Source organism: Myxococcus sp. AM010, assembly GCF_013372585.1.
In the GTDB taxonomy this organism is placed as follows: domain Bacteria; phylum Myxococcota; class Myxococcia; order Myxococcales; family Myxococcaceae; genus Myxococcus; species Myxococcus vastator.
On record NZ_JABXEO010000031.1, the window covers coordinates 1 to 57,671 of the forward strand.

At 69.5% G+C, this 57,671-nt stretch carries 43 protein-coding genes and 1 pseudogene (1 of these 44 running past the window's edge); 17 read left to right on the forward strand and 27 right to left on the reverse strand.

Annotated features, from left to right (window positions below; genetic code table 11):
- The first annotated feature begins 343 nt into the window (after positions 1–343).
- From HV826_RS16290 to HV826_RS16300, 3 genes are all read left to right on the forward strand, one after another.
- Positions 344–2,470 (forward strand): ATP-binding protein, encoded by a 2,127-nt coding sequence (locus tag HV826_RS16290; RefSeq protein ID WP_217918651.1) that lies wholly within the window; start codon positions 344–346, stop codon positions 2,468–2,470.
- A gap of 128 nt (positions 2,471–2,598) precedes the next feature.
- Positions 2,599–3,831, forward strand: coding sequence for a DNA double-strand break repair nuclease NurA (locus HV826_RS16295; RefSeq protein ID WP_217918652.1), 1,233 nt, complete (start codon positions 2,599–2,601; stop codon positions 3,829–3,831).
- Between the two features lie 4 nt (positions 3,832–3,835).
- Positions 3,836–4,957: a DNA methyltransferase gene (locus HV826_RS16300; protein ID WP_176417948.1), complete on the forward strand. Its 1,122-nt coding sequence runs from the start codon at positions 3,836–3,838 to the stop codon at positions 4,955–4,957.
- A 55-nt stretch (positions 4,958–5,012) separates the two neighbouring features.
- Here HV826_RS16300 and HV826_RS16305 read toward each other — a convergent pair whose 3' ends face one another.
- From HV826_RS16305 to HV826_RS16325, 5 genes are all read right to left on the reverse strand, one after another.
- Positions 5,013–5,363, reverse strand: a complete 351-nt coding sequence (locus tag HV826_RS16305) for a DUF2019 domain-containing protein (RefSeq protein WP_176417949.1) — start codon at positions 5,361–5,363, stop codon at positions 5,013–5,015.
- Entirely contained in the window at positions 5,363–6,655 is a 1,293-nt protein-coding gene (locus HV826_RS16310; RefSeq protein ID WP_176417950.1) for a hypothetical protein, read from the reverse strand. The genes HV826_RS16305 and HV826_RS16310 overlap by 1 nt, the downstream gene beginning before the upstream one ends.
- Positions 6,656–6,718: 63 nt before the next feature.
- Complete coding sequence (locus HV826_RS16315; protein ID WP_255207672.1) at positions 6,719–7,009, reverse strand: hypothetical protein; 291 nt, start codon at positions 7,007–7,009, stop codon at positions 6,719–6,721.
- A 176-nt stretch (positions 7,010–7,185) separates the two neighbouring features.
- A complete protein-coding gene (locus tag HV826_RS16320; RefSeq protein WP_176417952.1) occupies positions 7,186–8,016 on the reverse strand; it encodes a CHAP domain-containing protein in 831 nt (276 codons plus the stop codon).
- A 41-nt stretch (positions 8,017–8,057) separates the two neighbouring features.
- Complete coding sequence (locus tag HV826_RS16325; RefSeq protein WP_176417953.1) at positions 8,058–13,517, reverse strand: hypothetical protein; 5,460 nt, start codon at positions 13,515–13,517, stop codon at positions 8,058–8,060.
- 165 nt (positions 13,518–13,682) lie between these two features.
- Between HV826_RS16325 and HV826_RS16330 the strand changes: the two genes are divergently transcribed.
- Positions 13,683–14,189: a GNAT family N-acetyltransferase gene (locus HV826_RS16330; RefSeq protein WP_176417954.1), complete on the forward strand. Its 507-nt coding sequence runs from the start codon at positions 13,683–13,685 to the stop codon at positions 14,187–14,189.
- A gap of 22 nt (positions 14,190–14,211) precedes the next feature.
- Here HV826_RS16330 and HV826_RS16335 read toward each other — a convergent pair whose 3' ends face one another.
- Positions 14,212–15,486, reverse strand: coding sequence for a phosphatidylserine/phosphatidylglycerophosphate/cardiolipin synthase family protein (locus HV826_RS16335; protein ID WP_176417955.1), 1,275 nt, complete (start codon positions 15,484–15,486; stop codon positions 14,212–14,214).
- A 141-nt stretch (positions 15,487–15,627) separates the two neighbouring features.
- Here HV826_RS16335 and HV826_RS16340 point away from each other — a divergent pair, with 141 nt between their 5' ends.
- The gene (locus tag HV826_RS16340) at positions 15,628–17,961 is read left to right on the forward strand and encodes an acyl-CoA dehydrogenase (RefSeq protein ID WP_176417956.1); all 2,334 of its coding nucleotides are present in this window, start codon (positions 15,628–15,630) and stop codon (positions 17,959–17,961) included.
- Between the two features lie 63 nt (positions 17,962–18,024).
- Positions 18,025–18,537: an ester cyclase gene (locus HV826_RS16345; RefSeq protein WP_176417957.1), complete on the forward strand. Its 513-nt coding sequence runs from the start codon at positions 18,025–18,027 to the stop codon at positions 18,535–18,537.
- A gap of 8 nt (positions 18,538–18,545) precedes the next feature.
- Here the strand turns inward: HV826_RS16345 and HV826_RS16350 are convergent, their stop codons facing one another.
- Positions 18,546–19,172 carry a hypothetical protein gene (locus HV826_RS16350; RefSeq protein WP_176417958.1) on the reverse strand — a complete coding sequence of 209 codons (627 nt, stop codon included), beginning with the start codon at positions 19,170–19,172 and terminating at the stop codon, positions 18,546–18,548.
- A 147-nt stretch (positions 19,173–19,319) separates the two neighbouring features.
- Between HV826_RS16350 and HV826_RS16355 the strand changes: the two genes are divergently transcribed.
- Complete coding sequence (locus HV826_RS16355; RefSeq protein WP_176417959.1) at positions 19,320–20,756, forward strand: M48 family metalloprotease; 1,437 nt, start codon at positions 19,320–19,322, stop codon at positions 20,754–20,756.
- A 44-nt stretch (positions 20,757–20,800) separates the two neighbouring features.
- On the opposite strand, the gene HV826_RS16360 is transcribed toward HV826_RS16355, so the two are convergent.
- Positions 20,801–21,628 carry a hypothetical protein gene (locus tag HV826_RS16360; RefSeq protein WP_255207674.1) on the reverse strand — a complete coding sequence of 276 codons (828 nt, stop codon included), beginning with the start codon at positions 21,626–21,628 and terminating at the stop codon, positions 20,801–20,803.
- Between the two features lie 131 nt (positions 21,629–21,759).
- Here HV826_RS16360 and HV826_RS16365 point away from each other — a divergent pair, with 131 nt between their 5' ends.
- Positions 21,760–22,215, forward strand: a complete 456-nt coding sequence (locus HV826_RS16365) for a DUF3293 domain-containing protein (protein WP_176417960.1) — start codon at positions 21,760–21,762, stop codon at positions 22,213–22,215.
- Positions 22,216–22,302: 87 nt separating this feature from the next.
- Here HV826_RS16365 and HV826_RS16370 read toward each other — a convergent pair whose 3' ends face one another.
- The 4 genes from HV826_RS16370 to HV826_RS16385 all read right to left on the reverse strand — a co-directional run bounded on the left by HV826_RS16370 (position 22,303) and on the right by HV826_RS16385 (position 25,436).
- On the reverse strand, positions 22,303–22,722 hold the full coding sequence (locus HV826_RS16370) for a hypothetical protein (RefSeq protein WP_176417961.1): 420 nt from the start codon (positions 22,720–22,722) through the stop codon (positions 22,303–22,305).
- A 145-nt stretch (positions 22,723–22,867) separates the two neighbouring features.
- A complete protein-coding gene (clpP, locus tag HV826_RS16375; protein ID WP_140795382.1) occupies positions 22,868–23,479 on the reverse strand; it encodes an ATP-dependent Clp endopeptidase proteolytic subunit ClpP in 612 nt (203 codons plus the stop codon).
- 104 nt (positions 23,480–23,583) lie between these two features.
- Entirely contained in the window at positions 23,584–24,984 is a 1,401-nt protein-coding gene (gene fumC / locus HV826_RS16380; RefSeq protein WP_176417962.1) for a class II fumarate hydratase, read from the reverse strand.
- Between the two features lie 98 nt (positions 24,985–25,082).
- Positions 25,083–25,436: a PspC domain-containing protein gene (locus HV826_RS16385; protein ID WP_240358020.1), complete on the reverse strand. Its 354-nt coding sequence runs from the start codon at positions 25,434–25,436 to the stop codon at positions 25,083–25,085.
- A 250-nt stretch (positions 25,437–25,686) separates the two neighbouring features.
- Here HV826_RS16385 and aceB point away from each other — a divergent pair, with 250 nt between their 5' ends.
- The 3 genes from aceB (at position 25,687) to HV826_RS16400 (ending at position 29,242) form a co-directional block, all read left to right on the forward strand.
- The gene (aceB, locus tag HV826_RS16390; RefSeq protein ID WP_176417963.1) at positions 25,687–27,312 is read left to right on the forward strand and encodes a malate synthase A; all 1,626 of its coding nucleotides are present in this window, start codon (positions 25,687–25,689) and stop codon (positions 27,310–27,312) included.
- A gap of 57 nt (positions 27,313–27,369) precedes the next feature.
- On the forward strand, positions 27,370–28,656 hold the full coding sequence (gene aceA / locus HV826_RS16395) for an isocitrate lyase (protein WP_176417964.1): 1,287 nt from the start codon (positions 27,370–27,372) through the stop codon (positions 28,654–28,656).
- 178 nt (positions 28,657–28,834) lie between these two features.
- Positions 28,835–29,242: a hypothetical protein gene (locus HV826_RS16400; protein WP_176417965.1), complete on the forward strand. Its 408-nt coding sequence runs from the start codon at positions 28,835–28,837 to the stop codon at positions 29,240–29,242.
- A gap of 3 nt (positions 29,243–29,245) precedes the next feature.
- Here HV826_RS16400 and HV826_RS16405 read toward each other — a convergent pair whose 3' ends face one another.
- From HV826_RS16405 to HV826_RS16430, 6 genes are all read right to left on the reverse strand, one after another.
- Positions 29,246–29,488 (reverse strand): hypothetical protein, encoded by a 243-nt coding sequence (locus tag HV826_RS16405; RefSeq protein ID WP_176417966.1) that lies wholly within the window; start codon positions 29,486–29,488, stop codon positions 29,246–29,248.
- 67 nt (positions 29,489–29,555) lie between these two features.
- Positions 29,556–29,894 carry a hypothetical protein gene (locus HV826_RS16410; protein WP_176417967.1) on the reverse strand — a complete coding sequence of 113 codons (339 nt, stop codon included), beginning with the start codon at positions 29,892–29,894 and terminating at the stop codon, positions 29,556–29,558.
- A 103-nt stretch (positions 29,895–29,997) separates the two neighbouring features.
- A complete protein-coding gene (locus tag HV826_RS16415) occupies positions 29,998–31,281 on the reverse strand; it encodes a TIGR04013 family B12-binding domain/radical SAM domain-containing protein (protein WP_176417968.1) in 1,284 nt (427 codons plus the stop codon).
- 67 nt (positions 31,282–31,348) lie between these two features.
- Positions 31,349–32,932, reverse strand: a complete 1,584-nt coding sequence (locus HV826_RS16420; RefSeq protein WP_176417969.1) for a serine hydrolase — start codon at positions 32,930–32,932, stop codon at positions 31,349–31,351.
- Between the two features lie 299 nt (positions 32,933–33,231).
- A complete protein-coding gene (locus HV826_RS16425; RefSeq protein ID WP_176417970.1) occupies positions 33,232–33,810 on the reverse strand; it encodes a hypothetical protein in 579 nt (192 codons plus the stop codon).
- A gap of 798 nt (positions 33,811–34,608) precedes the next feature.
- The gene (locus HV826_RS16430; protein ID WP_176417971.1) at positions 34,609–35,586 is read right to left on the reverse strand and encodes a polysaccharide lyase; all 978 of its coding nucleotides are present in this window, start codon (positions 35,584–35,586) and stop codon (positions 34,609–34,611) included.
- A 367-nt stretch (positions 35,587–35,953) separates the two neighbouring features.
- Between HV826_RS16430 and HV826_RS16435 the strand changes: the two genes are divergently transcribed.
- Positions 35,954–36,979, forward strand: a complete 1,026-nt coding sequence (locus tag HV826_RS16435) for an arginine N-succinyltransferase (protein ID WP_176417972.1) — start codon at positions 35,954–35,956, stop codon at positions 36,977–36,979.
- Positions 36,980–36,988: 9 nt separating this feature from the next.
- Here HV826_RS16435 and HV826_RS16440 read toward each other — a convergent pair whose 3' ends face one another.
- A complete protein-coding gene (locus HV826_RS16440; protein ID WP_176417973.1) occupies positions 36,989–38,014 on the reverse strand; it encodes a lasso peptide biosynthesis protein in 1,026 nt (341 codons plus the stop codon).
- Between the two features lie 62 nt (positions 38,015–38,076).
- Here HV826_RS16440 and HV826_RS16445 point away from each other — a divergent pair, with 62 nt between their 5' ends.
- A complete protein-coding gene (locus HV826_RS16445; protein ID WP_176417974.1) occupies positions 38,077–41,223 on the forward strand; it encodes an ABC transporter substrate-binding protein in 3,147 nt (1,048 codons plus the stop codon).
- Between the two features lie 966 nt (positions 41,224–42,189).
- Here the strand turns inward: HV826_RS16445 and HV826_RS37255 are convergent.
- The 3 genes and pseudogenes from HV826_RS37255 to HV826_RS16460 form a co-directional block, all read right to left on the reverse strand.
- Positions 42,190–42,366, reverse strand: a pseudogene (locus tag HV826_RS37255) (hypothetical protein); the annotation flags it as partial.
- 441 nt (positions 42,367–42,807) lie between these two features.
- Positions 42,808–44,961: a hypothetical protein gene (locus HV826_RS16455; RefSeq protein ID WP_368670938.1), complete on the reverse strand. Its 2,154-nt coding sequence runs from the start codon at positions 44,959–44,961 to the stop codon at positions 42,808–42,810.
- Between the two features lie 104 nt (positions 44,962–45,065).
- Positions 45,066–45,686, reverse strand: coding sequence for a DedA family protein (locus HV826_RS16460; protein ID WP_176417976.1), 621 nt, complete (start codon positions 45,684–45,686; stop codon positions 45,066–45,068).
- Between the two features lie 300 nt (positions 45,687–45,986).
- Between HV826_RS16460 and HV826_RS16465 the strand changes: the two genes are divergently transcribed.
- Entirely contained in the window at positions 45,987–46,373 is a 387-nt protein-coding gene (locus tag HV826_RS16465) for a hypothetical protein (RefSeq protein WP_176417977.1), read from the forward strand.
- Between the two features lie 21 nt (positions 46,374–46,394).
- On the opposite strand, the gene HV826_RS16470 is transcribed toward HV826_RS16465, so the two are convergent.
- From HV826_RS16470 to HV826_RS16485, 4 genes are all read right to left on the reverse strand, one after another.
- A complete protein-coding gene (locus tag HV826_RS16470) occupies positions 46,395–47,471 on the reverse strand; it encodes a radical SAM protein (protein WP_176417978.1) in 1,077 nt (358 codons plus the stop codon).
- Complete coding sequence (locus HV826_RS16475) at positions 47,468–47,707, reverse strand: anti-sigma factor (protein ID WP_090488769.1); 240 nt, start codon at positions 47,705–47,707, stop codon at positions 47,468–47,470. The genes HV826_RS16470 and HV826_RS16475 overlap by 4 nt, the downstream gene beginning before the upstream one ends.
- Before the next feature lie 65 nt (positions 47,708–47,772).
- Entirely contained in the window at positions 47,773–48,387 is a 615-nt protein-coding gene (locus HV826_RS16480; protein WP_176417979.1) for an RNA polymerase sigma factor, read from the reverse strand.
- Between the two features lie 35 nt (positions 48,388–48,422).
- A complete protein-coding gene (locus tag HV826_RS16485) occupies positions 48,423–49,007 on the reverse strand; it encodes a DNA-3-methyladenine glycosylase (RefSeq protein ID WP_176417980.1) in 585 nt (194 codons plus the stop codon).
- A gap of 107 nt (positions 49,008–49,114) precedes the next feature.
- On the opposite strand from HV826_RS16485, the gene HV826_RS16490 reads away from it, so the two are divergent.
- Positions 49,115–50,665, forward strand: a complete 1,551-nt coding sequence (locus tag HV826_RS16490) for a 4-alpha-glucanotransferase (RefSeq protein WP_176417981.1) — start codon at positions 49,115–49,117, stop codon at positions 50,663–50,665.
- Between the two features lie 45 nt (positions 50,666–50,710).
- On the opposite strand, the gene HV826_RS16495 is transcribed toward HV826_RS16490, so the two are convergent.
- Complete coding sequence (locus tag HV826_RS16495; protein ID WP_176417982.1) at positions 50,711–51,022, reverse strand: hypothetical protein; 312 nt, start codon at positions 51,020–51,022, stop codon at positions 50,711–50,713.
- Positions 51,023–51,178: 156 nt separating this feature from the next.
- Here HV826_RS16495 and HV826_RS16500 point away from each other — a divergent pair, with 156 nt between their 5' ends.
- Both HV826_RS16500 and HV826_RS16505 read left to right on the forward strand, forming a co-directional pair.
- Entirely contained in the window at positions 51,179–53,323 is a 2,145-nt protein-coding gene (locus tag HV826_RS16500; RefSeq protein WP_176417983.1) for an outer membrane protein assembly factor, read from the forward strand.
- Positions 53,320–57,671 carry the 5' portion of a translocation/assembly module TamB domain-containing protein gene (locus tag HV826_RS16505; RefSeq protein WP_176417984.1) on the forward strand. Its footprint extends 337 nt past the window's final position, so the window shows 4,352 of its 4,689 coding nt (coding positions 1–4,352); its start codon is at positions 53,320–53,322; its stop codon lies off the right edge, out of view. Before HV826_RS16500 ends, HV826_RS16505 begins: the two co-directional genes overlap by 4 nt.

The following is a 57,671-nucleotide window of genomic DNA, read 5'->3' on the forward strand; positions in this document are numbered from 1 at the left end:
AGCGACGGCGGCAGCAGGAAGGCCTGCTGCACATTCCAGGGGCGGAACTTCTTGCTCATGCCCGGCATTCACCACGCGGGCCTCCCTCCGGGCAAGCCCCACCGCGATTACCGCGACACGCTCCTAGCCAGCTGACTGCATACCAATCACGTATCGTTCAGGGGACCTATTCGTGCCTGGGAACGCGCCAGCGGACGGACGAAAGTGGAAGCCGGCGCATTCACAGTGGGAACGTTGGATGGAGATGACTACCCGCATTTTGGCAGTGCCATAGGAACGGTCTATGCTGCCCATTTGTGGTGCCAGGTACGGTGTGCACCCAATGCACACCACGGGAGGGTACATGTCGGGATTGATGGATCGTGTCGGTCGGCGTCTTGAGGAACCGCAACTTGACGAGGCTCTCACCGAGGCATCCAAGCTCCTTCAGGGGCTTGTCGAGGCCGATGCCTACGTTGGAGAGGTTTACTCGCTCGGCTACGAGAAGGCGCTCGTCCAAATTCACGATCACCACCGCAAGAAGGTTGGAGGGATTCCAGCCCTCTCGTTCCTCATCGCTACCCGAGTGGTGCCTTTGGCGAAGACCGACGTGCGAGAGGAGGACGCCTCGGTCATCCTCCTCCGCGTCTTGGATCATGCGGACTTGCCCAATGGTGCGGAAGCCCTGCGAGTGAGGGTCGAGAATGCCCAACGGGTTAGTGGCGAGTTGGAGAAGAACTGGGATGACCGGTCGGTGATGGACCCGACCACCCACAACCTGCTCAGCTACGCGGGCGTTCATTGCCGGGTTGTGGGAACACTCTACGTGACCAACCTCAGTGAGGATGGCGCGCCAAAGTATGCTCTCGCGTTCGGCTCCGACCTGAGCAACTACTACCCGAACCGGGGGCTCAAAGTTTACAAGCCCCGGGCAAGTGTGCTTTCGCAGATCGTGAACTTCCGCGACCCCTTGGCCCAACGGGAGGGGCAAGATTCGCTCGTCTACGTCGGAAAGGTACGTTACGCATCCACGAACCGGCCGTTCCAGCAGATCGGGGACGTGCGTTTCGCCATCACGCCTCTAGATATGTTGGGCCAGAAGACTGCGCTCTTCGGCATGACCCGCACGGGTAAGTCGAACACAACGAAGATCGTGCTCAAGTCCATTTTCGAACTGCGGTGGCTGCCCTCGAAGCAACGGATCGGCCAAATCGTGTTCGATCCGAATGGCGAGTATGCAAATGAGAATGCCCAAGACCAGGACAAGAACCGCAACCCCAACGCCCTCAAGAACGTCTGGGCATGTGGCCCCAAGTTGATTCAGCCCGAACTGAAGAAGGACGTGGTGACGTATGGCATCAACCGCCATCCGAACGATCCTGACCGGCGATTGATGCTGCTGAACTTCTACGTCGACGAAAACCTTCAAATCGGAAAACAAGTAATTGACGCAACGCTGGCAGAAGACAAGGGAACCAAGTTCATCTCCGCATTTCGGGATGTGTCCTTGGAGCCGCCGGATAGGACGGACCGTTCGGCGATGACCCGCTACAATCGAAGGGTTCTCTGCTATCGGGCACTCCTCTACAAGGCCGGGCTGCCTGTTCCCGCGAACGTCAAGCCGGTCACGAAGGGTCTTTTCAACCAGGAACTCATTGCAGCCCTCCAGTCCTCTACCGGAAAAAACCAAGCAGAGTATGCGAGCTGCGCAGCGATGCTGCAGAAATCGCAGCACACTTGGGGGGAGATAGCTGATGCATGCAGGATGCTCCGGAACTTCATTTCCGAAGGCTCCACGGGGTTCGCAGCCTTTGATCAGGAGTACATCAAGGCAAGCACTTCTGGTTCGTGGGCAGATGATGACCTGAAGAAGATTCTTGAGATGTTTAACTACCCGAACGGATCTCGTCAGGTGGGTAGCGTGCGTGAGCAGCATACGTCCAGCACCACCACGGACTACGCGGAGGATATCTACAAGGATCTCTCGGAGGGGCGCCTGGTCATCGTCGATCAGTCGAGTGGTAACCCCGAGCTGAACAAGTCGGCTGCAGACCGCGTAATGCGGAAGATCTTCGAAAACAACCAAGGCAAGTTCCGCCGGGCCGATCCCTCTCTGCCGGACATCCTCGTGTACGTGGAGGAGGCCCACAACATCCTCCCGTCTTCCAGTGATCTCGACACGTCTGACATCTGGGTTCGCACAGCGAAGGAGGGGGCAAAGTACCGGATAGGCCTTGTCTACGCGACGCAGGAGGTCAGCTCCATCCAAAGAAATATCCTGCGGAATACCGCCAACTGGTTCATTGGTCACCTCAACAACACCGATGAGACCAAGGAACTGAACAAGTTCTACGACTTCGCCGATTTCGAGGCGAGCGTGCTCCGGGCCCAAGACAAGGGCTTCCTTCGCGTGAAGACGCTGTCCAACCCGTTCGTGGTGCCGGTCCAGGTGGAGCGATTCTCCATCGACGCCACTAGTGAGGTGAAGTGATGCCTTACGAAGGTGAGTTTGCAGGGTATCGCTCTCTCCAGCGCGTTGCAGAGACGGAACGAGTCCAACTCCTTTTGCGCAAGGCCCGTGTCCTTCCTAAAAGTGATGCACATCGACCTCCGCCACCCATGGCCCCGGTCGCTCCGCCGAACCTACCGGACTTCGTAGTGACTATCGATGGGAGCCTTGCCGAAGTTTCGGTGGAAAATGGCTTTCCCGGCGCACGAGTAGGGTACTGCACGGTGGCCAGTGTGTTGCTCGACCTCGGTCTCATGGCAGAACTAGATGAGCAGCGGCCTGCTGATCCCCGGGAGTTCCGCAAAACTGAGCAGTCCGCGACGATCGACGCTGCGTTCCCTGGAAGCAACGTAGTCACGCGCACCAACACTTCTGCACGCGACTCGTTCCGGGAAACTCTGTATGAGGTCTTCCATGACGAGATCCCGGATGAGCAGGATCGCCAGCCTCTCCTCTCGACCTACGAAGCTCTTCTGGCACTCAAGCCGACGACCCGGGATGGGCAACAGTGTCCCTACCAGCCCGACGGATGCGACCGGCACTTGGCGCAGATTCGGCCAGGCATCACGTCGTGCGAGTGTCCCAAGCGCAGACCCATCTACTCCACCGACGCTCTTCGCGTATACGAACGCTTCCGGGACTTGGGCTCCAACATGGAGGCGATCGGCGAGGTAATGCAGGCTTGGGAGCGGGTACTCCTCGTTCACCTCCTGCGCTGCTTCGAACGCAAGGGATGGATTGACCGCGAAGACAAGGTGGGGCGGCTCGCATTCATCGTGGACGGCCCGCTGGCGGTCTTTGGGCACCCGGCATGGATCAGCACGGCAATCACCAAGGAGTTGAAGCGGCTCAATTCACTATACCGAGCTAAGACGGGGAAAGATCTGCTAATTTTGGGAGTCGAAAAGACGGGAGAGTTCGTCACTCACTTCGAGCACGTTGACCAGACGCAGTTGGCTGGTGAGGAGCATTTCCCCAAGCGCTCCTACCAGTTGCTCACCGACCGTTACATCAAGGAGCGGATCAAATTCACCGAGAGCGAGAAGCGATACGGTGCGGACACCTACTTCGGTCGCAAGCTCTTTTACAAGACGGCAAGTGGGGCCCGTATCGTGGCCACCATTCCGTTCTTGACCGATGAGCAGGACACACTCGACTCGGACGACATCGCCCTCTACCCGCAGTTCGCAGCAGCATGCGCACTTCTCGACAAACTCGTTTCCTCCCGCTATCCCAACTCTCTCTCGCCGCTCGTCTCGGCGAATGCCCAGGCGGCCATTCCGCTCAACCTGGGAGCTAGGGTCCTGGAGCAGCTTGCCCGAGCCCTGATGGGAAGGGGTTGAACCGATGGGTGGAGCAGGGCCGGGGCAATATGACACTGCAGCGAAGCGATGGGCTGGTGTCGGCCCCTACTACGCGATGTTTCCCACTGACTTTGCCGACCGAGTGGTACGGCACTACACGAAGGAGGGAGATACCGTCCTCGATCCGTTTGCGGGTCGGGGCACCTCCATCTTCAGCGCTGCGGTGCAAGGCCGCTCTGGCATCGGAATCGAGGTGAGCCCGGTGGGCTGGGTGTACACCCGGACGAAGTTGGCTCCGGCTGGGAAGCAGGCCGTGAGTAACCGGATTCGCGAACTGGACACCCAGGCCGGGCGCTTCCTGCGCGAAGCGGAGGCCATGCCGGAGTTCTTCCACCACTGCTACAGCCCTAGGGTGCAGCAGTTCCTCCTCGCCGCCCGAAAGCACCTGGACTGGCGTGGAGACCGTGTGGATCGGACGCTCATGGCGCTCCTGCTGGTGTACCTGCACGGGAAGCGTGGCGGGGCGTTGTCCAACCAGATGCGGCAGGCTAAGTCCATGGCCCCTGACTACGCGGTACGCTGGTGGAAGGATCGCCAGCTCGCACCTCCAGATGTGGACCCGGTGGACTTTCTTACTCGGCGGTTGGAGTGGCGCTATGCCAAGGGACGCCCCTCCACCGCGAAATGCTGGGTGTATCTGCGTGACAGCGTCGAGCGCCTGCCGGAGTTGAAGCGTGAGCTTCGTGAAGGCAAGTTCAAGCCAGTCCGGCTCCTGCTCACCTCTCCGCCCTATTACGGGGTCACTAACTACCACTACGACCAGTGGCTGCGACTATGGCTGCTCGGTGGTGCTCCCAACGCGCGTCGACCAGCGGGAGCGGGAGATCACAGGGACAAGTTCGAGAACTTGGAGAAGTACCGCCGCCTCCTTGTGCGGGTCTTCGAGGGGGCCTCCGCGCTGCTCGACAAGAAGAGCAGCGTCTATGTCCGCACCGATCGCCGAGAGCTGACGCGAGACGTGACCAACGAAATCCTAAGAACTACGTTCCCAGGCAGGCGCATCCGGGTGAAGGAGCAACCCTTCCAGCGGCCAACGCAAACGAGCCTTTTCGGCGACGCTTCAGTCAAGGCCGGCGAAGTGGACTTCATCATCTCCGGGAGCTAACCCCCGGCCATCGGCTGCCTCATGCAAGAGGAGCGGCGAAGTGCGGAAAGGAAGGTCATGCAGGGTCCAACGCCCAGGTGCCTTCCTCCCACCGCTTCAAGGCCTGCTGCGCTTCGAAGGGGACCAACCCCTTGCCTTTCGCGGCCTCTTCCAGCACCGCCTTGGCTTCCTCCGTACGGTGGCGGAGTAGGAACGCCGCCGCTGCAACGCGAACATCCATGCGGGGATGTTTGAAAAGAGCGGCAAGCGCATCGCGTCCTATATCTCCCAGGGCGCGAAGCTCGTCGAAGATAGCGAGGTATTGATCGACATGCTTGTTCGCGGCTTTAGCCCCTCCCTTCCAACCAGCCTCTGTCTCCGATTGCACATGCCGTGCGAATTGCTCAACCAGTTCTTCGAGCTTCATCACCAGACTCCATTCTTGATGTTCTGGATCGCCTGCGACCCGAATGCGCGCTGGGCCTCATAGGACTGCGTGCTCAACCACTGTCTCACGGTGAGATCTCGCGAGCCGGTGATCCTCAGGATTTTCCGTGAATAGAATGCGCTCACTTGGGTGTGTAACCCTTCCTCCAGAGGGATGACGTTCTCGGTATTGTGCAGGGCACGCGACCCAAATCGCTCCACGTTGCCTGGCGTCTGCTCGACGATGTGATGCCACTGCTTTCCCGGGCCAGCTGCCCCCAAGGCACGCTTGAGGCCACTGAACGAGCCCCAAGACCTGAAGCCGGCAGGACTGACTCCCGCTGCGCCTCTCACGCCCCGAGCTGTCATGGCGACCGCCGTAGCAGGCAGTGAGATGACGACGGTGCTTCCTTCAACGGCTACCGCACGCACCTGTCCCACGTTCGCAAGGCTGATGCCTATCCGTGAGGCCCCGACCGCCGCTGCCTCGGTGAAGCTCGGCAACATCGACAGCCGCGACGCCAGCCACGCGGCGCCCCCAGCCATGCCGTGGCTCACCACCACGGTGACCGCGAGCACGAAGACGCGCGCCACCTCCGGCCCCACCCGATGGGCGAAGCGCTGGCCGGCCTGCTCCAGCTCAATCCATGTCATGGCCCTGTCCGTGGCCCACTTCAGCTCCCGGCTCGCGTCCACCACCTCCAGGAACGTCTCCACGCCCAGGTAGATGAGCAGGACTGCGGAGACGATGGCCGCCGCCTTGGTGAACACCGGCTCGGGATTCGCCGCCAGCACGGCCCAGGTGACGAGCCCCGTGGCGATGACAGTGTAGAAGAGCTGGGGTGCCAGGGTCTTCTCCACCGCCCGGGCGATGCTCTCCTTGAGAGGCTCCAGCGACAGGCCCAAGGCCACACCCAACTTGTCCCACTCGCCCAGGCCAGGCCCTATGTCGAGCAGGGAGAGGCAGTGGGTCCTGCGCTGGCCGGGCTCGCAGAGGCCGCCAAAGCTCTTGCGCATCAGACGCTGCCAGCGAGCGTCAGCACTGTTTCCCGAGTGGGAGGCGCGCACCAGCAAGCCTTGCTGGGGAGCACGGAGCGCCAGGGGCACCTCCAGCACCAGCCGCGCCAGCGCCTCCTCGAATACTCCCGCGTCCACCTTCACGGACGTGTTCGAGGAAGACGGCCTGTACTCCAGGGGCGAGCCCTGCCCCATGTCGAGGCGAATGGCGCGCGGGGTGGAGCACGCAGCGAGGAGGGCGAAGAGCAGGACCGTGACGCCCAGACGAGTTGCCATGAGACGCTTTCCAGCGCGAGGAAGGCTCCAAGCTACGGAAAGTCCGTGTCGTTGTCCTCGCTGTCAGTCATCCCGCCGGGCGTGCCCCTTCTTCTTGCCGTGCCCGCGCCCGCGCCGGTCATCGTCATCGTCCCAGTCATGCCGGCGGGCCTTCACCTTCTCGTCCGCCCGCAGGAGCCTGCGCGAGTACGCATCGAAGTCCAGGTGCAGGTGGCCCCTCGCCCCGCGAGCGAAGGCGTGGAACTTCACCCGCCACACGTCCCGCCCCTTGCGGTCCGCGTCCTTCAGGCGGCACTCATAGCCACGGGAGCGGCACTGGCTGAAGCCCAGGTTCACCGCTTCCCTGTACGTCATCGCCACCGGACGCTGCGGAGGAGGCGGGGGACGCGGCGGAGGTGCACGGGTGTGCATGACACAACCCGAAGCGAGCATCAGACAGCCAAGAACAAGGGCGAGTCGCATGCCACCCATGACGCCTCAGCGCGGCACATCTTCAAAGCCACGCGGGGTGTGAGCCAAGCGCTGGAAAGTTACAGCCCCTCAGGCGACGCGAAGGCCGCGAACAGTTCCCCAGCGAGATAGGCCCGCGAGCCCTTCGCGGCGGGACGGATGTAGTCGTTGACCACGGGCCCGCCCAACTCCAACTGGTGCCTCGACGGGAAGGACAGGTTCAGCCGGCCTCGCGCCACGCCCTTGCCGCCCCGGTGGATGAAGGTGACGGTGCCATGGGCATCCACGGCCTCCACCACGCCAATGTGTGTCATTCCGTCGTTGCGGCGGCCATCGCGGTTGCGGTCATACGTCTCACGGAAGAAGACGAGGTCTCCGGGGCGCGGCGGCTGGTGGTGGACGGAGCCGACCTCCACCGCGCGGCGGAAGATGGCGGAGACGGCGTTCTCTCCCGCGAGGAAGCCGTGCGCCACCAGGTCGATGCCCGCGGAGCGGTACGCCAGACGCACGAAGCCGGAGCAGTCATCCGGGACGCCGCGGCTGACACGGCGCAGGCTGCGCATGCCCACGAGCTGAATGGAGCGCTGGACGATGGAGCGCGCCATCCGCGTGGGCGTGAGCACCACGTCCCAGAACCGGCCCGTGGTGCTGGCGGGCCCCGTCACCTGCTCGGCTGCTTGCAGCGTGGCCTCCAGCACACCCGCGCTCAACCAGTGCGTGGGTGACGCCGGGCCAGCCCCCAACTCCACCGTCGTCACCGGCACCGCGAGTCCTCCTGGCGCGGCCACCGTCACCACCTCCGGGGTGGCGACGGGCTCCGTGGGACGCGGCGTCACGGTGGCACACCCCACGAGGACGTAGAAGGGGAGGACGGCCAGGAGTGGAAGGCGGAGCGACATGAGAGGCCGCATTCAAGACCACCTCCCAGGCCGTCCGCCAAGAACTCCCGGTGTCAGCCCTCCCAGGTCGCGAGCATGGCGCGCACCCGTGCATACCTCTGGAGCAGCGCCGCGCGGTGCGCACTGAGCATCACCATGGAACCAATGACCATCAGTCCCAGAACGAACAACGAGGCCGCGGCAATCCGGTGGTCCCGCATGCCGAAGCGCACCAGGTTGGCGCCGATGCACGTCACCAGGAACGCCGTGCCCAGGTACACGTAGGAGCGGATGCGCAGCGCGATGCCACACGCCACGCCCACCACGCAGAGCGTGACGCACAGGAGCATCGAGCCGCCGTCATTGAACATGAGCGGCTTCCAGGCCCCCGCCACGTAGATGGCGGTGACGGCCAGCGCGCGCAGCCGGGCATAGGTCTCCTCCTCGATGGCCTCCCGGAACACGCGCAGCAGCGCGAGCAGGGAGAGCCCCGCGGGGATGACATAGAACTGCGCCTCTCCCGCGCCCGTCCCCCGCCACACCAGCAGCAGCGCCGCGTTGAACGCCACCACCGACGTCAGCGACGCCAGGCCCCGGTGCCGCGGGTGCGTGGCCAGCGCGGCGAAGTGCGCGGCATACCCCACCATCAGCGCCGCGCCGTGAAGGGGCTCGCTCCATGGCGCGGAGAGCAACCCCGCCAGCGGGAAGAGGTACGCGCCCAACAAGGCGGGCCGTCGGAAACACGCCAGGGAGGAGCCCTCGCGCTGCGCGAAGAAGTAGAGGCCGGTGAACAGCGCGCCGCCCACCAGGGCCGCCAGGCTGTCGCCGGGGCCTGGGTGCGCCCCCATTCCCAGCATGCGGACGGAGAGATAGCCCAGCGCGAGCACCGCCTGCGCCAGGTAGGCGGACGCCTCTTCCTTCTCCGTGGCCGCGCGGCGGACCAGGGCGACGAGCAGCACGCCCAGCGCCACGCTCGCCACCAGGCCCTCGCGGAGCGCGCCTAGCGACGTGTCCACGAGCGCCAGCCCCGCCATCACCTCGAACAGCGCCACCCCTGCGAAGCCGTGCCCCACGCTCCGGCGCCGCGCCTTGCCGGCCACGAAGAGCGAGAGCGCCGCGAGCAGCGCGCTGGCCGCGCCGAAGTACGGAAGGATGAACGCCGCGCCCCGGCCGCTGGAGTACACCGCGCCCAGGTACAGCAGCCCTCCGTGCACGGCGGCGAGCGAGGCCAGCCACCCCACCACCTCACGCTCGCGGCGCCGCCACACCACGGCCCACGCCGCGCCCACGCCGAAGAGGAACGTCAGCGGGGTGCCCACGTGCTCCGGCTCGCGCAAGCCCGCGAGCGACAGCACCGCCAGCACCCAGCCGCCATGGTGCAGAGAGGCGCCCACGCGCCCACCGCGAGCGTCCACGAGCGCCCCGATGAGGCACAGCGCCAGCCCTGTTCCACTGACGACAGCGGGCACCCACAGCGGGTCCACGGCGGCGACGAGCGAGGCCCCCAGCAACGCGGTGGCCACGTTGGCCATCCACCGCTCCCGCGTCACCATCAACACACATGCCGTCACCGCGGCACCCACCGCCACCAGCAGCGGCAACGAGCCAGGGCCCAACAGGAGCAGGCGCTCCAGCAGCAGCACGCCCAACGCGCCAGCGCTGCCCACCCACAGCGGCTCGCTCCAGGTGTCCTCCAGCGGCGGCAGCACCTTCGCGAAGGTCTGGGTGAGCGCGCGCTGGATGCCCCCGGACTGGCACACGGCGGACGCCACAGCCGCGCCCAGCACCACGGCGATGACGGACAGGCCCGCGTCGAATCCTCGCTCGAGCAGCGCACTCACGCTGGACGCGCCCATGGGCGCCAGCGCCAACGCCCAGGTGGCGGGAGCCAGCAGCCAGCGCTGAGACAGCAGGAACGCGGCCAGCGTCAACACCCCCGCCAGCGTGGCCAGCTGAGACGGCATGGGCGAATCAATGACGGGCAGCGCCGCGAGGATGAGCGCCGACACGACGGCCCAGGGCCGCAGCGCCTTGTCCGGCGCGCTCCGGAAGAACGCCCAGACGCGAGCGGGCCAATGCGTCTCCGCGATGGCCAGCGCGAACAACAGGCCAATGACGAGGGGACGGGCCGCTGGGAAGAAGAGGAAGACCAGCGCGGAGCCGCACACGCGCAAGCTGGGGCGCGCTCCGGGCATCAGCGCCAGCGACGCCAACAGCACATAGAGCGCCGTGGGGACATGGTACGGCCTGAGCGCGACGACGAGCACGGGCAGCGCCACCCCGGCGAGCCAGCCCTGCATCCACGCGGACAGCGCCTGGCGAGGGGCCTCCTCACGCGAGCGCAGCAGCAGCGACGCCGCGGCGGGGACGTGCGCCACGACCCGCACCAGCACCAGGCTCAGCAGCGGGAGCGCCTGAATCCACGCGGGCAGCTCGCCGCCCACCACCGCGATGCCCACGAAGGAATACGGGACGGAGAGTGACGCGAAGAACGGCTGCCGGTTGGCGCGCGTCCAGAGCAGGGGCAGCACACAGGTGCCCACGAGCAGCAACGGCAGCCCCGCGTCGTCCCACTTCACCACCGCGACGCCCAGCACCCCAGCGGCGGCCACCGTCGCCGCCAGGGCGAAGCGGTGACCACCCGCCCCCACGCGCAAGACGGCGGGGACCTCCTCCAGCACGGCCAGGAGACTCAACACCCCGGCGAGGCACAACAACGGCACGGCGCCGAAGCTGAACGTCGCGATGAGCGCATAGAGCGCGGCCACGGCGACGCTCAGCCCAGCGGGCAGTACGCGCGCGGTGAGCAGCGCCGCGAGCGCCGCTCCCAGCAGGAGGGGCGCGTGCTCCGATGAACGCGTGCCCAGCAGGGCCGTCAGCGGGAAGACGAGCGCGATGAGCCCGGCGACCGTCACGCTGAGGCCTCGGCCCCACCGCGCCGCGGCGACGGAAGCCCCCAGCGCCCAGCAGCAGAACAGCGCCACGGACAGGCCCGGCGACATCCAGCCACCCCATGGCGAATAGAGCTTCGGGATGTCGTGCACCAGCGCCAGGGCCGACATGAGCACGGCGAGGGGACGCACCACCGGGAAGGTCCGCGACGCCACGGCCACCGCGCCCGCGGACACCAGGATGACGCCGGCCAGCCCCGGCACCCGGGCCAGCACGCCCCAGGGAATCGCGAGCACCGCGTAGAAGACGCCCGGCAGGCCCAGCCACCGCGTCAGCCCCCCCCGCATCCCCAGCAACGCGAGTCCGAGCGCCACCGCCGCGAGCGCGGGCGCCACCGCCGCGGACGACAACTCACCCGCCATCCTCGGGAGCACGGCCGCCGCCAGCACGGACGCCAGCGCCATGAGGGAGGCGCGCTGGAGCACCCAGGCGACGAGCAGCGCGGCGGCGCCACACAGGGCCATGCCCGTCACGGCCGTGAAGCCGTCACCGGCCACCAGGCCCATGAGAAACCCCGCCATGGCCACCACGCCCACGACGGCGCCCAGCAGCACGCGCGTGCGCGCGGTGCACAGCATGCTCACCGCGGCGAGCACCAGGGCCAGCGCCCCCGACGCGACCGCGCCCGCGGACGCGCCCAGGACGGCGTAGGCCTGGAAGGGCAGGAACAGCGACAGCCCCGCCCCCACCACCGTCAGGAAGAAACGCTCCACCAGCAGGCCCAGGACGAGACACAGCACCGCCAGCGCCAGCGCGCTCCAGAAGGAGGGCCGGGCGTCTGGCCCCGTCAGGCCCAGGAAGACGAAGAGCGGGCTGGCCACCGCGGTGGCGCGCAGCAGCACCTCCGCCAGCGCGAGGTCCCGCGCGTTGCCCGTGCGCTGGCCTCGCCACAGCCGAGAGACGGCGAACAGCGCGCCCGCGCAGATGAAGGGCAGCGCGGACAGCGCTCCGAACTGAAGAGGCAGCGGCTCGGTGACGTAGCCGAGCCAGGCCTTCACCGTATCGATGAGGCGACGCACCGGCCCGGGGATGAGCTGGGAGAAGGAGGCATAGGCGAAGTACGTGCTCGCGTAGGCCGCGTAGACCCACCGGATGCGGGCGACGCCGCCGCGTGACAGCGACAGCAACGTCCACGAGATGACCGCCGCCGTGACGAAGAACGTTGGCGCCGGAGCCATCGCCGCGGCGATGAGGCAGGTGGCCTGGAGTGACACCGCGCCCATGGACAGCGAATCCGCGCCCCGCTCGGCATCCAGGGTGCGGAAGCGCAACGCGGTGGCCAGGAGAAAGGCGCCGAACGGGGCATAGGTGCCCACGGAGACCGCCAGGTCCGCGTCCGCCAGCGCGACATGCAGGCGCGTGAAATAGAGGAGCAGCAGGTACAGCGGCGCGGCGACGACGAAAGCGAGCGCGGTGCTCTCTCGCGGCACGGGTGACGGACGCGAGGACAAGAGGAAGAAGAGCGCGCACGGCAGGACGTTGAGCCACAGCGCCAGGCCGCCCAGCCCCACTGCGAGCGGCGCCAACCCCATCATCAAGGTGCTGGCCACGAGCGCCAGTTGGATGAAGGGACGGGACGTGGAATCAAAGGCCTCCAGCGGCTTGCGCGCCAGGAAGGCCGCCACGCCCGCCCACACCAGCAGCGCGGGGATGAGCAACCCGGTGCCAACGCCTCCCAGTTGGAAGACGTCCCCCAGGCCCATGGGCCCCAGCGCGATGCCCGCGAGCGGAGCCACGGCCGAGCCGATGAGCCCCAGGATGTTCCCCGGCTTGCGCAACGCCTCGCGCCTGGCGAGGTACGCGCCCCAGATAGTGAAGCCCGCGGAGTAACCCGCCGTCAGCCCGAACACCGTCAGCGAGCGGCCGTCGGACGACATCCCCGCCCAGCTCTCGAACACGAGGTAGAGGGCGCTGGAGAGGATGAGGAAGGCCCCGATGAACCACATGATGCTTTCGTAGAGGAACGGCCTCCACACGCGATTCCAGGTGGAGGTCTCCTCGACGAGGCGCGCGGTGAGGCTCCGCGCTGGCGGAGGCTCCGCGTAGGGCTCCGCCGGATTCGCGGGCAGCGGCACCCAGACAGGCGGGGCCTCGGGAAGCGGGGCCTCCGGCTGCACGGCCTCGGGCGCCGCGTCCACCCCGGCATCGACCTCCGGCGCGGGCGGGTGCGACGGCGCCGCCACGTCCTCCTGCTCCGACGACGCAGGCGCCTCGGCCCGGCGCGGCTCCTCGGCGAGTCCCGGAGCCTCCACGGGTGGAGGCACCTCGGCCGCAGGCTGCACGAACGCCGCCTCCGCGGAGCCCGCCGGAGGCACCTCCGTCAAAACCGCGAGGAGGATGCGCGCCTGCCGCTCATACCGCTCCGAGATGAAGCGCCGGACGTTGGGAGGAACCTCGGAGGCCCCCCACCGCGTCAGCTCATCGAGCAGGAATTGAACGTGCGTGAGCTCCGCTTCGATGACCTCACGCGAGCGCTCCGTCATCCGAGCGCCACACAGCGCACACCAGAAGTCCTTGCCACGCCGCTCTTCGCGGCAGTCAGCGCAGTACATGCATCCCCCTCGATACAACGAACATGCCATTCAAGAGGCCGTCGCGTACAGGCACAGCCTCCAGGCAAGGGGACGCGTACACGTGCACGGTGCCTCACGCCCGCGACACCTGTGCATCCGGCTGCACAACCCGTGCGTGAGCCTCAACGCACCCGCCGCTGGCCCTCCGGCCCCGGCTGTGGAACCGTCGCGCGCATGAGCACGGAAGAACTGACGCTGCGACGCATTGAAGCGCGGGATGACGCGGCGGTGGCCGGCGTCATCCGGACAGTGATGCCGGAGTTCGGCGCGGACGGCCCTGGCTTCGCCATCCACGACCCCGAGGTGTCCGCGATGACCGCCGCCTACGCGCGGCCCCGGCACGCCTACTTCGTCGTGGAGCGGGCGGGGCGCGTCATCGGCGGCGGTGGAGTCGCCCCGCTGGAGGGCGGAGACAGGGGCGTCTGCGAGCTGCGGAAGATGTACTTCCTCCCCGAGGCCCGGGGCCTCGGCCAGGGCGAGCGCCTGCTCCGGCGCTGCCTGGAGTTCGCGCGGGAAGCGGGCTTCCAGCGCTGCTACCTGGAGACGCTGGCGGGAATGCAGCAGGCCCAGAAGCTCTACCGCCGCATGGGCTTCGAGCCGCTGTGCGCGCCCCTGGGCCGCACGGGCCACTTCGGCTGCGACCATTGGTACGCCCGGGACTTGTCAAAGCCGCTCGACTGACGAAGACGGACGCGCTCTGACGCTACCGGTCCTGCCCCACCAGCTGCGTCGCCCGGCGGGCCAGCCGCCGCCAGGGGTTGGTGCGGCCCCCATTCTCCAGCGTGACTTCCTTCGAGTGCCGCAGGTCCCTGGCCCAGCACCGCGCCAGCTTGCGGACGAAGGACGCGTCGTGGATGACGAGCGAGCCCTCCTTCAGCTTGTTGAGCGACAGCGAGTCCATGTTGGTGGAGCCCACCACGGCGAGCCAGTCGTCCACGAGCAGCGTCTTCGAGTGCATCATCGACGGCTGGTACTCCCAGATGCGCACGCCCGCGGCCAGCAGCCGCTCATACGTCGACCGCTGGGACGCCCTCATGATGGGCACGTCATGGTTGGGCCCCGGCCCCAGGACGCGAATCTCCACGCCCTGACGGCACTTCTCCTCCAACTGCTCCAGGATCGCGTTGGGCGGTGAGAAGTACGCGTTGGCAATCCAGATGCGCTCACGCGCCGCGCCAATCACGATGCGAATCATGCGCTCCGCGTCGGTGAGGCCCAGCTTGCCCGCGCTGTCGATGAAGCCCGCGGCGCAGGGGCCCGCGGGCTCCGCTTCCGGAAAGGCGCTGGGCGCAATCAACCCGCCGCCCGACTCCTGCCAGTGCCGGGAGAACGACAACTGCATGCGGCGCACCTCGGGCCCCTCGACGCGGACGTGCGTGTCGCGCCACTCATCCGGCTTCAGGCCGTCGCCTTCCCACACCTTCCAGATGCCGAAGCCGCCCGTATAGCCAATGCGCCCGTCGACGATGACGAGCTTCTGGTGACTGCGCCCCAGCAGACGCCCCAGCACCTTGCCCGCCAGGAGCCGGTAGTAGTGGACCTCCACCCCGGCCTCCGTGAGCACCTTCTCCACCTTCTGGTCGAAGTCCCGGTCGCCGCGAATCTCCTCGCTGCCCACCGGGTCCACCACCACGCGGCACGCCACGCCCGCCCGGGCGCGCTCCACCAGCGCCTCCACGATGCGGTCCGACAGCTCACAGGGCCGCCAGATGTACACCAGGACGTGCACGCTGCTCCGGGCGGCGCGGATGTCCTCCAGCATGCGCTCGAAGACGGCGCTGTTCTCCAGCAACTCCAGCGAGTGCCCGGGAATCAGCCCCACGCCCGTGGACTGGTACAGCGCGAACGAGAACGCCTCCGGCCCGGGTGGCAGCGTGAAGGGGCCCGTCATCTCATGGCGCTCACGCTCCGCGCCGTCAGAGAAGCCCAGCGCCCCGGGCTTGGGAATCAGCGCCTCCAGCTCCTGCATTTCATCCATACGGGCAAGCTAGGGATGCCCCCCTCCGCTCGGAATGCCTCGCCTGCTCGCCTGCCCCGGGCCCGGCGCACGCTTCCCGTTGCCGCGCGGCGCCATGCTGGACACACTGCGCCCGTCCTCTCGCATCCAGGAGCGCCGCCCATGGTGGATGACACCCGTCCGACAGCCCACGAGCTGCTGTCCCTTCCTCGCCTCGCTCCGCTCGTGCCCATGCTGTACGTGGCCTGGACGGACGGGGAGCTCACGCCGGAGGAGCTTCGCGCCATGGGCTCCGCCGCCCGCGAGCAGCCCTGGCTCGACCTGCGCGCCAACACCGTGCTGGCGGGCTGGCTGGACCCGCTGGTGCCGCCCAGCCCCGGCGAACTGGCCCAGGTGCGCGAGCACATCCGCCGCACCGCGGAGCGCCTGTCCCACAGCGAACACAACAACCTCGCCGAGCTGGGCGCGCGGCTCGCCCAGGTGGGCAACGGCGACGAGGGCCTCCCCGCCCCCATGCCGGAGCTGACGCGCGCGCTGGCGCAGTTGGAGGCGTCCCTGGGCGTCTCCGGCAGCGAGGCCGTCCGCTCGCTCGTCCCCGCCGCATCGCCCAGCCGCGCCCATGAGGGCACGCCCACCTCCTTCGACCCGGAGGCCCTGCGCGCGGTGCTGGACCGGACGTACCCGGAGACGCGTGCCCAGGTGCGCCAGTGGCTGGCGGACCCGGCGTTTCGATACACGGACACCCGCGATACGACGAAGTACCGCGACCAGGTGCTCGCCTGGCTCAAGGCCATGGCCGACCAGGGCCTGGGCCGCATCGCCTTCCCCGCCGGCAATGAGGCGAGCGCGGACCTGGGCGCCTTCGTCACCGCCTTCGAGACGCTGGCCTATTTCGACCTGAGCCTCGTCATCAAGGCCGGCGTCCACTTCGGGCTCTTCGGCGCCAGCATCCTCTTCCTCGGCACCGAGCAGCACCACCGGAAGTACCTGCCCCAGGTGGCCTCGCTGGAGCTGCCCGGCTGCTTCGCCATGAGCGAACTGGGCCACGGCTCCAACGTCCGGGACGTGGAGACGGTGGCCCGCTACGACGCGGAGGCCGGCGAGTTCGTGGTGCACACGCCGACGGATTCGGCGCGCAAGGAGTGGATTGGCAACGCCGCGCGGCACGGGCGCATCGCCACCGTGTTCGCGCAGCTGGAGGTCGGTGGCCGGGCGCTGGGCGTCCACGCGCTGCTGGTGCCGCTGCGCGACCCGGCCGGCAAGGTGCTGCCCGGCGTTCGCATCGAGGACTGCGGCGAGAAGATGGGCCTCAACGGCGTGGACAACGGCCGCATCTGGTTCGAGCACGTCCGCGTCCCGCGGGAGAACCTGCTGGACCGCTTCGGCCAGGTGAACGCGCAGGGCGAATACACCAGCGCCATCACCGGCGACTCCAAGCGCTTCTTCACCATGCTGGGCACGCTGGTGGCGGGCCGGGTGAGCGTGGCCGCCGCGGCGCTGAGCGCGGCCAAGAGCGGGCTCACCATCGCCGTGCGCTACGGTGACTTGCGGCGCCAGTTCGGCCCCGCGGGCGACAAGGAGTTCCGCCTGCTGGACCACCAGGCCCACCAGCGCCGCCTGCTCAAGCCCCTGGCCAAGACGTACGCGGTGGACTTCGCGCTCGAATACCTCGTCGAGCGCTACGTGAAGCGCACCGAGGAGGACGCGCGCGAGGTGGAGTCCCTGGCGGCCGGCCTCAAGGCCTACAGCACCTGGCACACCACCGCCGTCCTCCAGGAGGCGCGCGAGGCGTGCGGCGGCCAGGGCTACCTGGAAGCCAACCGGCTGGCCGCGCTGAAGGCGGACACGGACGTGTTCACCACCTTCGAGGGCGACAACACGGTGCTGATGCAGCTGGTCGCCAAGGGCCTGCTCACCGGCTACAAGCAGCGCTTCGAGGACGACCGCGTCTTCGCCGTGCTGAAGCTGCTGGCGGACCGGGCCACCAGCGTGGTGGACCGCAACCCCTTCGCCGCGCGGCGCACCGACAGCGAACATCTGCGCGACAACGACTACCACCTGCGCGCGCTGCGCTTCCGTGAAGAGGAGCTGCTGGCCACCGTGTCCAAGCGCCTCCGCAAGCGCCTGAGCGCGGGCGTGGAGGCCTTCGCGGCCTTCAACCAGGTCCAGGTCCACCTGCTGGAGCTGGCGCACGCCCACGTGGAGCGGCTGGTGCTGGAGCAGTTCCTCAAGGGCGTGGCCGACGTGAAGGACCCCGGCCTGAAGACGGTGCTGGTGCGCCTGTGCGACCTCTACGGCCTGTCCTGCCTGGAGGCCGCCAGCGGCTGGTTCCAGGAGCACGGGTGGTTCGAGGCCGCCAAGGCGAAGGCCATCCGCAAGGAGGTGACGCACCTGTGCGCCGAGCTGCGCCCAGATGCGGTGGCGCTGGTGAACGCGTTTGGAGTACCGGACACCTGCCTCGCCGCCCCCATCGGCCTGGGCCACCTGTCGCCATGAGGTGAACGTTTGCGGCGGGCGGCACTGCCCGCCTGCCTGCCCCATGCGCAGCCTCATGGGGCCATGACACGACACACGACGATTCTATTGTTCGCACTCGGGTGGCTGTCGGGCTGCGCCACGCTGTCCCCCGTGGAGCGCGCGGCCGCCCTGGAGGCCCAGAACAAGCAGCGGGTGCGGCAGCTCACCGAGGAGCTCTACAACCTGCGCAAGCTGGACCGCATCCCGGAGTTCATCGCCGAGGACTTCGTGGACCGCTCCCAGGGCGCGCCCCTCAACGCGGTGGGCCCCGCCTTCATCCGCCAGCAGGCGGAGGCCAGCTTCCAGACCTTCCCCGAGCTGAGGTTCGACATCCTCCACCTGATAGCGGACGGCGACCTGGTGCTCGTGCACTGGAAGGCCACCGGGCCGGACCCCCAGCAGGTGGACGCGGCCGGTGAGCCCCAGGCCCTCCTGCTGCAAGGACACTCCCTGTACCGCCTGCGCGACGGCAAGGTGGTGGAGTCCTGGGACATCTCCGACCGCCTGTCACCGCTGCTCCAGCGTGGCTACAAGGTGGTGCCACCCACGCTGTAGCCGCCCGCTCAGCCGCCCGGCGCGCGGAACACCGCGCCGTCCTGGCCCTCCACCACCAGGCTGGCGCCATCCGACGGAGACACCCGGAGCGCCACGCGCGGCAGCCCCTTGCGGTCCCTCAGCACCAGGCCGGGAGCGCCATGCTCGTCCGCGCCCAGGATGGCCCGGGGCCGTCCGTCCGCGTCCGACAGCTCCAGCCGCGACGAGCCATCCACCTGGAGGCCCACCGCGAACAGCTCCCCGCCGCCGGGCTTGGACAGCGTCAGACGCGGCGCCTCGTCGGAGTACACCATCAGCTCGGCCAGGGACTGGCCCTCCGCGGTGGAGAAGCGCAGCCGGGGCGCCCCGTCCTCGCCCACCCCCAGCAGCGCCCGGGGCCGGCCCTCTCCGTCGCGCAGCACCAGGCCCGCGTTGCCCTGCGCGTCGGTGTCCAGCGTGGCCCGCGTCTGGCCGCGCGCGTCCGTCAGCACCAGCCGGGAGGCCACCAGCGTCCCGGAGGACACGTCTTCGCCCCGGAGCGCCGCCGCGCCCAGCCCCAGCCCCGCCAGCGCGAGCGCGGCGAACGTCAGCCCCTGCCACCGCCGGCAACTGCGCTCCAGCCGCGCCATCCGTGCTTCGAGCGACTCCGAATCCATTCGAACGCCTCCTCGCGAAGAGAAGCTAACGGAAGCGGGCCCGGTGCGCGCGCCCGACTGTCCAGCAGTGACGGCTCGCCCACGCCCGCCGTGGTCGCATGGCCGCCGCTGACCTATCTGCGCATCCACCCCTACCAGGAAGGCCCCATGACTTCACGACTCCGGCTGCTGCCGCTGCTGGCCCTGCTCTCGCTGACCACCTGCGTGCGCAACCCCGCCACCGGCAAGCGCATGCTGTCGCTCGTCTCCCAGGATGACGAGATTGCCCTGGGCAAGCAGAGCGCGGAGGAGGTGCGCGGCTCCATTGGCCTCATCCAGGAACCCAAGGTGCAGGACTACGTCGCCCGGGTGGGCCTGCCCATGGCGAAGGCCTCCGAGCGGCCGGAGCTGCCCTGGACCATCCAGGCCGTGGATGACCCGGTGGTGAACGCCTTCGCCCTCCCCGGCGGGCCCGTGTTCGTGACGCGGGGCCTGCTCACCGCGCTCAACTCCGAGGCGGAGCTGGCCTCCGTGCTGGGGCACGAAATCGCCCACATCACCGCGCGGCACTCCGTGGAGCAGCTGTCCCAGGCGCAGCTCGCCCAGGCCGGCCTGCTGCTGGGCAGCGTGCTCAGCGAGGACGTGGCCCGCTTCGGGGGCCTGGCCGCCGCCGGTCTCCAGCTGCTGTTCCTCAAGTACGGCCGTGACGACGAGCGTCAGGCGGACGAGCTGGGCTTCAAGTACATGCTGGACGGCGGCTACGACGTGCGCCAGGCGGCCGACGTCTTCGCCACCCTGGACCGCGTGGGCAAGGCCGCGGGCGGGCAGAGCCTCCCCGCGTGGCTGTCCACCCACCCCGACCCGGGCGACCGCGTGAAGACGGCGCAGGCGCGCGCCGCGAAGGCCAACGTGGACTTCAGCCAGCTCAAGGATGGCCGGGAGGCGTACCTCGCCATGCTCCAGGGCATGCCCTACGGCAACGACCCGCGGCAGGGCTTCTTCCGGGGCAACGTCTTCATGCACCCGGGCCTGCGCTTCCAGCTCACCTTCCCCCAGGGGTGGAAGACGGCGAACCAGCCGCAGCAGGTGGCGGGCATCAGCCCCCAGGAGGACGCCATCGTCGGGCTGGTGCCCACCGGCAACATCGCCCCGCGGGAGGCCATGCAGCGCTTCCTCGCGCAGGAGGGCATCCAGCCCACGAGCGCCGCGCCCACGGGCTTCCCCCAGGGCGCCGCGTTCTTCCAGGCGCAGACGGAGCAGGGCGTCATCGCCGGCGTCACCGCCTTCGTGTCCCAGGGCGGCACCACGCTCCAACTCCTGGGCTACACCGGCGCGCAGCAACTCCCCGCCTACGAGGACGCCTTCCGCGCGACCTTCTCCAGCTTCAGCGAGCTGACGGATGCGTCGGCGCTGGCCGTCCAGCCCGCGAAAATCGAGCTGGCGAAGGTGGCGTCACCCATGACGCTGCAGCAGTTCAACGAGCAGAATCCGTCCACCATCCCCCTGGAGGAGCTGGCCCTCATCAACGGCGTCCAGCCCGGGGACACGCTGCCCGCGGGCCGCACGGTGAAGCGCGTGACGGGCGGGGTGCGGACCACGCCCTGATGAGCCCTGCTCCGGCATGGGACGGCCGGAGCAGGGCGTGCCGCTCAGTGATCCATGTCCTCGCCGGCACGCTCGGACGCGCGGTAGCTGTCGTCGCGGTGGTCCGTCTCCTCCATGGCGCCCGGGGGGAGGATGTCGGGACCGCGCCGGACCGGGCGGCCCGCGCCGAACAGGAAGCCCAGCTTGAACTGCGCGAAGCCGCCGTTGAAGCCCGCGATGGCCTCCGAGTCGGTGCCGGTGCTGTTCACCTCACCCACGATGGGGAAGGAGAGGCCCACTTCGGGCATCAGCCGGAAACCCTCCGTCACCCGCAACGCGTAGCCCACCGAGGCGCCGACGCTGATGATGTTGATGGCGGCGCCGTCATCGCCCGCGGACCCGGCGACGCGCGTCCAGATGGCGCGAGGCCCCAGCACCAGCTCCGAGCCGCCCTTCGTCTTGAAGCCCACCAGCAGCGGGACGGCGACGTTCAGGTAGCTCGTCGAGGCCGACTCGCCGTCGTCGCCCGTCCCCGTGCCAATGGACGCGCCGGAGATGGACGGCGCCAGGGAGATGGCCTTGACCGGGTCATTGGGCTGGGTCAACAGGAACTTGCTCTGCAGCTCCGCCAGGGAGGAACCCAGCCGGACGCCCAGGTCCACGCGCTCCGACACGCCATACCGAATCGCCAGGTCGAAGTGGGGCACGTACCCCGCCGCCGAAACACCTTCGTCATCCCCAAGGACGGCCGCGCCCATGACACCCGGCTCGATGCCAACCTGGAAGCGGCCCTCCCCCAGCGTGTCCGCCGTCTGGACGTGACTTACCGACGCGCAGCCCGTCCCAAGCACACCTATCAATGCAGATACAGCAGCAACAGAGCGACGAAACATGTTCCCCTCCAAAGCCTCTCATTCCGTTCCGGAACGTGGCGGGGCATGGACGACGAACGGAATCGGACATTCACACTGAATCGTCCGAAACCCGATTTTTCCTGGCGGGGGCGCGGCGCATCATGAGCGGCATGAGCCCCCATGAACGCGAGCGACTGACGAAGGCCTACGCGGCGACGCGCTATGTCATCCGGCCCCACGCCTGCACCGGTGGCGTGGAGCAAATCCTGCGGGCGGGCGCCCTGCATCCCGCGCTGGACGCAACCCTTGCGGCGCGCGGCCACCGGGAGTGGGCCTTCCTGACGGCGTGGAACCCCGGCTCCCAGCGGCGTGGCGCCGAGGAGAACCGCCGCGCGCAGGAGCGGCTGGAGGCGCAGCTCGTCGCGGGGGGCTGGGTGGTGGCGCCCGCGCTGGGCCAGGCGGATGACGGGAGCTGGTGCGAGCAGAGCCTCTTCATCCCGGGCCTGCCCCGCGAGGAGGCCGCGCGCTTCGGCCGCGCCTATGGACAGGTGGCGGTGCTCGTGGGGCGCGCCGGCACGCAGGCGGCGCTGCTGTTCTGCGAGGACACCCACGCGCCGGCACCGTGACGCGTCAGCCGTGTTGCGTCAGGCGCCTCCAAGGGAACGCCGGCGCCCGGGCGGGCCTCCGCCCGTGGCGAGGGGCGCTCCTCCCGCTCAGGGAATGGGGCCCCGGGGCTGACCGGCCGCCGGCACAGGGCCACTGCCACCCAGGGCGGCGTCACCCGGGTTCTCCGGGATGACGTCCAGCTCGCGCGCGTTCGTCACCTGGCGCGTCAGCTCGTCGAACTCGACCTCCAGGAAGCGGCCGGGCTGGTCCGCGAGGCCGAAGCGGATGCGCCAGTAGTTGGGGCGTATCTCCACGGCCTCACTGGCCTCGGCGAGGACGACCGCGTTGTTGCGGGCGTATTCCTCACCGGCCTGGACCACGTCCCGGGCGCCCAGCTCCGTCTGCACGGCGGCCGAGCTGGGCGGCACGGGGGGACGGCCGGTGGGCCCCGTCGCGCAGGCCATGGAGGCCAGGATGGCGCCGGGCAAGAGGAACCGCGGGACGATGCGAAATCGGATCGGCGTCATATGCCCATGGTGAGCACGCCGCGTGCCACCTGCAGGCAGGGAAGCCGGAAACGTCCAGTGCGGGACGTGCGTCCGGCGCGGCGCCTGAGTGGCACCCCGCCGGGAGCGCACCCCACCCCGGCAAACGTCCGGGGCGGAGAGGGCCCTACTTCGCCGGAGCGGGCGTCGGGGCGATGGCGCGCTGCTTCTCCACCACCTCGTCGATGAGGCCGTACTGCCGCGCGTCCTCGGCGCTCATGAAGTAGTCGCGCTCGGTGTCCTTCTCGATGCGCTCCACGGTGTGCCCCGTGTGCTTCACGATGAGGCCGTTGATGTAGCTGCGCAGGCGGAGGATTTCCTTGGCCTGGATGTCGATGTCCGTGGCCTGGCCCTGCGCGCCGCCCAGCGGCTGGTGAATCATGATGCGGCTGTTGGGCAGGGCGTAGCGCTTGCCCTTCGCCCCAGCCAGCAGCAGCAGCGCGCCCATGGAGGCCGCCTGTCCCACGCAGATGGTGGACACCGGACACTTCACGTACTGCATGGTGTCGTAGATGGCCAGGCCCGCCGTCACGGAGCCACCCGGCGAGTTGATGTAGAGGTTGATGCCCTTGTCCGGGTCCTCCGACTCCAGGAAGAGGAGCTGGGCGACGATGATATTGGCCACGTCGTCGTTGACAGGCGTGCCCAGCATGATGATGCGGTCCTTGAGGAGCCGGCTGTACAGGTCGTACGCCCGCTCGCCGCGGTGCGTGGTCTCGATGACGAAGGGGACGTTCATGACGCCCCTACCCTAATCGCCCTTCCGCCGCCGCGCCCGTCCCTTCTTCCCGGAGCGTGCGCTGTCCCACGCTTCGACGCCGGGGCCCCCGCCTCCCTGGGGACCTACCCCTCGTGGCCCGTCATGTCCTCCGGGCGGACCCACGCATCGAACTGCTCGGGCGTGACGAACCCCAGCGCCACGGCCGTCTCCTTGAGCGTCGTGCCGTCCCGGTGGGCCGTCTTCGCGATTTTCGCCGCGTTGTCATAGCCGATGTGGGGGTTGAGCGCCGTGACGAGCATCAGGCTGCGCTCCAGGTTCTCCTGGATGCGGGGCCGGTTGGGCTCGATGCCCACCGCGCAGTGCAGGCGGAAGCTGCGCATGCCGTCCGCCAGCAACCGGCAGCTCTGGAGCAGGTTGTGGGCGATGAGCGGCTTGAAGACGTTGAGCTGGAAGTTGCCGGACGCGCCGCCCACGGTGACGGCGACGTCGTTGCCCATCACCTGGGCGCACAGCATGGTGAGCGCCTCGCTCTGGGTGGGGTTCACCTTGCCCGGCATGATGGAGCTGCCCGGCTCGTTCTCCGGGATGATGAGCTCCGCCAGCCCGGAGCGCGGCCCCGACGACAGCCAGCGCACGTCGTTGGCCACCTTGAAGAGCACCGCCGCCAGCCCCTTGAGCGCCCCGTGCGCCTGCACCAGCGCGTCATTGGCGGCCAGCGCCTCGAACTTGTTCGGCGCGGTGACGAAGGGGTGGCCGGTGAGCTGCGCCAGCTCCTTCGCCACACGCTCGGCGTAGCCCTTGGGCGCGTTGAGGCCTGTGCCTACCGCCGTGCCGCCCAGGGCCAGCTCCAGCAGGTGCGGCAGAGTGCGCTCCAGGTGCCCCTTCGCGTGGTCCAGCTGCGCCACGAAGCCGCCCAGCTCCTGTCCCAGCGTCAGGGGCGTGGCGTCCTGCAGGTGGGTGCGGCCCACCTTCACCACGCCATGGAAGGCGCGGGCCTTCTGCGCGAGCACGTCGCGCAGCGCCTTCAGCTCCGGCAGCACGTGCTCGCTGAGGGCGGCCACGGCGGCCACGCTCATCGCGGTGGGGAAGACGTCATTGGAGCTCTGCCCCTTGTTGACGTCGTCGTTGGGGTGGACCTTACGGCCCTCGCCGCGCTCGCCGCCCAGCAGCTCCGAGGCGCGGTTGGCCAGCACCTCGTTCGTGTTCATGTTCGTCTGCGTCCCGCTGCCCGTCTGCCAGACGCTCAGGGGGAACTCCGCGTCGTGCTGGCCGGCCAGGACTTCGTCCGCGGCGCGGAGGATGGCCTCGCCCTTCTCCTTCGCCAGCGAGCCGTTCTCCACATTCACCTTCGCGGCGGCCTTCTTCACCAGCACCAGGGCGCGGATGAGGGCCAGCGGCATGCGCTCGGTGGAGATGGCGAAGTTCTGGAGGCTGCGCTGCGTCTGGGCGCCCCACAGCCGGTCGGCGGGGACGTCGATGGGGCCGAAGGTGTCTCTCTCGGTGCGGACGTTCTTCGTGCTCACGCGCGGGGCTCCTTGGAAAGAAAGGTGGCCCCTTCGAATAACAGGCCGGAGCCTTCAGGCAGGGCTCCGGCGTGTTTTTCATCGTTGGACGCTGAGCACTACACCCGGCGCTCGACGCGCGGCGTGCGCTCCGAGTTGCCCAGGCCGGCCAGCCAGTTGTACGTGCGCCGCAGGGGCGCGGTGCCCGTCGCCGATGGCGGCGTGAAGGCCCACAACAGCAGGTACACCATCAGCGCGGTGCCCCCGGACACCGCCAGCGCCACCACGAAGCCCACGCGCACCAGCGCCGCGTCCACGCCCAGCTCCCGCCCCAGCGCCGCGCACACCCCCGTCAGCAGCCGCCCGTCCACGCCCCGGTGCATCGGCTCCGTGCGCGCGCCGCAGCGCGGGCACCTCCGGACCTCCAGGCTCACTTCCTCCGTGCAGGTGGCGCAGCGTCTCTTGGCGTCCATCACGTCTCCCTTCCGGGGCGGCTCCCACTTGGCGTCCGTGGCCCCCATTCCTACCTACGCGCCCTGGTGCTCCCCATTGCATCCGCCCCTGGGGGGCGATTTGTTGATTTACAGATTTAACAAGTCGGCTGTTGACACAGTTACAGGCAAGCAGGCAAAGATTCACGCCGCACTTCCTTTCTGCACTCTCAGGACTCATTTTCCGAGCCGTCACAGCAAATTTACAACGCGCCTAGCCAAAGGAGCCCAGATGTCGGACCAAGCCCCCGCTGTGAAACCCCCGGCGTTCGGACCGGGCGTGGTGGTGAAGGGGCCCTGGCACCCCGACTACGCCGAGGTCCTCACGCCCGAGGCCCTGGACTTCGTGGCGAAGCTGGTCCGCACCTTCGGTGAGCGCCGGCTGGCCCTGCTGGAGCGCCGCAAGGCCGTGCAGGCGGCCTGGAGCAAGGGAGCGCGGCCCCACTTCCTGCCGGAGACGAAGGCCATCCGAGAGGGAGACTGGACGGTGGCGCCCCTGCCCGCCGACCTGAAGGACCGCCGCGTCGAAATCACCGGCCCGGTGGACCGGAAGATGGTCATCAACGCGCTGAACTCCGGGGCGAACGTCTTCATGGCGGACTTCGAGGACGCCAACAGCCCCACCTGGGACAACGTGGTGCGCGGGCAGGTCAACCTGCGCGACGCCGTGCGCGGCACCATCTCCTTCACCGCGGAGAACGGGAAGCACTACGCCCTCAACCCGAAGCGCGCCGTGCTCTTCGTGCGCCCCCGCGGCTGGCACCTGCCGGAGCGGCACCTCGAAGTCGACGGCAAGCCCGTCTCCGGCTCGCTGCTCGACTTCGGGCTCTTCTTCTTTCACAACGCCCGGGAGCAGCTGGCGCGCGGCACCGGCCCCTACTTCTACCTGCCGAAGCTGCAGAGCCACCTGGAGGCCCGGCTGTGGAACGACGTGTTCCACCTGGCCCAGTCGGAGCTGGGCATCCCGCGCGGCACCATCAAGGCCACCGTCCTCATCGAGACGCTGCCCGCCGCGTTCGAGATGGACGAAATCCTCTACGAGCTGCGCGAGCACTCGGCCGGCCTCAACTGCGGCCGCTGGGACTACATCTTCAGCTTCATCAAGACGCTCCAGTCGGACACCCACGTCGTGCTGCCTGACCGCGGCCAGGTGACGATGGACAAGGCGTTCCTCAACGCCTACTCGCAGCTGCTCATCCAGACCTGCCACCGCCGCGACGTGCACGCCATGGGCGGCATGGCGGCCTTCATCCCCATCAAGGGGGACGCGGCGGCCAACGAGGCCGTCATGGACAAGGTCCGCGCGGACAAGCTGCGCGAGGTGAAGAACGGCCACGACGGGACGTGGGTGGCCCACCCCGGCCTCGTGGAAATCGCGCGCGACATCTTCGACTCGCACATGAAGGGGCCCAACCAGCTCTCCAACAAGCGCGACGACGTGAAGATTGGCGAGGCGGAGCTGCTCAAGGTGCCGTCTGGCACGCGCACCGAGGAAGGCCTGCGCCACAACATCCGCGTGGGCATCCAGTACACCGCCGCGTGGCTGGGCGGCCTGGGCTGCGTGCCGCTCTACAACCTGATGGAGGACGCGGCCACCGCCGAAATCTCACGCGCCCAGGTGTGGCAGTGGATTCACCACCGCGCATCGCTGGAGGACGGCCGCGAGGTGACGCCCGCCCTCTTCCGCGACGCGCTGGGCGAGGAGATGGCCCGCCTGGACAAGGAAGGCGCGAAGGAGCGCTACGGCGCGGCCCACCTGGAGCGCGCGCGCGTGCTCTTCGAGCAGCTCTCCACCGCCGGCACCTTCGAGGACTTCCTCACCCTGCCGGCCTACGACGCCTTGGAAGCCCAACGCTGAACCCTTCTCACCTTCGCGGCAACAACCCACCACTTTTACCGTAGCGAGGAGCCCACGATGTACGACGCCACGCCGACGACCGCCGATGCTTCCCCTCACGCCAAGCTCCACGCGCAGCGTTTCGAGGGCATCAAGCGCAACTACACCCAGCAGGACGTGGAGAAGCTCCGCGGCTCCGTCACCATCAGCTACACGCTGGCGGAGCTGGGCGCCAAGAAGCTCTGGGAGCTGCTCCACACCGACGACTACATCAACGCGCTCGGCTCGCTCACCGGCAACCAGGCGGTGCAGATGGTGCGCGCGGGCCTGAAGGCCATCTACCTGTCCGGCTGGCAGGTGGCGGCGGACGCGAACTCCGCGGGGCAGATGTACCCGGACCAGAGCCTCTACCCGGTGGACAGCGTCCCCACCGTGGTCCGCAAAATCAACAACGCCCTGCGCCGCGCGGACCAGATTGACCACGCGGAGGGCCGCAAGGACCGCTACTGGTTCGCGCCCATCATCGCCGACGCCGAGGCCGGCTTCGGTGGCCCGCTCAACGCCTTCGAGCTGATGAAGGGCATGATTGAGGCCGGCGCCGCTGGCGTTCACTTCGAGGACCAGCTGGCCAGCGAGAAGAAGTGCGGCCACATGGGCGGCAAGGTGCTGGTGCCCACCAACCACTTCATCCGCACCCTCTCCGCGGCCCGGCTCGCGGCGGACGTCATGGGCGTGCCCACCCTGCTGGTGGCGCGCACGGACGCGGACAGCGCCAAGCTGCTGATGAGCGACTCGGACGAGTACGACCACGCCTTCATCGACAAGAAGGCCGGCCGCACCGCGGAGGGCTTCTACCGCCTCAACGGCGGCCTGGACTGCGCCATCGCCCGCGGCCTGGCGTACGCGCCCTACGCGGACCTGGTGTGGTGCGAGACGAGCACCCCGGACCTGGCCCAGGCGAAGAAGTTCGCCGAGAGCGTCCGCGCGAAGTACCCGAACAAGCTGCTGGCCTACAACTGCTCGCCGTCCTTCAACTGGAAGAAGAACCTGGACGACGCCACCATCGCGAAGTTCCAGCGCGAGCTGGGCGCCATGGGCTACAAGTTCCAGTTCGTCACCCTGGCCGGCTTCCACGCGCTCAACTTCGGGATGTACGAGCTGGCGCGGAAGTACAAGGACCGCGGCATGGCGGCCTACAGCGAGCTGCAGCAGGCCGAGTTCGCGGCGGAGAAGGACGGCTACACCGCCACGCGTCACCAGCGCGAGGTGGGCACCGGCTACTTCGACCAGGTGGCCGAGGTCATCTCCGGCGGCAACGCCAGCACGCTCGCCCTGACGGAGTCCACCGAGGCCCACCAGTTCTAGGCCACGGCGCCGTTTGAAGTCCCAAGGAGGCCGCGGCTGACGGGGAGCACGCCCGTAAGTCCGCGGCCTTCGGGCGTTTTGGGCCTTCCGCGCAACTTCGCCGGCGGCCGGGCGATAATGGGGATTCGAGAGGTCCGACACGTGCGTGGTGCGCGTCCCGGGCCGAGACGGAGCCGCCATGAACCGCATCAACTCCCTCAACGGTCCCCGGATTCAGCCCCCCACCACGCAGGCGAGCAGCCGCGCCGCGAGCACCGGCTTTGGCGCGCTGGTGAACCCGATGGCCCCGGCCAACCGGCCTGGGGATCCGCTGATGGTGTCGGGGGGCGCGGTGGTCGCCTCGGCGCTCGCCTCGGTGGGCGGCTCGCCGAACAACGGGATGCTGAACTCCTACCTCTCCGCCGTGGGCCGCGGGCCCATCTCCGAGGACGGCTCGCGGGCCCCGGTGTCCCAGGCCCCCGCGGGCTCGGAGCAGGCGCAGCAGGAGCAGGTCCTCATGGAGCTGGCGGAGATGTCCGCCGCCACGCTGTCCAACTCCATCCTGCACATGGGCAACAAGATGAAGGTGGACCTCGACCGGGAGTAGGGCTCAGCCCTTCTTCTTGTCGCTCTCCGCGTTGTAGGCGTCGCGCTGGCCGCGTTGCAGCTCCGGCCCCTTGCGCCACGGCAGGTCGACGTCGGTGCGCTGGCCGCCGTTCTGCTCGGTGATGTCGTTGAGGAACTCGGCGCGCCCCTCCGCGGGGACGTGCTCGCCGTCCGCCTCGGGGTCCTTCTGCTTCTGGGGGTCCAGCGGGATGCCCGCGCTCCGCTTGAGGTAGTCCTTGGGGTCCATGTCCCCAAGGTGGAGACGCCCACCGCCCGCGAGCAGGGAGCGGACAGCCGGGCGGGCTCGTGCTGGCTCAGTTGAGGTACTTGGGCCGGGGCGGCTCGGCGGGCTGCTGCTTCATCCGCTCCAGCCCTTGGCGGGTGAGGACGAAGCGGACCACGCCGGAGCCTCGCTCCGTCTCGATTTCCGCCTCGAAGGCCGGCCCTGCGATGCCGCCGAAGGACACATCCTTGCGCAGGTTCACCACCCGGCCGCTCACCATGTCCCCGGCCACCTCCCTGGCGCCCTCTCCGCGCTGGTGCAGCTCGAAGGCCGCCTGGTGCAGCGTCATCGCCAGCGAGGGCGACAGCGGCTGGTTGCTGAAGAGGACGGAGATGAGGAGCCAGTAGGGAGGTGCCGGGTCGGTGGACATCGCGGCCTCATCCTAAGCGCCTGGCGGAGCGGAGGCCCGTGGAGGTGACGGCCCTGGGAGCGCTCAAACACACGAAGGGTCATGTTCCTGGCCTGGCTTACCGCTACCCCGCGCGTGGTCGGCGACGTGAGGCGATGCCCTCGGCCAGGGCAACCTGCTGCTTCCAGTGCCCATACAGGCGCCCCTGCGAAGCCAGCCGGTCCAGCTTGCGCTGGGTCGCCTCATCCACCGAACCGGGCGGCGCGTCGCGGAAGGGCGTCCCCGGCAGCGGCATGAAGGTATGCCCATGCACGCGCGCCCCCAGCCCGGCCAACTGCTCCATCAGCGCCACCGTGGCGTCCACGTCCGCGGGCTCCTCGCCGGGCAGCCCGAGGATGAAGTCCACGTTGGGCACGAAGCCACACTCCACCGCGATGCGGGTGGCGCGCACCACCGTCTCCACGTCGTGCCCGCGGCGCGTGCTCTGGAGGATGCGCTCGGAGCCGGACTGCCCGCCGATGATGAGGTTGTCGTTGTGGACGTAGCGCTTGAGCAGCGCCAGCGCCTCGGGCGTGACGTGCTCGGGGCGGACCTCCGACGGGAAGGTGCCGTAGTAGACGCGCCCATCGGGCGCCATGGCCTCCTTCACCGCGGCGAGCAGGGCCTCCACCGCGTCCAGGTTCACCGACTCGTCGGCGGTGCCGTAGGACATGGAGGTGGGCGTGATGAAGCGGAGGTCGCGTCGGCCCGAGCGCCGCAGCTCCCGCGCCCAGTGCGCCACGTTGGCCACGGAGCGGTGGCGGAAGCGCGCCTTGCTCATGAACGGCGTCTGGCAGAAACGGCACGCGTAGATGCAGCCGCGCGTAATCTCGATGGCGCCGTACTGCCCGTTGCGCGCCGCGAAGGGCGGGAAGTCGTCGAGTTGCACGCCCTCCCCCCGGCCGCGCTGCACCAGCTTCCCGTCCATCAGGTACGCGACGCCGTGCGTGTCACGCGGCTCCTCGCCCCGCAGCACCCGGCCGAGCAACGCGCGCAGGGAGTACTCCCCCTCGCCCACCGCCACCAGGTCGAAGCCCGCCTGGAGCGTCTGGAGCGTCTCCGCCGTGGCATGCACGCCGCCGGCGATGCACAGCACCTCCCGGCCCTCCAGCCGCTCACGCACCCACGCCAGCTCCGCCGCCGCGGGGGCGAAGCTGGCCGAGTAGAAGGACCACGCGGCCACCACCGTGTCTCCGGCGTCCACGCGCTCGCGAAGCGTGTCCAGCAGCGTCTCGCGGCTGCGCGGAAAGTGGAGCGTCACGTCCGCCAGCGCCGGGTCCGACTCCACGGCGCCCGCCAGCACGGTGAAGGCGTACTTGCCCGGGTACTGATAGCTCAGGACGAGCGAAACACGGCGAGATGGCGGCATGCTGGAAGGGCCTTATGCCACAGGGCTGGCAGCGCGGGCACCCGAGCACACCGCCGCCCCGCGCCCGTCAGGGCGAAGGCACCAGGGAGAGGGCCATCGCGTTGAAGGCAGGGAACTCCATGACGTCCGGAGGCACCCGCCCGTCCGGCACGGCCATGCGCACCACCACCAGGTCCTGCGCTGGCACCACCAGCAGGACCTGCCCGAAGGAGCCGCGCGCGGAGTAGCCCTGGGGCGCCCCCTCCACCTGCGTACGCAGCGGGACGCGGGCGCTCTTCTCCATGAACGCCATGACGCCCTTCATCCCGCCCAGCCGCTCGGAGAGCACCCGCACGAAGTCCCCGGAGGGAATCGGCTGGTCCACCACGTCGCGCAGGCGGGACAGCGGCGCCTCGGGCATGCCGTTGCGGCGCGCCTCGTCCACCATGTCCTGGCCCAGCACGCGGAACGCCTTGTCGTAGACGAGCCACCACAACAATCCCGCCGTGGGATTGTGGGCCTGCGATGGCGCCGCGGTGCACTCCTGAACCCAGGACTCGCTCAGGATGCGCTGGCCCTGCCAGACGCCGCGCTGGAGCATCAACTGGCCCACCTTCGCGAAGTCCACGGGGTGCAGGCGCAGCCCCGACATGCCCAGCGGATTGCCAGACGGGTCCTTCTGCCAGAAGACATCACGGATGCCGAGCGGCTCGAAGAGGCGCCGCATGAGATAGGCGTCCAGCTTCTCCCCCGAGGCGCGCTCCACCACGCCCGCGAGCAGGTTGGTGGCCTTGTTGTTGTAGAAGAACTGGCTCCCCGGCACGTCCACCACGTGGGCGTCCAACGCGTAGCGGACGAAGTCTCGCGACTCGTAGATGTCCATCGCGCTGGCGTTCGCCGCCAGCCCCGAGGTGTGGCTGAGCAGGTGCCGCAAGGTGACCTTCCCCTTGAGGCCGTCCTTCCACTCCGGAAAGAAGGTGGAGACGGGCGCGTCGGCGGAGGCAATCCTCCCTTCGTCGATGAGCAGGCCGATGGCCAGCGCCACCACGCCCTTCGTCGCGGACATGGACTCGATGCGCTGCGTCTCGCCGCCGAAGTACCACTCGCCCACCAGCTTTCCATGACGGAGCACCACCAGGGCCGACGAGCCCGCGTCCTCGGCCGCCTTCACGAAGGCCTCGAGCGCCGGCACCGACACCCCCGCCTCCGCGGGCGTCGTCTTCTCCAGCCCGGCCCCCACGTTGCCCTCGGCGCGCGCCTTCAGCGCGTTCTCCCGGGCCCGCGCCACCAGCGCGTCGTAGCCGGGCATCCGCCGCAGCGGCGCCAGGGACTTGTCGTGCAGCAGGTCGCCCGGTGAGCTCATCCCGCGTTCGACGGAGCGCTCCAGCCAGGTGAACGCCGCGGCATCGTCACCGGTGCCCAGCGAGGCATAGGCGGCATACCAGGCCACGTCGTCCGTCTGGTGGCCGCCGTCCCACAGCCGCTGCATCTCCGCGAGCGCGGAGTCGAAACGCCCCACCTCCATCGCCCTGCCCGCCCGCTGCAGGGCCTCACGGAACCGTGACTCGGGGTCCACGGGCGCCTGCGCGGCGGGAGCCGGAGGCGTGGCGGCCGGCTGCGAGTGGGCACAAGCCAGCAAGGTGCAGAGCGGAAGGAAGAGGAGGTATCGCATGGGCGTTCCAAGGGGCGGGCGCTGTTCGGACAACGTCCCTGGAACACCGATATTGCACGGCACACGCGCCAGGGCGAGGGCCGAAGCGGGCGCCCACCCGGGCGTCCAGTCCATGGACGCGAGCTCGACGCGCGGCAAGCCCACGAGGGGTGCCGAGGAGAGGCGGGCCCGCCGCAGCCCAGGGGAACAACGCCCCCTGGGCTGGAGCAGCGACTTCCGGTGCCGCTTCATGAGAGGGCTGCTACGTCAATGGCATCCAGCCCAGGCGAGCAGTGCCCACGGGGCCGCGCCCAGCCACTTCACGAACCAATGACGATGAAGGGGTCGAAGTAGAAATACTCGACGGTCGCCCCGTCCCTCGTCAGCCCGAACACCAATCCGTACTGGAGCTCACCGCTCACGATGGTACTGGCATTGAACGTGACGTACGGGATGTAGCTGCGCGTCATGCTGGCCGTGAGGTCCTGGTCGATGAGCGGGTTGTTGGGCCAGTTGCTCCAGGAAGGAGGCGTCTGCGTCCACTGCGCGTCTTCGTCGTCGAACGCGATGAAGTCAGGCACGGGGCCCGGGTCCATGTCGAAGTTGGGGATGTCGATGGGCCGCTTCGAGGAATCCTTCATGCCCGCGACCGTGAGCTGGGCGCCCTGGAACGTATGCGCGATGATGCCGTTGGGCGCGAGCTTCACGGACGTGAGGTGGTTCTGCTCCTCCGTGTAGATGCGGATGTTCTCCCCCTTCGCGACGGGCACCTTGTACTCGGGGTCTTGGGGCTTGTCGTTCAGGACGAACGGAGGATGCCCGACCGCGACCGCGGTGTTGACGGAGGCCCCGCCCTTGGGAAGTGCACTGGAATCAATCAGGAAGACGATCTTCGCCATGTACGCACCAGCTCTTTCGTGTGGTTGATGTCTATCACTGCTGAACCCTTACATCGGATTCACGGCAAGGAGCTCATCCCGCCTGGCGCAAACCAGAGCAACTCACATGCCATTCATTGCCCCCCCTCGCCGCGTCTGAAATCCACATGGAGGCCGTAGTTCCGCCATGCGACTGACGCGTCAGTCGCTGTCGCCACCACTCCGCGCCTGACGTGCAAGACATTGCCCCAGGCGCGCCCGAATCCGCCTCAATCACAGACGCGAAGCCACCTTCATTCCAGCACCAGCATATGGAATCAGGGGAGGATTGGACCCGCCCCATCCGGTCGTCCCGTCCCGCGGCGGGGCGCAGGTGCGCGACGACGCACGACGGGATGGCCGCGTAGGAGAAACCCCTGAGGCCCTGGTTCCGGCGAAGCGGCCCTCACGAGGGACGTGGCCGGCGAGTCCGCGGGACCTTCCCGCCGAGCGACAGGCCCCGTCCTGACCTGTCAGGTGATTGGATTGGCTGCTCGCGCGAAGGGGGCTGACACGAGGCACTCCTGACACGTCAGGCGTGCCAGCAACGCGTCAGACTTCCAGGTGAGGAAGCATCGGCACCGTGAATCACTCGGACGTGCCACGTTGGGTCTCCCACTCGAACGAGAGCGGCGCACCGCCCCGGAGCCGGGCAGACCTTCTCCGGCAGACCAACGTCACCGGTGGGTACGAGCGCTCAAGACACGTAGGTCGAGCCTCGCACCGGACACTTCCCCACGAAGGCGCGCGAGCCCATGGCCCGCGCGCCCCCCCGTGGGCTCAATTGCCGCGACGGCGGTAACCCGCAAGTCCCAGCAGCCCCAGCAGCGCGAAGGCCGCCGCGGAGCCACCGGTGCTGCTGCACCCCGCCTGGGCCGCGCCGCCCTCATCCGGGGAGATGCCTCCGGGCGGGGGCACGTTCGGCCCGGGCGCCGTGCCCGCGTCCCATTCCGGCGTGCCCGCGTCCGGCTGCGGCCCCGGCTCCTCGGCCCCACCCGCATCCACGGGGTCAGGGTCCACGCTGCCCGCGTCCTCGGGTGAACCCGCGTCCATGGGAGCGCCCGCGTCCACCGGCGTCCCCGCGTCCACCGGAGGCGGCTCCGGCTTCTGTTCGAGCACGTCCGACAGCGCCGTCGCCTGCATGAAACCGTCGTGGTAGACGACGCCCACCGGCCGCACCGTGTCGCTCCGGTAGAGGCCCAGCTTCAGGTAGTTGCGCTGCCCCGAGTACATCGTCATCGCGCCGCGCCTGGGCAGCACCAGCTCTTGGTTGTGCCACAGCTCGACGAAGCCCACCTTCGGGTCCGACGACCACTTCGCGTGCAGGATGAACTCGTGCCACACGCCGCGGGTGAGCTTCGTGCGCCAGGGAATCTCGCTGGTGCCGGGGAGCGACAGGCGAATCTCCTCCCCCTTCACGTAGAACTCCACTGGCGGCGAACCACAGCACCCGTCGTGGTGCCACTGGGTGAAGAGCTGCCAGGTGTCCACGCTGGGGAAGTCGTTCGCGAACATCACCTTCCAGCGGTAGTAGTACTCCGAGCCCACCGGCTCGTTGCTGATGTAGACCAGCTCGTTGCGATTCCCGCTGGCGTTGATGGGGTCGTCGCCCTGATGCACCGTCGCCTTCAGCGCGTATTGGCCCTCGGCCACGGGGGACGTCACCACCTGCAGCCGGTTCGCGTTCACCATCTGCGCACGGGAGTACTGCGAGCGGTCACCCGTCTCGAAGTCCCCTCGCCACACGACGCCTGCCATGGCGAGCCCGGGGACGCACCACATCACAAGCCATACGGGGACAAAGGCTCTCAAAACACATCCTCGCAAAGGTTTGGAATGCAACGACCGACACACCGTATCGCAAACCCTCCCCTGCTTCATTCCCACGCGAAATCCTTCCCGCTGGTCCGGCAAGTGGGCAGGCGGGCATGCAAGGCCTTGAATGTTTCACGCCATGTTTCACGTCGAGCGCGGGGCGGCTTACACACTCCGGGCATCCTGGCAAGCCGGCAGCGACACGTCGCGTCATCAACACGCCGGCCAACCTTCAAGCTGACGGGCGGCAGGTGTGGGGTATGGTCCCCTCTTTCCGGCGCTCCATCACAGGGGCGTCCCGAGTGTCCCCATGCTTGTCCTGCGTGACGTCCAGAAGACCGACTTGCCCGGGCTGAAGAGGCTCGCGGCCGTGCTGAACACGGTGAACCTGCCGAACAACGAGGAAACGCTCTCGGCCATCGTGGACACGTCGGTGAAGAGCTTCGCGGGCAAGGTGAAGAACCCCTTCGAGCGCGAGTATCTCTTCGTGCTGGAGGACGTGCGCAACAGCCTCATCATCGGCACGTCGATGATCATCGCGCAGCACGGCACCTATGAGGCTCCGCACATCTATTACGAGGTGAGCGAGCGCGAGCACTACTCCGCGTCCCTCTCCCGTCACCTTCGCCACAAGGTCCTCTCCATCGCCTACAACTACGAGGGCCCCACCGAGGTGGGTGGCCTCGTCGTGGACCCGCCCTACCGCGCCACGCCGGACAAGCCCGGCAAGCAGCTGTCCTACGGGCGCTTCCTCTTCATCGCCATGCACCGGCGGCTCTTCCGCCCCCGCGTGCTTGCGGAGCTGCTGCCGCCGCTGCTGCCGGACGGCCGCAGCCTCTTGTGGGAGGCCTGCGGCAAGAAGTTCACCGGCCTCACCTACCAGGAGGCGGACCGCCTCAGCCGGCAGAACAAGGAGTTCATCAAGGAGCTCTTCCCCGCCTCGGACATCTACGCGTCGCTCTTCCCCGCGCGCGTGCAGAAGGTGCTGGGCGAGGTGGGCCCGCAGACGCGTGGCGTGCAGCGCATGCTGGAGCGCATCGGCTTCAAGTACATGGAGCGCATCGACCCGTTCGACGGCGGCCCCCACTTCGAAGCCGACACGGCCGACATCTCCCTGATACGCAAGTACCGCACGCTCAAGGTGGCGGAGGAGGACTTCGACCTGGTGGGTGATGACGTCCTCGTCGCGGTGGAGAGTGAGACCGGCCGCAACCGCTTCCGCTCCGTGCGCTGCCAGGCCCGCCTGGAGAACACCCAGGCCTTCCTGCCCGCGCGAGCGAAGGAGGTCCTGGACGTCCAGGCCGGCGCGAAGGTGTCCATCATCCCCTTCGAGTAGCCCGTCGCCTCACGGCCGGCGCACCACCCGGTGCGCCCCGCGCAGCAGCGACAGCCAGCGCGCCCCCGCCGCCAGCGCCGAGCCCTGCGCCTCCGCCAGGGCGATGGGCAGGTGCGTATTCGGTGACACCTCGTCCAGGGACGTCGGGTCCAAATCCAGCGTCCTACCCGCCGCCAGCGCCACGCGCACCCAGGCGTGGGGGCGCGCCGGCCCGCCGTCCACCACCAGCAGCCCGTGCACCAACGCCACCTTCACGCCCCGCGCGCGGGCCCCCGCGGCGAAGCGCAGCGCGTGCGCCAGGCACCCACCCGCCTCGCCCTCGCCGTCCTCGCTCCAGTCCGCGCCGCCGGGCGTCTTCTCCGGGAAGGCCGCGTGGACTTCGGCCGCCAGCCCCCGCGCCGCCGCCGCCGTCCACGGCGTCAGCCCCGCGAGCCGCGCTGGAACGTCGAGCGGCGGCTCCAGCGACAGCGCGCCCCGGGCCCCCTCCACGGGCAGCCCGTCCGCGAAGAGCTCGGGAGGCGCGCGCAGCCGCTCCCCGGGCGCGGCCAGGGTGAAGCGCGAGTCTCCCACCTCCAGCGCCTCCATCCGGCCGTCTGCTCCATAGCGGGCCTGGAAGGCCGTTCCCAACAACGTGCCCTCCACGCGCCCGTCCCCCACCCGGGTGACGCAGTGCGGGCCCTCGCGACCCGTCAGCTCCTCCCGTCCCACGACACATCCCAGTGTGGCCGCGCCCTTCCAGAGCCACAGCGCCTGCGGCACCGCCTGAGCGCCTCGCACCCGCCCCTGGGCATCCACCTCCAGGGCCTGCTCCCGGCGGCGCGCCCCCGCCTTCCCGGCGCGGGTGTGCAGGTGCTGGCTGACGTAGGTGAAGCGGCCCGGCTCCAGTTTCAGCGTCACCGTGCCCACCGGCACGCCGCGCCAGGCGAAGACGTAACGCGAGGACTCCGACTGGGACGCCGGTGGCGCGTCGGCATTAACTGGATTATCTGGCTTTACCGGGAGCGTCAGCAGCAGCAGGGCAAGCAGGGTGGCCACGGCCCCAGTGTGCGGCGTTTTCAGGACCGGCGCGAGAAGGCGGGGTAGCGTTCCACTCCTTCATGGGCGCCAAACGGTACCTGTTCACGTTCGGACTGGCGGCAGGGCTGGTCTCCGCGCTCCTCCTGGGGGGGATGCTGCGGGCCGTCTCCGAGGGGCCGCTGTCGAATGCCACCTGGGCGGTGGTGTTGCTCGCCACGCCCGCGCTCTATCTCGCGGGGGGATACCTCGCGTGGTTTCGCTGGGCGGCGCAGCGGCGGAGGGTCCGCCGGCAGGTGATGGCGCGGCTGGCGGAGGGAGACCTCACCACCACGGTGGGCCCGCGCTACGAGGGCCACGAGGACGTGCGCCGCCTCATCCTGTCCCTGCGGCGCGCCCTGGCGCAGGTGCAGCGGGTGACGGCCAACCTGCACCGCACCAGCACGGACGTGAGCGGACAGGCCCGGATGCTGCTGGAGGCCGCGCGGCGGCAGGGCGGCGCCGTGGAGCGCACACTGGAGGCCGTCAGCGGAATGGGCGGCAGCCTCCAGGTGGCCGGCAAGCGGGTGCACCAGTTGGAGGTCTTCGCCGTCGACACCACCGGCGCGCTGCTGGAGATGACGGAGCGGCTGGAGCAGGTGGTGGACTCGCTGGCCCAGGTCAACACCTTCGCCCACAACACCACGTCGCTGATGCAGGCCATGGCCGAGCGGATGGCCAACGTCGCCGCGTCCGGTGACGAGCTGGGCCGCTTCGCCAGCGAGGCCGAGGACTTCGTCGCCGCGGTGGAAGGCGGCATTGATTCGGTGCGCCGCCGCGCCAACGAGACGAACCAGCTGGCCATCGCCGTGACGGCCACCGCCGAGCGCGGCGAGGTGCTGGTGGGCGACAGCGTCAAGGGCATGTACCGGGTGGAGGAGACGGTCCGGAAGGCCGCCGAGCTGATGGAGATGCTGGGCACGCGCTCGACGGAAATCGGGCGCATCGTCGACGTCATCCAGGAGATTGCGGACCAGACCAACCTGCTGGCCCTCAATGCCGCCATCATCGCCGCCCAGGCGGGTGTGCAGGGGCGGCCCTTCGGCGTGGTGGCCAACGAGATTCGCAACCTGGCCGAGCGCACCACGCGCTCCACCCGCGAAATCGGCGCCATGGTGGCGGGCGTGCGCGACGCCGTGCAGACGGCCGTGGCGCTGGTGCAGGAAGGCCGCGAGCGCGCCACCGCCGGCGTGGCCCTGGGTGACCGCGCCGCCGAGGCCCTGGTGGAGATTCGCACCATCACCCAGCGCACCTTCACCGCCGTCGAAGCCACGGTGGCGGAGACGCAGCGGTTGGAGGCCCAGGGCGCCACGGTGGTGGAGGCCAGCCGCCGCGTGGCCCTGCGGGTGGAGAACGTCACGCGCATGGCCATCGAGCAGTCGGGCCATGCGCGCGAGCTGCTGCGCCAGACGCAGGAGATGGCACGCGTGGGCCAGGGTGCCTCGCAGAAGGCGGAGGCCCAGGCGCGCACCGGCCGGGATCTCTCCGAATCGGTGGTGCGGCTGAGCGCCGCCCTGGAGGAGCTGCGCTCCGCCAACGTGGTGCTCACCAAGGCCGACGCCTCCATCCGCGAGGAAGTCGCCCAGGTGCGCGAGGACGCACGCCGGGTCATCCGCATCGGCGACGGGCTGACGCGCACGGTGGACCAGTTGGGTCACGAAGCCGAGGGCCTGGAAGCGGAGGTGTACCACTTCAAGCTCCCCACGCCCCACTTCGGAGGGACGCTGCGCGTGGGCATGCACCAGGCCGCGTCGTTGCGAAACCGTCAGGCGGTGGACCCGCTCTTCAGCGTGGAAAACCAGGTCTCAGAGCTCACCGCGTGCGTGTTCTCCACGCTGGTGCGCAGGGAGGACGGCGGGCTGGAGCCCGACCTGGCCGAGCGCTGGGACGCAGACCCTTCCGCGCGCCGCTACCGCTTCTACCTGCGCCGCGGCGTCACCTTCCACGACGGCACGCTGCTGTCGGCGACCGACGTGAAGCGCCACCTGGAGCGGCTGCTGGACCCGGCGCTCCGCTCGCCCGACCGGAGCCTCCTGGAGGACGTGGAGGGCGCGCCGGAGTACGCCGCTGGCATGGCGCGCGACGTGTCCGGCCTGGAAGTGCTGGACGACCACACCCTGGAGATTCGCCTCCGCGAGCCCAAGGCGTTCTTCCTCCAGTTGATGGCGCTCACCGCCACCGCGGTGGCCCGCACGGACGCCAACGGTCGGCTGGTGGGCACCGGGCCGTTCCGGCTCCTCGCCCTGGAGCCCGAGCGCGTGGTGCTGGAGCGGAACCCCTCCTACTGGCGCCCGGGCGGCCCCATGGTGGACCGGCTGGAGTTCCTGCTCACCGGCTCGCGCAAGGAGGCGGTGACGCTGCTGCGCCAGGGGTCGGTGGACCTGGTGTCCTTCCTCGACACGGAGCATGTGGAGCTGCCCGGCCTGGAGGCGTTCCAGTTTGCCGCGAGCACCACGCCCTCCACGGCTTTCGTGGTGCTCAACCACCGGGAGGCACCCTTTGACGACGTGCGCGTCCGGCGCGCGCTCCGCGCGGGCATGGACATCCAGGCCATGGTGAGCCAGTTCCACCCCGGCGCGCGCGTGGCGCGCTCGCTGACCCCACCCGAGCTGCTGGATGACGCGGACATGGGGCCCGCGCCCGTACCGAACGTGGCCCTCGCCGAGCAGTTGCTGCGAGAGGTGGGCCTGCGCAGGCTGCGGCTGACGCTCCACCGCCCCACCGGCAATGACCACTCCGCGGAGGACGCGGTGCTCTTCCGTCCGCTGCTCCAGGCCGGGCTGCTGGAGCTGCGCTACGTGGAGATGTCGCGCGAGGAATACACGGCCCAGGTGACCGAGGGCCGCCTCCCCGCGTTCCGCAACCGCTGGCTGGCCGACTACCCGGACCCGGACACCTTCCTGCACTTCCTCCTCCACTCCAGCGCCCAGACGGTGTTCCCCATGGGCTACCGGAACCCGGAGCTGGACCGCCTCACGGCCGAGGCCCGTATCTCCATCGATCCGGAGCTGCGCCGTCAGCTCTACCTGCGCGCGGAGCAGCTGTTCCAGGAGGACTGCCCGCTCATCCCGCTGTACCACGACCGCGCCCACGCGGCCGCGACCCCCGCGGTCCAGAGCCTGCGGCTGCACCAGACGCCGCCGCAGGTGCGCTTCGACGACCTCTGGGTGGACCCGAACGCCTCCACCTGACCAGGAGCGCCGAAGTGTTCCCATCGGCCGCCGGAACCGGCGGGACGCTCCAGTTGAGCGAGGCGGCTCCGGACCTCGACACCTCCGTGACGAATGAGGTGCCCGCGAGCGGTCCACCCGCGGCGTTGTGCATGACCGCGACAGGTGACTCGACTGCCCCCGCGCCTCCGAGGCAATGACCGTGGCGACCTGAGCTGGGGACGACGAGAGGTCGCCCCACGCCGCCTCACGACTCACACCACGCCCGCGCGGGCCCGGGTCCACACGGACGGATGGCGCCTGCTCCGCCACGCTGCCCGGGGCCTGCGTTTCTTCCGAATCCCCTGCACGACTGGCGGCCGCCGTTTGGTCAGGCCGCCCATTCAGGCCTTCCGCAGATACACCGCCGCGCAGGCTCCCCTCAGCAATGCCCAGGTCCTGAGCCGGGAGAACCTCCATCGTGTTCAGCGCCTCTCCAGTTGGAGGAGGCCCGCCTCCGCTCGGGCTGGACGGCGCCTCTGGGATGAGCGCCCGCCAGAGCGACTCTCCCGCCACCTGGACGTCTTCATCACTGATCGCTTCTCCTCGCCCCGCCCTTCGCACGAGCTCCGCCAACACGCCCCACACCATGCACTCGTGGAGCCAGGTGCGGCCCCGGGCAAACACCCCCTCGCGCTCGCCATGCTCGAGGACCTCCAGCACCTGCGCGCGGGTCCGTCCCTCATGCTCGCCGGGCGTGCCTGCGTCCGGGTGATGATGAAGGAACGTGAAGTCGACGAGGTGGGGCTGCAACAGCGCCCAGGTCGCGAACTCACGCCAGAAGGCGATGAAGACGTCGCGAAAACCCTGCTTCAGCGGGTCCCCGTCCGCCATCTGGTAGGCGACGAAGCCGGTGTAGGACAGCTCGCGCTCGGTGAAGTTCCGGATTGCCCTCGAGATGCCCTGCTTGCTGCCGTAGTAACGGTAAAGCGAGCCCACCGAGAGCCTCGTGGCACGCGCCAGTTCCGCGGCCCGGACGTTGTCGAGGCCCCGCTGTGCCAGCAACCTCGCCGCGTCAGGCAGCCTGGAAGTGCGCAGCTCCTGCAACGTGTACATCACCCCTCCCCTTCCACCCACCCCTGCGGCCGCCGCTCTGGCGGTCACGCGCGTGCGACGATGACCCATCTAACAGGTGGGTCTGACACATGGCCCGATGCGCGGACCGCCTCGGGGCCCTGATGACGAAGCCGCTGCCCCGTGGCCGCGACCTCCCGATAGAATGAACGTTCCTTCCACCAGGCCACCTCCTGGCCCTGAGGCCGGCGTGGCTTCGGGCGCGACCGGAAGCCGGTTCCGCTGTCGAAGGCGCTGACGGCGTTGAGGTGACGCATCACTGGAATGAACGCTCCTTCGACGACGGCCCGGCGCGCGGACACGGCCCGCCGTTTGGAAGCGGGCCCCACACATCGGCACCGCGCACCGGGGGAACGTCGAAGCGCGTTGCCATCCCCCCGCGATGGCATGGCCTTTCAGGCTCCAGAGTGGGTCAAATCCGCCGCAGCGGCGTTGAGCCCCCTTCGTGGGCTTGATGTCAGGCCTCGTAGCGGGTGCTGCTCGACGTCGGCGTCACGGAGACTCGCTTCGCGTTCGCGCGGTTCCACCATGGCGCTGCGGCCAGCCGCGCTCTTCGGCCTTGAAGTCCTGTCCCAGTCCGTACGACTCCAGTCGCCACTCACCGTCGCGATTCAGGACGACATACAGGTGCTGTCCCAGGAACGCGGCACCCGCCACATGCGGACGGCCGGGCAGCGGGCAGCTGCCGGCTCGGGTACCGCGTACAAAGAACTGAATCCAGGACTGGCGGCCTTCCGGCAGCTCGGCGTCAGCGAGCACGCCCACCAGCCCCCCTTGAAGCAACGCGGCTTCGTACACCGTGCCCGGCGCGACCTCATCCGGAAGCGCATCCACCTCCCACACCACGTGTCCGGACTCGGGGTTCACGGCGCGAAGCACGACACGCGCCTCCCGCGCCGTGCAGGGAATGCCATCCGTGCGCGCACACGTCCGTGTGAAGAGGTAGCCAGGCTGGCCCGTCGAGGGCAGCAGCGCGGGCTCCGCGATGGGCGCTCGCGCGCCGGCTCCGCCGTCTCCGTCCGAAAGCATGACGGGCACACCGCCATCCACCGGGACAACTGCTCGCGCCCCCACCAGCAGCCGCCCACCCGCGATGGCGAGGGACGCACCTCCACCTGGAACACCGCCGTCCACCAGCGCGCTCAACTTCAGCGCCGTGCCTCCGCCTTCATCGGGCTCCATTGGCGACACCTTCGAGAGCGCGCTGATGTCGAGGTCCACCCGCGCCAGCCGCCCATCCGTCGTGTAGAGCCAGGCCGTTCCCAGCGCGTCGAGCCCCAGCCGCGCCTCCCCTCGCCAGGCTTCGACCTGCGACACACCCAACAGCGTGCCCGCGTCCTCGCGACCCGAGAGCAAGATGAGCCTCGCGGATTCAGGCGCCGTACCGCCGTCCTCCGCGCCGCCGGCATCCGGGGCGGCTCGCCACGCGACATACGCGAGCACGTCCTCCTCTTGCGTGAGTGCGACGTGGCTCGCAGGGGGTCGGCCCGGCGAGGGGGGCTCGCCCACTCCAAGCGACGCCCAGGATGCATGCCAGAGGCGCGCCCCGGAGCCACGCGGCGCATAGGCCTCCAGCCCCTCCGGGGCATGAACCACCACCCCCGCATCCGATGCGGCCAGCAGCGTCCGGGCCCCACCCTCCGGATAAGGCGTCGCGTAACGCAGCAGCCCCGAGCGCGTATACGCGACCAGTTGGCAGCCCGCGTCCCCGCCACACACGGAGGTGTAGAGGGAGTCCTCCAAGACGAGCAACACCGTCCCACCGTCCGCCTCCACTGGCACGCCTTCCAGTTCCAGGCTGAGCTCCGGCGCGAGTTCGACAGGGCCCGGCCGCTGGCACACGCCGCCCTGGCACGTCCCCTCTCCCTGGCAGGCGGTAGCGGGCGCGCAGACGAAGCCCTCGGGGGGCGTCACCTCCCGGCACGCGCCGCTGAAGCACAAGCGAGCCGTCTGACAGTCCGCCGGGCCGCAAGGGCTGAAGTCGTCGGCGTCCACCGCCGTGCAGCCCTCCTCCAAGTCACACAACCCCACCTTGCAGGGGTTCTCCGGCGCGGGACACGCCACCCGAGACGTCACACACCCCCGCGTGGGTGAGCACGCATCCACCGTGCACGGATTGTTGTCGTCACACGTCCTCGGGTGGCCCACGCAGACGCTCGCCTGGCAGCGGCCGTCCACCTGACAGCGGCTCTCCGGCGTGCACGCGGCGCCTTCCTCCAGCGACGTCTCCACGCACGTCCCGGACGCCACGTCGAAGCGGGAGTCGAAGCAGGGACGCCCCGGACACGGCATGGGACGAATGCCCAGGCCCGTGAGGCGAACGGACTCCGTCAGCCCCGCGCCTGACAGCAGCAGCGTTCCCTCCGACAGCCCATGCCCCGCGGTGAAGACAACCTCCACTTCGGTCGCGCCGCCTCCGGACACGCTCACCTCGGACGTCACCACGGCGAAGGGCGCATCCACGGAGGCCACCACCGTCAGGCCCGCACGGCCCGTGGCCAGCACCGTCACCGCGCGGCGAGCCTGAGCCCCCTCCAGCACACGGCCGAAGTCCACCACTGCATCCCGGGGCCGGAACCCCTGACGCGAGCCTCCCGTCCCGGAGTCCCCTGCCTGGCACCCTGCCACGGCGAGAATGAAGGCCACCCACAACGGACTCCAGGAACGCGCCTGCGGATGCATGTCCGCGACTCAAGCGCGGGGCCGCGCGCCTCTGCAATGCAACACCAAGGCGCCGTCCTGAGACGAACTCAAGGCCCCGGCGCGGGGGCACGGCGCCGAGCCAACATCCGGATGCCCACGCCGATGGCGCCAATGACTACGAGCCCCACCACCGCGTACTGGTACCGAGCGACGAGCGCCGTCAGCCGCTCCAGGTTGCCACCCACCGCCGCGCCCAGTCCCAGCACCAGCCCGGTGTGTGCCATGGCGGACACTGCCCCCAGCGCCAGCGCGTTGAAGCGCGGCACGCGCGAGGCCCCTGCGGCGACGAAGATGAGCCCTCGGATGCCTGGCAGGAAACGATTCACCAGCAGCAGCCACGGCCCATTCACGCGCATGCGCGCTTGAACCTGTGCCAGCCGAGCATGGGTGATGCCGACGAAGCTGCGCTCGGGGTGGGCGTCGAAGCGCTTCGCCAGCCAGTGCCCCACCGCGTAGTTGATGGCCGCGCCCACCACGCTGCCCACCGTCACCACCAGGAAGACAAGCACCCACGGATGCGCGCCACGCACTGCGTACACCCCCCCCAACAGGGTGATGGTGTCCCCGGGAAAGGGCGGCACGACGTACTCCAACATCGCCGCCAGCCCCAGCACCAGCAGGCCCAGGGGCCCCAGGGCCGAGATGAGCTGGTCGATGAATTCCACCATCCGCGCGTGCGACCTCCGGCGAGCCGAGCACCGTCGGGTTTAAGTCGGACGCCGCCGATACGAAAGCGGCATCCACGCCGCCCCGCCCGCGGTGAACATCACCGGAGCGCGCACCTGGCGCGAACCGCCGCCCCACCGCCTGTCACCTGAAGGAATGCCGGCCTCCGAGCGAGGGCTCAGCCCGGCCACGGCAGGGCGCGGCCACCATGACCATTTTTCAGTCGCGCCCTTCAATCACGTGGACCTTCCGGGCGGAACACATCCCATGGCGGGCCCATCCCCTCACCGAGGTCTCTCGCCATGTCCTATCGCGTCACTGTCGCCCCCGAGCTCACGGAGGCCTACCAGAGGCTGCCTCTCTCCGAGCGCCACCCCATCCAGGAGCGGCTGGACATGCTCGCCGCGGCTGCCGACGACGCCGCCCGCTCCCCGTCCAGGATGAGCCGCCCCCATGCGAGCGAGCTCGCGCTCGTCTCCCCCGGCGCGCACCGAATCTTCCTGGGCGACCAGTGGATTGCGTACCGCGTCCAGGCGGAGGACCGGACCCTCCAGTTGCTGGACTTTGGCAGTTGGAGCAAGAGCCCGCTGGCACGACAGGCGCCCCCTGCGGGGCAATGGCACGGCTCGGGTCACCAGGAGGATGGCTGGGACAACGAGGGCGGCGGCAGTCCACCCTCCCCGCCCTAGGCCCCAGCCCTCGCGCGCACGTCACGGCGTCGTGGAAGGCGGCGGCTCAACGGGCCGCGACATCACCGTGCCGCCGTACTGTGTGGCCGCCAGCGTGCCACACGCCGCGCCAATCTCCTTGCCACCGGAGTACCGCCGCGCCACCGGTGACTTGAGAATCTGGAGGTGGTCGCGGAACGCGCTCAGCTCCTCGGGCGTGGGCGGCAGGTACTTCCCGGTGGGGTCCGTCACGTCGATGAGGTCCACCTTGATGCGGATGCCCTCGAAGGCGGCCTTCAGCGCCTCGGCGTCCTCGCGGCCCAGGTTGAAGCCGCTGATGGCGACGTAGGCGATCATCGCCCGCTCGCGCCGCACCTCGCTGTACTCGCGGATGGCGTCGATGAGCTCCGGCAGCGGATGCGTCTTCTCAATCGGCAGCACCTTCGCGCGCTTCTCCGCGATGGCGCTCGTCACGGAGAAGGCCAGCCGGTACGGATGCCCTTCGCGCACGTAGCGGCGGATGGCCGGCACATGGCCCGCCGTGGAGAAGGTAATCGCCTCCCCCGCGATGGAGAACCCCGCCGGGTGGCGCAGGATGTCCGCGGCCCGCAGCGTCTCCTTGTAGTTGAGGAGCGGCTCCCCCATCCCCATGAAGACGACGCCGCGCACCGGCCGGTCCGCTTCCTCCCGGACCTGGAGCACCTGGTCCAATATCTCCCACGTCTGGAGGTTCCTCTTGAAGCCCAACTTCCCCGTCATGCAGAAGTCGCACGCCAGCGCGCAGCCCACCTGGCTGGAGACGCAGATGACGTACTTCTCATCGAAGATGGGGATGCGTACCGCTTCGATACGCCCGCCCAGCGGCGAGTCGAAGAGGTACTTCACGAAGCCGTCGTCCGCGCGGCGGCGCTCGACGATGGCCAGCTTCGGCAGCTCCGCGTGGGCGCGCAGGTGGTCTCCCACGCGGCGTGGCACCTGACGGGCCGAAGCGACCTCCTCCACGGACTGAGCACCGTGGGCGAAGACGGCCGCGAACACCTTGCGGATGGCGGCGGGCGACGGGGAGAGCGGCGCGAGCGCGGCCTCCAACTCCGGCAACGACAATGACTTCAGGTTCACGAGGCGGACTTGATTTTGGAGCGAAGGAACTCGGTGAGCTTCTCGGAGACTTCCTTCGGCATCTTCGCAGCCAGCGCCTTCTTGCACAGCCCGGGCGTGGCCCGGTAGGTGCGCAGGAAATCCACACAGGGGCTGCACCCGCGCAGGTGCTCACGCAGGTGCTGCGTGTCCTCGGGAGACATCTCTCCGTCGAGAAATTGCAGCAGGAGGTTGATGGAATCTTTGCAGTTGTACATCCGAACCTCGGCTGGCTGCGGCGCGCCCTCGTTCCTCTCAAAGATGCCGAGCGCTTCGTCGCGTTTCACAACTCGCGACTGTCCCGGTTGTAGAAAGCGTCGATGGCTTCACGGAGCGCGAGCCGTGCCCGGTGCAACCGGCTCTTGATGGCGGGGATGGAGTCCCCCGTTGCCTCTGCAATCTGTTCGTAACTGAGGCCCTCCACGTCTTTCAAGAGGAAGACCTCCCGGTATCCCTCGGGCAGGCGGTCCGAGGCCTGCTGGATGGCGGCCCCCAGCTCGGCGTCCAGGGCCTTTTCCTCGGCGTCCCGGCTCCAGTCCGACTGGGGATACTCCGCCAGGGAGCCCCGCTCGGTGAACTCCGGGCCCTGGAGCTCCTGCTCGGCTGCCTGGGCTACTCGGCGGTGGCGCAGGCGCATGAGCGCATGGTTGGCGGCGATGCGGTGCACCCAGGAGCCGAAGGCGGCATCCCCCCGGAAGTCCTTCAGGTGTTGGTAGGCGGACAGGAAGGTGTCCTGGGTGATTTCGGCCGCGTCGGCCTCCGAACGGGTCATCCGGAGCGCCAGGCCATACACCTTGTCCCGGTGGGCATCCACCAGGGCCTCGAAGGCGGAAACGTCCCCATCCTGTGCGCGAGAGAGGAGCTGACGGTCCTCTTCCATGACGGCCTCGTCGGACATGGCGGGACGCACCCAACCAGCCAGGAAGCCCGCCGTCAAGCGGGCTTGCGGCCCCCGGGCGACGGCCCCTTGCTGACATGTTGACTGTCCCGGACCCACAACCGGAAGGGTTCGGCGGCCCACGCCCCGGCATAGTCCACGCCAATCCGCGGTCCCCGGGACACTGCTGACTCGGGAACAGGCGTCCCGCGTCTCAGGTGCAGCGCCGGCGTGCACAGGCCCCGCCGGTTGTGCGCCCGGGTGAGGCCCAGCGCCTTGCACAGGCGGCCCGGCCCGTCCGTGCGCGTCCCCGGGGGCAGGCCCTCCACCGGCTCCACCGCCCGCACCAGCACCGCCGCTCCCACCCCCGTGGCATCCGTCACGACGTTGAAACAGTGGTGCATGCCATAAATCAGATAGACGTACGCCACGCCGGCCGGGCCGAACATGACCTCGGTGCGAGGGGTGAGCCCCTTGGCCGCGTGGCACGCCAGGTCGTGCTCGCCCAGATAGGCCTCCGTCTCCACGATGCGGCCCACCCGGCGCTGTCCGCCCTCCTCCACCACCAGCAAGGTGCCGAGCAGCTCCCGGGCGACCACCAGCGCGGGGCGGGCGTAGAAAGACTCCGGCAACCAGTTCACGCCTGGATGTTAGCGGCCCTTCCGTCCGGAAAGCGAAGAACCCAGACACCTTCGGAGCGCGTCGGCAGTTCCCACCGGCGCGGGGCTGGGGCAGATTGCATCGCACCATGTCCACACCCGGCCGGCTCTCCGGTCTTCTGCTCCCGCTCTTCTCCCTCCGCTCGCAGAGCGACTTTGGCATCGGTGACTTCGGTGCGCTGGAGGGCCTGTTCACCTGGATGCAGGCCGCCCGCCAGCGGATGCTGATGGTGCTGCCGCTGCTGCCCACCGCGCCGGGTGACCCGAGCCCCTACGCGACGCGCTCCGCCTTCGGCCTCAATCCGCTCTTCATCGACCTGCAGCGGCTGCCGGAGTTCACCGCGGCCGGCGGCGAGGCGGCCCTGTCCGACGCGCAGCGCGCCCAGCTGGCCGAGGCGCGTGCGGCGCCGCGCGTGCGCTACGACGTGGTCTTCCCCCTCAAGGACGCCGCCTTCGCGCGCGCCTTCGACGTCTTCGAAGCCCAGCACTGGGCGCCCCAGTCCGAGCGGGCGAAGGCCTTCCGCCAGTGGCGCGACGCCCAGGGCGAGTGGCTGGAGAGCTACGCGCTCTTCACCGCCATCAGCGAGCAGGAGGACCGCCGCCCGTGGTGGGAGTGGCCGGAGCCGCTGCGCACCCGCCACCCAGAGGCCCTGGCCCAGAAGTCCCGGGAGCTGGAGCGCCGCGTGCGCTACCACGCCTGGCTGCAGTGGGTGGCCGAGCAGCAGTGGAACGAGGTGCGGACGCAGGCCCGCGCCAGGGACGTCCTCCTGTGCGGAGACGAGCCGTTCATCATCGGGCAGGACAGCGCGGACGTGTGGGCGCATCCGGACATCCTGCGGCGCGACGCCCGCCTGGGCGTGCCTCCGGATGACTTCTCCGCCACGGGCCAGGACTGGGGCCTGCCCTACTTCGACCTGGCGGCCATGGAGCGAGACGACTTCGCGTGGCTGAAGATGCGCGCGAAGAAGGCGGCCAGCTACTACGACTTGCGCCGGGTGGACCACGCGGTGGGGTACTTCCGGCAGTGGATTCGCGACGCGCAGACGCCCGCCGGGCGCTTCATCCCGCCGGACGAGGAGAGCCACCGCCGCCTGGGTGAGAAGACCTTCCGACTGCTGTCCGAGGGCGCCGGCATCGTCGCCGAGGACCTGGGCGTGATTCCGCCCTTCGTGCGCCACATCCTCGCGGAGCTCCAGCTGCCCGGCTACCGGGTGATGCGCTGGGAGCGCGACGACAACCATTACCGCGACCCGCGCCAGTTCCCGGCGGTGTCCCTGGTCACCACCGGCACGCATGACACGGACACGGTGGCCGAGTGGTGGGAGGGCGCGGGGGACCCCGAGCGGCAGGCGGCGGCGCGCTCGTGGCCGGAGCTCAACGGCGTGGCCCTCACCCGCGAGTTCACCCCGGACGTGCACCGGGCCATGCTGGCCTCGGCGCTCAACGCCAACAGTGACTTGTGCGTGCTGCCCTGGCAGGACGTGCTCGGCACCCGGGACCGCATCAACCTGCCCGGCTCCATGAGCGATTCGAACTGGGCCTATCGAATCGAACAGAACGTGAGCGACCTGCTCACCGATTCGCGCACGCGCGAGGCCGCCGAGCGGCTGGCCTGGCTCACCGCGTCCGCGCGGCGCTGAGCCACCGTCCGCCCGGGGGCTTCAGAGTCCCGGGCGGCGCCGGCCTCACGGTTCGACGCACTTCACCTGGGCCGGGAAGCCGTCGAACAGGGCGCAGGTGCGGTTGGCGTTGGCGCACTCCAGCCGCTCGCAGACGTTGTCGAAGACGCAGATGGGCGGCGAGCGGCCGAACTCCAGGAAGATTTCCGTGCAGAACTGGTACGGATTCACACAGCCGAACGAGCCGCAGTAGGGCGCGTCCGACAAGCTCTCCCCCTCCTTGGGGCGCACCGCCTCGTCCTCGGAGACACCACACGAGGACGCGCAAACCGCGAGCACGGAGAACACCAGGCTTCTGATTCGCCGGGACTGGGCCATGACCTCCCATCTTGGGCCAGCCGGGCGCGGCTTGCACGTCTTCACGAGGCGCCACGCCGTGACACCGGACACTGGAGTCCCGCCCGACGTCCCGGTATGCGACAAAGCATTGCCATCCTGGACGGAAGAAGTGTTGGGGCCGCGAGCCTTCCGGCTATGAAACCTCCCGTGGCCGCCGACCTGCTCAGACACCTCCGCCTTGCCACTCCGCTCGCCCTGCTGCTCACCGCGGCCTGCGCCACCACGAACGCGCCGCCCCCCTCGGGGCCCAAGGTCACCGACCTGGAAATCCAGGGAACGGACCAGGTGAGCGAGGGCGCCATCAAGGACCGCATCCTCACCACCGAGACGCCCTTCTGGGGCTTCTGGCCCTTTGGCGGCCCCAGCTACTTCGACGCCAACGCCTGGCAGGCGGACCTGCGGCGCATCGAGCGGTACTACCAGGCCCAGGGCTACTACCAGGCGAAAGTCACAAACGCAGAGGTGAACCCGGACGGTGACGACAAGGTCGCCATCGACATCAGCGTGCAGGAGGGCGAGCCCACCCGCATCAGCGAAATCCAGGTGACGGGCCTGGACACCTTGCCGGAGGACGTGCGCGAGGAGCACCGCGAGTACGTGCTGGACGGGCTGCCCCTGCACGAGGGCGACGTCTTCAGGGAAGAGGCCTGGGAGGAAGCCAAGGTCCGCGTCCAGGAGCGGCTGCGCGAGCTGGCCTACGCGGAGGCCGAGGTCGACGGTGAGGTCCGGGTGGACGTGGACACCCGGCAGGCGGTGGTGGAGCTGCGCACCCGGCCCGGCATCCGCTACCGCTTCGGCAACACCTTCGTCGCCACGGACGCCAACCCCCAGGTGCCTCCGCGCCGCATCATTGAACAGGTGACGGGCGCGCTGAAGAAGGGGGACTGGTACAGCGAGACGGCGCTGGCCAACGCGCAGGCGCGCGTGTTCCGCATGGGCGTGTTCGGCGCGGTGAAGGTGAACCGCGGCGCGCCGGACCGCGAGTCCGGCACGGTGCCCGTGGTGGTGGACGTGCGCGAGGCGCCCTTCCGCTCCGTGCGGCTGGGCGGCGGCCTGGGCGTGGACGCGGCCCGGCAGGAGGTCCGCGCGGTGGGCGAGTGGACCCACCGGAACTTCGGCGGCGGCCTGCGCCGCTTCACCGTCCGCGGCCGGCTGGGCTACGCCTTCATCCCCAACGTCCTCAGCTTCAACAAGAACGGCCCCGTCTTCGACGTCACCGCCGAATACGAGCAGCCCCGCTTCCTGTTCCGGGACTTGCGGGCGCAGAACTCGCTCAGCGTGGAGAAGGGCCTGGAGCAGGCCTATGACTTCTGGGGCGGCAGGCTCCAGACGGGTGTCATCTGGCAGCCGCACCCCGACTTCTCCATCTTCCCCTCGTACAACCTCCAGGTGTACCGGCTCAGCGGCCGTGTCAGCGCGGACTCCCGGGTGCCGCCCATCGTCCTGGGCTGCGGCGAAGGCCAGGAGCAGTGCGACGTGGCGCTCAGCTTCCTGGAGCTGGCCTTCACCTGGGACCGGCGCGATGACGTCATCGAGCCGCGCGACGGCTACTACCTCTCCCTCTCCATCCAGAAGGGCGGCGGTCCGCTCTTCGGAGACTTCAACTACGTCCGCCTGCTGCCCGACCTGCGCGTCTACCGCTCGTTTGGCGAGGACAAGCGGTTCATCCTGGCGGCGAAGGTGCGCGCGGGCACGCTGAACCCCGCGGGCGGCGGCCAGAGCTCCATCGTCACCCGCTTCTTCTCGGGCGGTGGCACGTTCATGCGGGGCTTCAACGGCCAGCGCCTGTCCCCGCTGGCCGCCCTGCAGCGCACCGCGGACGTGGACGGCGACGGCGTCCCGGAGGTCGTCCAGGACGAGGAGTGGGACACCGTGCCCGTGGGGGGCAACAGCCTCTTCGAGACCTCGGTGGAGATGCGCTACCAGTTCACGGAGAGCCTGATGGTGGCGGCCTTCTATGACACGGGCCTGGTGGGCATCGAGGACTTCGCCCATGGGAACCGGCCCAAGCTCTTCGGCCCCCAGCACTACCACGCCGTGGGCATGGGCCTGCGGTACCTGACCGTCGTGGGGCCCATCCGGCTGGACATCGCCCGGCGGTTGAACATCGGCGGGGGATTGCCCGTTTCCACCCCGGGATACATCTATCCCGAAGCGGGAGGCTGCTTCGGCATTGGAAGCCGGTGGAGGCCCACGGGTCCGACGACGCCCAGCGGCGCGTTCGCGGGCGCTCCGGACGGGCAGTGCGCGCTGCACCTGTCGATTGGAGAGGCGTTTTGACGCAATCCCCCCCGAGCCGGCCCGCGCGCTGGGGCCGCCGCGTGCTGTGGAGCCTGCTGGGCCTGGTGGGCCTCATCGTGCTCGTCGTCGCGGGCGTGCTCGTCTTCGCCACGACGTCGCGCGGAGAGGCCTGGCTCGTCCAGAAGGGGCTCGCGCTGGCCAACGAGCAGCTCTCCGGCCGGCTGGAGCTGGGGCGCCTGGACCTGTCCCTGGGCGGCGTCATCTTGGAGGACGTGAAGCTGTATGACCCCGAAGGCGAGCTGGTGGCGGAGGTTGCCCGGGTGGACGTGCGCGCGCGGCTGGCGGGGCTGGTGCGCCAGCACGTGGACCTCTCGTCCGCGCGCCTCGAGCGTCCACGCCTGTATCTGGCCCAGGACGAGCGCGGGCTGAACCTGACGCGCGCGCTGGAGCCCCGCGCGCCCAGCCCCGAGGAGCCCTCCACGGGCCGCGGCTCGCTGACGCTGGACTTGCACGAGCTGGTGCTCGAGGACGGCTATGTCGACTTCCGGCAGGCGCTGCCCGAAGGCGGTGAGCGGCAGGTGCGGCTGGAGGACCTGGAGGCCCGGGGCTCGGCCAGCTACGCCGCCGCGACGCAGGGCGTGGGCGCGAACCTGGAGGCCACCGCGCGCCTCACCCGCCCCGTGCCCGGGCCCGTGCGGCTGGCGCTGAAGGCCCGCGGCGAAGAGGGCGTGTTCGAGGGCGACGTCGACCTGGAGGCCGCGGGGCTGGCGCTGGAGGCCAGCGGCCGCGCGAAGCTCCCCCCGGAGACGCCGCCGGGCGCGACAGAGGGCCCGCTCCAGGCAGGGTTGGAGCTGCGGCGCCTGTCCGCGCCGCCCGACCTGCTGCGGGCCTTCGTGCCCACCTGGCCCTTGCTGGTGCCGGTGTCCGCGGAGGGCTCCGCCGGGCTGGAGGGCGACGCGGCCCAGGTGGACGTCACCGCGAAGGCCGCCAGCGCCTCCCTGTCCGTGAAGGGCGGCCTGGACTTGGAGCGGATGCGCACCGACGGCCTGTCCGTGAAGGCGCGCGACGTGGACCTGTCGGAGCTGATGGCGCAGGGCCCCAAGACGCGCATCGCCGCGGACCTGGACGCGAAGGGCGGAGGCACGAGCCTGGAGTCGATGGAAGGCGAGGTGAAGCTCACCGTGTCCCCGTCCGAGTACCTGGGCCAGCCGCTGGGTCCGGTGGAGCTGGAGGCCAGCGCGAAGGAGGGCCGGTATTCGCTGATGCGGCTGCGGCTGCTCGCCCCGGGCGTGGCCCTGCAGGCCAGGGGAGACGGCACGGCGGAGTCGGTGAACCTGGAAGGCGGCCTCACCGCCGGCAACCTCGCCCTGCTGTCGCGGATGCTGTCCAAGCTGATGCCAGGCGTGGTGGCGCCCATGGCGGGCAACGGCACGCTGGACTTCTCCGTGAAGGGCCCGCCGCGCACGCCCGCGGTGAAGGTCGACGGCGGCTTCGCGGCGCTGCGGTACGGCGACGTGGCGGCGCAGGACGTGTCCCTGAAGCTGGAGGTGCCGGACGTCAGCCACCCCCTCACGTCCAACGCCACGCTGGTGGTGTCCCGACTGAAGGCGGGCGGGCGGGACCTGCGCGACGTCGCCGTCACGCTGGCCACGCGGGAGCGCGCGCTGGAGGCCAGCGTGCGCGTGGCGGGAGACGCGGAGCTGGGGCTCACGCTCGGTGGCCAGGTGGACGACGATGGCCAGGGGCTGGCCATCCAGCAGCTGGCGCTGTTCTGGCCGGAGGCCACCTGGACGCTCCAGGCGCCCACGCACCTGGGCTTCGGCGGAGGCGACGTCGAGGTGGCGCCCCCGCTGCGGCTCGCGTCGGAGGGGCAGACGCTGTCGCTCCAGGGCGCGATGCGCGGCCAGCGTGTCACCGCGCGCGTGGAATTGGGCGCGTTCGATTTGTCGCGGCTGCCCAGGTCCCTCATCCCCGAGTCGCTGGGCCTGGGCGGCAGGCTGACGGGCCACGCCGCCGTCAGCGGGCAGATGGCGCGCCCCGACGCGGAGGCCGACCTGCGGCTGGAAGACGGCAGCGCGCGCGGCTACGAGGGGCTCCAGGCGAAAGTGAAGGCGCGCTACGTGAAGGACCGCGCCATCGGGACGCTGGCGGCCAGCCTGCCCGTGGCGCGGCTCGCCGCCGAGTTCGACGTGCCGGTGCAGGGCGTGCTCAAGCGCCGGCGCGACGCGATGTCCGTGCGCGTGAAGCTGGAGGACCTGGACCTCGCCGGCGCCATGAAGCTCGCGGGCCAGCCCGAGAGCGCCAGCGGCCGGCTGGCGGGCACGCTGACCGTGGAAGGCCCCGCGCGTGAGCCCCTGCTGGACTTCACCCTGCGCGGGCAGGACGTGCGCTACCAGACGCCGCCGCCGGGCTTCTCGCTGCCCGTGCCGCTGGCCTTCCAGCTGCGCGCCGTGTCCGACCGCGAGGACCCGACGTTGGATGCGCGCCTGGACGTGGAGGGCCTGGGCTCCCCGACGTACGTCGCCCTGCGGACGCCCTTCACGGTGGGCGGGCTGATGGCGAAGCCGCCCACGCCCGATGAGCTCCTCGCGACGACGCTGGGCGTGGAGGCCCGCGTCACGCAGCTGCCCCTCACCCTGCTCCAGGGCATGAGCGGCGTGCAGCAGCCGGGCGGCACCGTGACGGCGGAGCTGGACTTCGAGGGCTCGGTGCTGGTGCCCCAGGCGACGCTGCGCGTGCAGGCCCACGCGGTGACGATGAACGGGCTGCCGCCCATGAACGGGCAGCTCAGCGTCGTGGGCGGCGACCAGGACGTGAAGCTGACGCTGAACGCGCAGCGCCAGGACGGGCCGCTGGCGCAGCTGACGGCCACGCTGGCGGCCCCGCTGGGCGCGCTCCAGGACCGCGAGGTCTACGGCCACATCCCCTTCGACATCACCGGCCGCGTGGGTCCGGTGCCGCTGAAGGAGCTCCCCGGCCTGGCCACCCCGGCGTCGCCCGTGGCGGAGGGCGCGCCGCCACCGCAGGGGGGCCGGCCCACGGGCATCCAGGGCGTGCTGGCCATGGAGCTGGGCGCGCGGGGCACGCTCGACGCGCCGCAGCTGGAGCTCACCGCTGGCGTGCAGGACCTGGGCTTGGGCAACACGGGCCTGGGCCAGGTGCGCCTGAACTACACGTACAGGGACACCCGCTCCCGCTTCGACCTGCTGCTCACCGAGCCGGGCGGCGGCACCATGCTGGTGAACGGCGGCCTGGGCCTGGACGTGTCACTGCCCGCGCTCACCCGGGGACCGCAGACAGACACCGCGCCAGTGGAGGTCACACTCAAGGCGCGAGACTTCAACCCGGCCTTCCTCTCCGGCACGGTGGAGATGCTGCGCAGCATCGGCGGCGTGCTCCAGGCGGACGCCAGCGTCGCCGGCACGCTGGGCGCGCCCAGCATCAACGGCAGCCTGGAGTGGAAGGACGGCAAGCTGGGGCTGATGGGCCTGGGCGAGTACCGCGACATCCAACTCGCCCTGAAGGCCAGCCGCGAGGCCATCGCCGTCACGACGCTGTCGGCGAAGGCCGGCAACGGCGCACTCCACCTCAACTCGCCGCTGACCGCGGTGCTCAACGCCCGGAATGAGTACGAGCTGTCCAGCCCCGGGACGTCCGAGCCGCCGCTGGTGATGCGCAACTTCCCCATCATCGTCGACGACCAGCTCATGGCGCTGGTGAGCCTGCGCGCGAAGGTGGAGGGCACGCTGTCCCAGCGCCTGGTCAACCTGCGCAACGTCGCCATCCCCGAGGCCACCATCGAGCTGCCGGAAGCCAAGCGCAAGGACCTGCAGGCGCTGGAGCGGCCCGGTGACGTGGTGCTGGTGCGCAACGGCGAGCCGTTGAACCCCAAGAAGCGCAAGGAGGCGGCCCAGGCGCAGCTCCCGACGAATCCCGATGGGACACCCGTGGAAGGCGCGCCCCCGGACGAAGCGGCCACGCCGCCCATGGTGTTCTGGGTGAATGTGAATGCGCCCCGCAACCTCTGGGTGAAGGGCTCCGACATCAACGCGGAGCTGGGGCTGTCGGAGGACTTCCGCGTCGAATACACGGACGTGGCGCGCCTGTTCGGTGAGGTGCGCGTGCTGCGTGGACGCGTGGACGTGCTGGGCCGCCGCTTCGACGTCCAGCGCGACAGCCAGGTGCGCTTCACCGGCCCGGCCATGTCGCCGTACATCAACGTCACCGCCGAGCACCGCAACGACGGCGCCAAGGTCACCGTGTTCGTCACCATCCGGGGCCAGGGGCGTGAACTCACCATCAAGCCCACCAGCGACCCGCCGCTGCCGGAGTCGGAAATCTACACGCTGCTGGCGACAGGCCGGCGCACGCTGGAGCGCAGCTCCGG

Coding starts and splice junctions, on each gene's coding strand:
- HV826_RS16290 (WP_217918651.1), top strand. CDS start 344: ATGTCGGGATTGATGGATCGTGTCGGTCGGCGTCTTGAGGAACCGCAA.
- HV826_RS16295 (WP_217918652.1), top strand. CDS start 2,599: ATGGCCCCGGTCGCTCCGCCGAACCTACCGGACTTCGTAGTGACTATC.
- HV826_RS16300 (WP_176417948.1), top strand. CDS start 3,836: ATGGGTGGAGCAGGGCCGGGGCAATATGACACTGCAGCGAAGCGATGG.
- HV826_RS16305 (WP_176417949.1), bottom strand. CDS start 5,363: ATGAAGCTCGAAGAACTGGTTGAGCAATTCGCACGGCATGTGCAATCG.
- HV826_RS16310 (WP_176417950.1), bottom strand. CDS start 6,655: ATGGCAACTCGTCTGGGCGTCACGGTCCTGCTCTTCGCCCTCCTCGCT.
- HV826_RS16315 (WP_255207672.1), bottom strand. CDS start 7,009: ATGACGTACAGGGAAGCGGTGAACCTGGGCTTCAGCCAGTGCCGCTCC.
- HV826_RS16320 (WP_176417952.1), bottom strand. CDS start 8,016: ATGCGGCCTCTCATGTCGCTCCGCCTTCCACTCCTGGCCGTCCTCCCC.
- HV826_RS16325 (WP_176417953.1), bottom strand. CDS start 13,517: ATGGCATGTTCGTTGTATCGAGGGGGATGCATGTACTGCGCTGACTGC.
- HV826_RS16330 (WP_176417954.1), top strand. CDS start 13,683: ATGAGCACGGAAGAACTGACGCTGCGACGCATTGAAGCGCGGGATGAC.
- HV826_RS16335 (WP_176417955.1), bottom strand. CDS start 15,486: ATGGATGAAATGCAGGAGCTGGAGGCGCTGATTCCCAAGCCCGGGGCG.
- HV826_RS16340 (WP_176417956.1), top strand. CDS start 15,628: ATGGTGGATGACACCCGTCCGACAGCCCACGAGCTGCTGTCCCTTCCT.
- HV826_RS16345 (WP_176417957.1), top strand. CDS start 18,025: ATGACACGACACACGACGATTCTATTGTTCGCACTCGGGTGGCTGTCG.
- HV826_RS16350 (WP_176417958.1), bottom strand. CDS start 19,172: ATGGATTCGGAGTCGCTCGAAGCACGGATGGCGCGGCTGGAGCGCAGT.
- HV826_RS16355 (WP_176417959.1), top strand. CDS start 19,320: ATGACTTCACGACTCCGGCTGCTGCCGCTGCTGGCCCTGCTCTCGCTG.
- HV826_RS16360 (WP_255207674.1), bottom strand. CDS start 21,628: ATGTTTCGTCGCTCTGTTGCTGCTGTATCTGCATTGATAGGTGTGCTT.
- HV826_RS16365 (WP_176417960.1), top strand. CDS start 21,760: ATGAGCCCCCATGAACGCGAGCGACTGACGAAGGCCTACGCGGCGACG.
- HV826_RS16370 (WP_176417961.1), bottom strand. CDS start 22,722: ATGACGCCGATCCGATTTCGCATCGTCCCGCGGTTCCTCTTGCCCGGC.
- clpP (WP_140795382.1), bottom strand. CDS start 23,479: ATGAACGTCCCCTTCGTCATCGAGACCACGCACCGCGGCGAGCGGGCG.
- HV826_RS16385 (WP_240358020.1), bottom strand. CDS start 25,436: ATGGACGCCAAGAGACGCTGCGCCACCTGCACGGAGGAAGTGAGCCTG.
- aceB (WP_176417963.1), top strand. CDS start 25,687: ATGTCGGACCAAGCCCCCGCTGTGAAACCCCCGGCGTTCGGACCGGGC.
- aceA (WP_176417964.1), top strand. CDS start 27,370: ATGTACGACGCCACGCCGACGACCGCCGATGCTTCCCCTCACGCCAAG.
- HV826_RS16400 (WP_176417965.1), top strand. CDS start 28,835: ATGAACCGCATCAACTCCCTCAACGGTCCCCGGATTCAGCCCCCCACC.
- HV826_RS16405 (WP_176417966.1), bottom strand. CDS start 29,488: ATGGACCCCAAGGACTACCTCAAGCGGAGCGCGGGCATCCCGCTGGAC.
- HV826_RS16410 (WP_176417967.1), bottom strand. CDS start 29,894: ATGTCCACCGACCCGGCACCTCCCTACTGGCTCCTCATCTCCGTCCTC.
- HV826_RS16415 (WP_176417968.1), bottom strand. CDS start 31,281: ATGCCGCCATCTCGCCGTGTTTCGCTCGTCCTGAGCTATCAGTACCCG.
- HV826_RS16420 (WP_176417969.1), bottom strand. CDS start 32,932: ATGCGATACCTCCTCTTCCTTCCGCTCTGCACCTTGCTGGCTTGTGCC.
- HV826_RS16425 (WP_176417970.1), bottom strand. CDS start 33,810: ATGGCGAAGATCGTCTTCCTGATTGATTCCAGTGCACTTCCCAAGGGC.
- HV826_RS16430 (WP_176417971.1), bottom strand. CDS start 35,586: ATGGCAGGCGTCGTGTGGCGAGGGGACTTCGAGACGGGTGACCGCTCG.
- HV826_RS16435 (WP_176417972.1), top strand. CDS start 35,954: ATGCTTGTCCTGCGTGACGTCCAGAAGACCGACTTGCCCGGGCTGAAG.
- HV826_RS16445 (WP_176417974.1), top strand. CDS start 38,077: ATGGGCGCCAAACGGTACCTGTTCACGTTCGGACTGGCGGCAGGGCTG.
- HV826_RS16460 (WP_176417976.1), bottom strand. CDS start 45,686: ATGGTGGAATTCATCGACCAGCTCATCTCGGCCCTGGGGCCCCTGGGC.
- HV826_RS16465 (WP_176417977.1), top strand. CDS start 45,987: ATGTCCTATCGCGTCACTGTCGCCCCCGAGCTCACGGAGGCCTACCAG.
- HV826_RS16475 (WP_090488769.1), bottom strand. CDS start 47,707: ATGTACAACTGCAAAGATTCCATCAACCTCCTGCTGCAATTTCTCGAC.
- HV826_RS16480 (WP_176417979.1), bottom strand. CDS start 48,387: ATGTCCGACGAGGCCGTCATGGAAGAGGACCGTCAGCTCCTCTCTCGC.
- HV826_RS16490 (WP_176417981.1), top strand. CDS start 49,115: ATGTCCACACCCGGCCGGCTCTCCGGTCTTCTGCTCCCGCTCTTCTCC.
- HV826_RS16495 (WP_176417982.1), bottom strand. CDS start 51,022: ATGGCCCAGTCCCGGCGAATCAGAAGCCTGGTGTTCTCCGTGCTCGCG.
- HV826_RS16500 (WP_176417983.1), top strand. CDS start 51,179: ATGAAACCTCCCGTGGCCGCCGACCTGCTCAGACACCTCCGCCTTGCC.